Genomic DNA, 57240 nt, shown 5'->3' with positions numbered 1-57240 from the left:
TCATAGACGAAGACCGCGTTCACAGGCAAGCTTCCTGTTTGACTCCAAGCCGTTACGCAAGGCCGCCCCGCAATGACCGGCACCCATCTGCTCTCATCCTCCTCGCGGATACGGACGTTCAGGCGTCCCAGTACGGCTCCCTCCGGGGCCTGCGAGGAGAACACCAGCTCGATGCGATAGGAACCTTCCGGCAGGGGCATTTTGGGGCCGTACAGAAGGGCCGCCTCGGGGTCGTGCGTCGTCCGGAACACCACGGCATCGCCATCGCTGTAGCCGCCGTGGAACAAGCAGGCTGCCGGGATTTCCATCCGGTCGCCCGGGCTCCATGCCGTCGGCCAGGCGCCCTGCGCAAGCAGGGCCAAGTCGAGTTCGACACGACCCCCGACGTGCTCGACGCGCAATTGAATGGGCTGGAATACGTTGTGCCCCGCGATCGGGATGGCGATCCAAGTCCAGGTCTCCGATTCAAACGTGAGGGGGGTGGCTGGCGTGCTTGTTTCGCCCAGCCGGGTAATCGCCTGAACGGATCCGGCTCCGCGGCCGCGGACCAGCCAGTGCAGCGTCGGGTCCGGCGCAACGCGGGCCGGACGGGTCGCGGCCCAAGTTCCGGCGGCCTCGGCGCGCCAGAAGGCGCCTCCGCCCGCATCGAGATCGGGGACCACTGTGCCGCCCTCCGACTCCACAGCTTCCCATTCCCACCGCCGGGCCGGGAAAGAGGCCCCGCAGGAGGCGGTCTCCCGATCTCCGGGCCGCGGCGCGATTCGGAAGGCCCACACGTTCTCCGCCTGGCGCAGGAAGGTGAACCGGGGATCGTTCAGCAAGCGGTTGAGCGTGTTCCGTACGGGGAAGGGGCTCACTTTTTCGGGGAACGCGTTTTCGTGCACCAGGAGGTACCCGACTTTCATTTGGGCCAGGCGGGCCAGCTGGTCATCGGTCAGGAAGCCCTGGTTGGCGCTTTCGAGAGCGCGGAACACGTTCTCCACGTAGTCGCGGAGGACGGCGGGACTGTAGCCGTTGACCATCCGGATGCCGTACATCTGCGCGTAGTACTCGTAGATCGAGGTCCAGGACGAATCGCCCGGCCAGAGGGGGATGACCAGCGCGCGCGGCTCCGCGCCCGCCCCGGCCTCTTCGCGCACGGCCGCGTAGGCGGCCTGCCCGTCGTCCAGGAGGCAGATCGTGGGCCGGACCTGGAACCGCATTTCGGCGGCGAGCAGGATCAAGGCGAGGACCGCCGGCCCGTGCAGGCGGCCGGCGGTGAGACGCATCAGCCCGCCGAGGCCCAGCGCCGCGGTCAGCGCCGCCAGCGTGGGCAGCAGGCAGAATATCTTCGCCGTCTGCCGGACCATCGAGTAAGGCGGCAGCAGCGCTCGCACGATTTTCAGCACGATCCCGCCGAACGGACCGTGGACGCCCAGCGCCAGGATGACGATGTCTCCGAGGGCGGCGCAGCAGAGGAGGAAAAGGAAGAACAGGATGGGCCCGTCGCTTACGGATATTTCTTCAGGACCGGTCTCGCGGGAGCTCGACCCTCCAGGAGCTTGGAGGGCGGAGCTCCCGCGACGCCGTAAAGCAGCGACGAGGCTTATGCCCCCGGCCAGCAGCAGCGCCGGCAGCACCCATCCGATATAGACGTGGCTCTGCAACCCCTCGGCGGCCCACTGCCAGAGCCCGCGCCAGGTGGGGGAGAACAGCTTGACCTCCGTCAGGCTGCGGCCGGCGGAGACCCCGGAGGCCGCCAGTTGCCCGTGCCGCAGGGACCGGTACAGCACGACGAGCAACAAGAAGAACCCGATGGGCGCGAGTGCTTTCAGCAGGGGTTTCCAGCGGCCGCGCAGGGGTTCCGGCAGGCTGAACCACGACAGGAGGGCCCAGAGAGGAAGACTGATCGCGCAGAAGAAGAAAACCTGGAGATCGCTCCACACGCACAGCAGCAGCGCGGCGCCCGCCAGGACGCCGCCGGAAACGCGGTGCTCCCGGATCGCCATGTCCAGGCCCAGCGCCAGCACCGGCACCCACATCATCGCCAGGCCCGCCGGGCTGCCCCCGAGCAGGTTGACCCAGCGGAAGGGGATCACCAGGGCGACCAGGGCCGCGCCGTACATGGACAGCCGGCCGGGGGCAAAACGACCCGCGAGCGCGGCGGTCGCCAGCGCCGTGATCCAGAGCGAGAGAAAGGCCACCAGGTTCCATGCCGCGGCCCGCCCGAGAAAGGGAGCGAGCAGGGCATAGGGCAGCGAAAACGGCGCGAAGTAGGCGGCCGGCCGGTAGCGGGCCCCGTCGTCGCCGGTGTTGAACTCGTACACGTTGTGGAACCACGGGATGCGACCGGCGATCATGTCGCGGACCAGCTCGAAGTGGTAAAGGAGTTGAAGGTGGTCGCCCGGCATCATCGCCCGGGCATGGCCCTTCTCCACGTTCTGCGACGACATCGGGATCCCGTCGGTGAAGTGGCGGGGCAGGGGCCATGTGAAGGCCAGCCAGACCGCCAGGGTCAGCAGCAGCGTGCCGGCGAATAGCGGTGGGCGGGGCAGTTTCATGTCGTGCCGGTCGGCCAGGTATTCTGCAGCACGCGATCCAGGTCCTCCCCCCGGTCCATGGCCGCCACCAGGTCCGCCGGCCGCGCGGCCAGCCTGCCCAGGGGCGGGATGCGCTGCTCCAGCGCGGCGCGGATCTTCGCGCGGTCATTCCAGCCGCGGAGAATGTGCCCGGCCAGCTTTTCCTCGGTGAAGTCGTCGAAGCTCAACACGCGGTCGCCCAGGCCGAGGGTATCGAAGTAGTACTTCACCTTCGGCTGGTACGCGATGCCCACCGCGGGGGTCAGGCCCGCCGTCGCCAGGATCAGGGAGTGCAGCCGCATGCCGCAGAGCAGGTCCAGCCGCCCCAGGGCCCCCTTGGTCTCGGCGTGATCGTAGTCCCGGTTGGCGATCAGCGCGGTTTTCACGCCCGGCGGCAGGCGGTCCATCAGGTCGCGGGTGATCTCCACGTCATGATGCTGGGTGGTGACGAACACCAGTGGCGTCTTCAGTTCGTTCCACACGCGGGTCAGGGCCCCCGCGAAGACGTTCAGGAACGCCTCCGCGCCCATGGAGCGGCGGCCCGGGGCCGCCCACGTGTCGAGATAGCGGTTGATGTTGATGCCCAGCGCCGGCTCGCCGGGCGCCAGGCCGGCGCGGCGGAAGATGGCGTCCACGGCCGCGGCGTCGGCGGCGGGCGCGTTCAGCGCGGCATCCGCCGCGAGCCGGGCCCGCGGATGCTCGATGCCGTTCTCGCGGAGCAGCGCCAGGCCGGCCTCGTCGCGGACGGTCACGAAGTCCATGCAGCCCAGCACGCGACGCAACATGTGCCGTCCGGCGCGCGTATGGATCGGGCCGACGCCGACGTCGTAGCAGGCCATCCGCTTGCCGAACCGGCGGGCGAGGGGCAGCAGGAGGTAGAGCGTGGAAAGGAAGTTGAAGAGAGGGTTGAACAGCGACCGGTCAAAGAGGATCGCGTCGAAGATCAGCGTGAGGTCCGTGCGCAGGATGGACCGCAGCGTCGGCAGGCCCAGCATCTTGACCGACAGTTGCCACGGCATCATGCCGACCGGCCGCGCGTCGTTCGGATAGTGGTCCCGGATGTACGCGGCGCGGGGCGTGGGGATCTCGTAGCGGATGCGCCGCCCGAGCGCCCGGTCCACGCTGTCCATGATCGCGGCCACCAGTGCGGCGTCGCCGGCATTACGGCCGGAGGAAGAGCCAAGCAACGTGATCGACTGGATTCCGTGATGCATGGTTTTTCTTCCGGCCGAACACTGTACAACGGTGACGGGAGCGAGCCAACCCTTTATGGTACTGGTCTTCAATCCGGCCCCAAATCCGTGAGCCAGGATGGCGTTCATGCGGACATCCCCTGTGTACGCCTGCGAGCCGTGACAGCAGGGAGAGGCCGCGCGCGGATTTTGGCCGGGTCAGCTCTCCGCGGCGTTCGCCGCGCTTTCCAGGGCGGTGACATCCACGCGGCAGACGTGGCTGAAATCGCAGTACTCGCAGTCCAAAGGGTCCACCGAGAAGTCCGCCGCCCGCAGCCGCGACAGGTTTTCCACCACGCGCTCGATGAAGCGCGCCGTGACGGATCCGCTTTCGGCGTCCGCCAGGCGGACGCGTTTTTCCTCCTTGAATTGCTTCGCCATGTTGTCCCGGTCGCGCTCCTGGATGTGGTAGACCGCGTCGGTCATCGCGTTCAGTTCCGGCTCGTTGTACCGGCCGAACAGCGCCTGCTGCGCGGCGAAGCCGTACACGGGCAGCTGGCAGTCGAGGCTCTCCGCGATTTCCTCCGCGTATTTTTCGGGGGAGAGGCCGCCGCGCCCGGCGCCCTTGTAATCCGCGACCAGCAGTTTGGCCAGGCGCCCGGCCTCATCGAAGATCAGATCCACGCGGTCCACCCGCCCGTGAACCCGCACGCCGCCATCCTCCGGTCCGAGCCGGAGTTCGGGCTGGTCTTTCCCGCCGAATGCCAGCTCGAAGAGCGCCGGGTACCGGCGTTCTTCGGCCGCCCCGCTAAAATCGATGGACAGGTAGTTTTCCGCGATGCGCGCGATCTTGGGTTTCTCGGTTTCCCAGACCCCGGGGTCGCCCAGGAGGTAGCCTTCCTTCTCCGCGCGGGCGCAGACCGCGGCGGCTACCCGGTGCGCGTAGTCCAGGTACCGCTCCACCGGGCCGGCGTCCAGCGTGACAAGGGGAAGGGAGCGGGCCCCTGACGGCCCCGGCCGCCGGCGCAGACGCCAGCCGCCCGGCTTTTCCTCGACGGCCCACGCCCGGACCGTGCGCAGTTCGGCGAACTCGGCGCGGTCGGCATCCGACAGCACCTCCGGCTGGCCGTCGCCGCCGCACAGGCCCCGGTAGATTTGTTCGAGCACCTCGTGGATCACGCGGCCGCGGTCCATGGCGTCCGGTGCGTCCTCTTGGAGCCGCGCCGGCCCCAGCCGGCACACGGTGCCGAGGAAGAACCGGTAGCGGCAGCGCGCGAGCGATTCGAGCGCCGTCGGGCTCAAGGCGCCGCGGGCGGCGAGCCAAGCCTCGACCTGTTTCCGGGCGGCGGGCCGGTCGATCTTGCCGCAGTAGGGCCCGGCCGACGGGTGCTCCGTCCCGCGGCGGTTGAAGAAGGCTTCGCGCGCGTGCTCGACGCAAATCGCGTGGGCGATCGGGCTGGGCCCGCCCGCCGCCGCGGGCAGCGCCTGCAGCAGGGCGCGCTCGGTTTCCGCGGCCGACGCGGGGTCTTCGACCAGCCGGCCCAGCCGCCGGCGCGCTTCCGCCGGCGTGCGGCAGAGCGGCAGGGGCAGCGTGCTGCGCCAGGATTCGCCGGCTTCCGCCAGGCCCCCACCGGGATCGCCGGCCAGGGCCCACAGGCTCCGGAAAAAATCGCCGGGATTGAGCTGGCGCCCGTCGCCGTCCGTCGTCCGGCAGGACAGCACCAGACGTTCCCGCGCGGCGCCCAGGCAGGCCAAGAAGAGCACGCGCTCCTGCGCGGAGCGGATGGACAGCAGGGGAAGTCCCCACTGCGGCAGCTTCACGCCCTGGCGTTCCAGGGCCTTGCGCAGCGCGGAGCGCTCCTCGTCGCTGAAGACGGCGTCCTCGCGTGTGATGGCTGGGAACGAGCCCTCGTTCAGGCCGGCGATGAGGACCACGTCGAACGCCAGGCCGGCCATGTCCGCCGGGGCGACCACCCAGACACCGTATTCCGCGCTGGAGCCGGGGAGCCTCGTCGGCTCCGCCAGGAGCCGGGTGAAGAGGTCGAGAAAGCCGCTCCGCGCGAGGGGCGCGTCGGCGCCACGGTCCGCTTCGAGGCGGCGCAGGAGGTCGAGCGCCTTCTCGAGCGCGTGGCGGCCGTCGTCGAATTCCGGCGCGGCGGGGGACGCCGCCAGCCCGAGCTGCTCCGCCAGGTCGCGCGCGCGGCGGGCGTGCTCGTGAAGCGGCGACTCCCGGGCGGCCGGCTGCCAAAGCCCCAGGTTCGACAGGATCGAGGCCACGGGCGCGCGCAGGGATTCCGGCACGCGGCCGGGCGTGAGCCAATCCTCGCGTTGCAGGACCGGCCCGATGCCGGAGGTTTCGACGAGGTGTGCGGCTTCCTGCCGGGCCTCCAGGTTGCCGAGCCCCGGCCAGGCCAGGGCGGGGGATTGAAGCAGCGCGCAGAGCCGTTCCCGGGTCGGGTCCGACGGAAAGTGGAGCAGGGCCAGGAGCACGCGGACGGGGGCGGCGGCCGCTACCGGGCGCCCCTGGCGGCAGAAGAACGGGATGCGGAATTCCCGGAAGACCCGGGCCATCGTGTCCAGGTACTCGTCCGGTTGGCGCAGAACCAGCGCGATGCGCTCGGCCGGCACGCCGTTCTCATCCAGTTCGCGGCGGATGCGCCGCGCGAGATCCTCCACCTCGCCCTGCAGGCCCGCGGACCGGATGAAAGACAGCCGGTCGCGGCTGTCGGCCGCCAGTTGGGCGTCCTCCACGGCCATGGCATCGCCGAGTCCCTCGGTCCAGGCGCTCCAGGATTCCTGTTCGAGTCCGGCCAGGACCTCCGTCCGGATCTGCGCGGCCAGCCGGTCCTCCATCCGTTCCGCGTGGGCCGGCGGCAGGGTGGACGACAACAGAACGCGCTTTTTCCCGAGGGTCCCGGCGAGGGCGCCGACGAATTGCTCCGCGAAGGGGTCGAGCCATGTCAGCGCGCGGAAATGAAGAACCCGCTCCGGCACCGAGAGTACGGGCGGCCAGGCGGATCGGGGGCCCCGCAGGAGGCGGAGCACCGCGGCGTTGACGTCCCGCGTATCCGCCAGCCCGGAGTCCCGGAGGCGCCGCCGGTAGAGGGCATACAACTGGCCCAGTTGCCGGCCCTTGCTGTCCGCGGGCCTGTGCAGGAGCCACGCGTGGATCGCCTCCGCCGTGTCGCCGAACGGCGCCAGGGTATGGATCATGCTTTCCAGGGCCTCGGCCAGGGCCGCGGGCGCGGCCCGACCGAGGACGCCCTGCCCGGCATACTCCGCCGCGGCCTCGACGGCCGAGGCCAGGTGGAGCATCGCGCGCGCCACGCCGTCCGCCTCGGGCCGGTCGAGAAGCCCGGCGCGGCGGGCGGCCGCCCCGCACGCGGCCCGCAGCCGAGTGAAGGTCGTGACGTCTTCCGCGTCGACAAATCCCCTGTCCAGCGCGGCGCGCCGCATGTACTGCCGCCGCGCCGCCTCGGTCATGAACACGATCAGGGTCCCGCGCTCCATGCCGGAAGCATACCGGGCCCGCCGTCTCATGCGAACTCGAAAGTGGCTCCATGCCGTGGCTTGACGGGCTGGCGGTCAATCCGATAGCGTGCCGGGCCATGAAGCACATCATCCGGCAGTTTTTCCAGCGGGAGGCGCACCCGTTCATCCAGTTCATCAAGTACGCCATGTGCGGGGGCGCGGCGACCGCGGTGGATATCGTGCTGTTCAACCTCCTGGCCTGGAAGGTGTTTCCCGCGCTGGGCGTGGATGACCCGCTGGTCCGCATGCTGGGGCTGGATGTCGCGCCGGTGGACGACCTGACCCGGGAGAAGCGTTACTACCTGATCAAGACCATCACGTTTTTCTTCGGCAACCTGACGGCGTACGTGTTGAACGTGCTGTGGGTGTTCAAGCCCGGCAAGCACTCGCGCGCGAAGGAGATCACGCTCTTCTATGTGGTGTCGATCATCAGTTGGGTAATCGGTACCGTGCTGGGCGGCATGCTGATCCGGTTCTTCGCGTGGGAGACCTCGTTCGCCTACCTGGTCAACATGGTGGCCTCGGTGATGATCAACTACGTGTGCCGGAAATACATCATTTTCAAAGGATAACCCTTATCCCACAGGAGACAGCCCGTCATGAACTTCCCCCGAGCCAGCGGCATTCTGCTCCATCCCACGTCGTTGCCCGGGCCGTACGGGCTCGGGGAAATCGGGCCGCAAGCGCGGCTGTTCGTGGACAAGCTGCAGGCCGCGAAGCAGCAGCTGTGGCAGATCCTGCCGCTCGGGCCGACGGGCTACGCGGATTCGCCTTACCAGTCGCTCTCGACGTTCGCGGGCAACCCGCAGTGGATCAGCTTCGACCTGCTGGCCCGCGAGGGGCTCGTTTCGCGGTCGCGGCTGGCCCGCTTTCCCGAATTCCCGCGGGACCACGTGGACTTCGGGCCCGTGCTCCTCGCGCGCAACGAGGTGCTGCAGACCGCGTGCCGCTCGTTCGACAAGCGCGCCGGGAAAAGCAAGCGCGAGGCCTTCGAGCATTTCTGCCATAAGAACGCGGATTGGCTCGACGACTTCGCGCTGTTCTTCGCCCTCAAGAACGCGCACGAGCTCAAGCCGTGGACCACGTGGGAGCCGGAGCTGGCGCAGCGGGATCCGGCCGCGCTGAAGGCCGCCGCGCGCCGGTTCAAGACGTCCATCCGCAACGTGAAGATCGAGCAGTTCCTCTTCGCCGACCAGTGGGCGCGGCTGCGTAAGTACTGCCACAAGCGCGGGGTCCAGATCGTCGGCGACATCCCGATCTTCGTCGCCCATGACAGCGCGGACGTCTGGGCGCACCCGGAGCTGTTCCACCTCGACGAGCACGGCTTCCCGACGATCGTCGCCGGCGTGCCGCCGGATTATTTCAGCGCGACGGGCCAGCTCTGGGGCAACCCGCTCTACCGCTGGGACGCGCACCGAGAGACCGGCTACGCGTGGTGGGTCAAGCGGATGCGCCATATCTTCGACCAGGTGGACATCGTCCGGATCGACCACTTCCGCGGCTTCGAGGCCTACTGGGAAATCCCGGGACACGAAACGACCGCGATCAACGGGCGCTGGGTGCCCGGGCCGGGCGCGGATCTTTTCAACGCGCTCATCCGCGAACTCGGCCGGCTGCCGATCATCGCGGAGGACCTCGGCGTCATTACGCCTGCCGTGGAGCAGCTCCGCGACCATTTCCAGTTCCCGGGCATGCGGATCCTCCAGTTCGCGTTCGGCAACGACGCCAAGGCCGCGGACTACCGGCCCGAGAGCTACCCGCCGAACTGCGCCGTGTATTCCGGCACGCACGACAACGACACCACCGTGGGCTGGTTCCGTAGCGAGCCGGGGCAGAACAGCACGCGCTCGCGCGAGGATATCGAGAAGGAACGCCGGTCGATCCTGGATTACCTCAAGACCGACGGGAGCGAGATCCACTGGGACCTGATCCGGCTCGCCATGCATTCGAAGGCCAACACCGTGGTCTTTCCGCTGCAGGACGTCCTGGGGCTCGGGACCGAGGCCCGGATGAACGTGCCCGGCACGACGAGCGGCAACTGGACCTGGCGCTTCGCGTGGGAGCAGTTGACCCCGGCGATGGAGGAGCGGCTCCGGCAGTTGACCGAGGAGACCGGCCGGGTTCCGTGAACCTGGCGGCCACTTTCAGCCTGATCGGCAGACTGTAGTTCCGCCGCTCCGTCGGCGGAAGGAATCTCCGGCGGCGGAGCGCCGGAGCTACAGGAATGCGGAGCGAACGCCGCCCCCCGCAGAAACAGCGAGACGCCGAAGATGTTTGATCAATCTCCACGCGAACGGGAGTGGCTGTCCTGGCTGGCCGTCGCCGGCTGGACCCTGGCGATCTACCTGACCATCCCGCTCGCTCGCGCGATCCAGACCTGGGTGACGGAGCACGGGGGGCGGATCCTGTTCCTGTACGGCGTGCTGGCCGTGCTCTTGCTGGCCGCGGGGATGGCCCTTGGCGGGCTGCTACGGTCTCGCGCACCGGGCCGCGGCCGGGCCGCGGCGTGGGTGGTGGCCATCACGCTGCTCTACGCGTTTCTCTCCTGGCGCCTGCGCGCCAACCCGGAGGAGGCGGTCCATTTTATCGAGTACGGCGTGCTCGGCCTGCTGTCGTTCCGCGCGTTCGGCCACCGGATGCGCGACCCGATGATCTACCTGGCCGCCGGCTGGCTCGGCGCACTGCTCGGCACGATGGACGAGGTAATCCAGTGGCTGACGCCGCGGCGCGTGTTCGGCCTTCGCGACGTGTGGCTGAACATCCAGGCCGTCGGGCTCATCCAGGTGCTGCTGGCCGCCGGCCTGCGGCCGGCCTTCATCCGCGGGCCGGTTGCGCGGCGCTCCGTGCGCGTGGTCTGCCGGCTGGGTATGGCGCACCTGGCCCTGCTGGCGCTGTGCCTTTCCAATACGCCGCCGCGCGTGGATCGCTACACGCGCCGCTGGCCGGCGGTTGGCGCGCTGCGGCACACCTACAGCATGATGGCCGAGTACGGGTACCGGCACCTGGATCCGGAGGTGGGCTGTTTTTATTCCCGCTTCACGAAGGAAGACCTTCGCAGCCTGGACCGGGCCCGGGCCGGGGAGGTCGCGGAGCGGCTCGACGCGTTCCGGGACTTGGCCCGGTACCAGGAATTCCTGCGCACCTGGACCCCGGTGACCGATCCCTTCACGCACGAGGCGCGCGTACACCTGTACTGTCGCGACAAGAACCTGGAGCGGGCCTGGGAAATGCGGGGCGATACCGAGGCACTGCGCGGACACGCCACCATCGCCTGGCGGGAGAACCGCCTGCTGGAGTTATACTTCGGCAACACCCTGCGGCTTTCGCGATACAGCTTCACGGCGCGGGAGTCCTGGCTGGCCCGCGAGTACCACGATCCGGCCCGGCCGTTCAGCAGTCCGGTCAGCGCCACGCTCATCACCCGCTTGACGGAAGGCCAGGTTCGGGGCTTATTCATGGCGGGCATGCTGGGACTGCTGCTGATCGAGCACGTGGCGTGCCGCAGACTGAAAGAGCCGGCTTCATGAGCAAGACCGCGGTGACAAGAAGGGGATTTCTGGGCACGCTCGCGGCGGCGGGCGCGGCCTGGGGATTGGGCCTGCCGCGCCGGTCGGCCTGGTCGGCGCCGGTTGCCTCCCGGGAATCGTTCCGGTTCGTTTTCTTCACGGATGTCCATACCCGCGTCGAGTGGGAGACTCCCCGCGCCCTCGAGATGGCGGCGAAGGCCATGCGTACCCAGGCGCCCGACCTGGTGGTCGCGGGCGGCGACCTCATCACCGACGGCTTCGACGCCACGGCGGAGCAGGTGGCGCCGCGGTGGGACGCGTTCATGGAGATGTGGGATTCGCTGCCCGGCCCGAAGGAGTCCGCGATCGGCAACCACGACCTCGTCGCCGCCCGGCCGAAGGACGGCTCTCCGGCCAGCCCCGATCCGCGCGCGATTTTCCGCGAGAAAATGGGCGTGCCGCGGACCTGCCGTTCGTTCGACGCGGGCGGCTGCCACTTCGTGCTGCTGGACCCCATCCAGGTCACGGATACCGAGCGGAACTACCGGGGCTTCGTGGACGCCGCCCAGATGGAATGGCTGCGGGGCGACCTGGCGGGTGTGGACTCCGGCACGTCCGTGATCCTCGTGACGCATATGCCCCTGCTGACGGCGTTCTACCAGGCGACGGAGGGCGCGGCGGAGCCGGCGCCGGATCACCGGGTGGTGGTGAACAACCGCGAAGTGCTCAAGCTCTGCGAGGCGCACAACCTGCTGCTGGTGCTGCAGGGCCACCTGCACGTGGACGAGATGATCCGGTGGCGGCGCACCACGTTCATCACCGGGGGGGCGGTCAGCGGAGCCTGGTGGCGCGGCCCGCGGAAGGGGACCGACGCAGGATTCGGCGTCGTGACCCTGCGCCACGGGCGGGTGGAGTGGGAGTACGTCAATTACGGCTGGATCCCGCGCCGTCCCCCGGATGCCTGACCCGCGGCGGCCGCGCCCTATATTTCCATTTTCAAGCTCGCGGCTTTTCCTTATGGTTTGAAGCCGGCCATGAATAGAAGCGATTCCATAGCGTCCAAACAGATGGGCGAAGAGATCGCGGACGCGCGCCAGGTGCGGCGCTGGGTGCAGCAAGCGCGGGATGGGGAAGAGGAAGCTTTCGGTGAACTGATGAAGATGTACCACCAGCGGGTGTTCAGCCTGGCCTGCGGGATGGTGAACAATCCCGACGATGCCCGGGACCTGTCCCAGCAGTCCTGGGTCAAGGCTTGGAAAAACCTCTCCCGCTACCGCGAGTCCTCCTCCTTCTACACCTGGCTGTACCGGATCGTTTCCAACACCTGCCTCGATTTCCTCCGGCACCGGGCCCGGCTGGGCGAGCAGTCGTTGCCCGAGAACGTGGACCTGGTCACGCAGGCGGACCCGAACCCCGCGGCCAGCCGCCGGTCGCGTCCGGACAAGGAGGCCGAACGCGCGGAGACCCGCCGGTTGTTCGACGCCGCCCTGGCGGAACTGTCGCCGGAGCACCGGATGACCCTGACCCTGCGCGAACTGGAGGGGCTGTCGTACGGCGAGATCGCCAAGGTCATGGATTGCCGCACGGGGACGGTTATGTCGCGCTTGTTTTACGCGCGCCGGCACATGCAGCGAAAATTGAGGGGGCTGCTATGAACTGTCACAAGGCCCGGAAATGGATCAGCCTGGACATGGACGGCGAGTTGTCCGTCGGCCGGAAGGAAAAGTTGTACAACCACATCCGCCGTTGCGGGTCCTGCAACGAGGTGCGAGACCGGTGGTTGAGTCTCGGCGACCATCTGCGCGCGCGGGTGGGCGCGCCGGTCCAGACGGCGGAAGCCGCGTGGGCGGACGTGCGTCGGGCCATTCGACTCGAGAAGGAGGACGAGGCAAAAGGGCTCGTCCTGGGGCCGGGCCTGTCGTTGCGCTGGGCGGCGGCTGCGCTGTCGGTGCTGGTCGTGGCCGCGGCCGTGGTCGTCGGGCTCCGGTTCCGGGCGGGGGAAGGAGCGGCTCCCGCGTTGGCCCGCGCCCCGGCGTCCGCCGTGGAGTGGGTGGAAACCGGCTTGCCCGAGGCCTCCACAATGGTGTACGAAGATCAGGAGTCGGGCTTGGTCGTCATCTGGGTGCAGGAGCAGAACGGGGGCGCGCATGTGGGCTCGTAAACAGCTTGGAATCGGCTTGGGGCTGGCCGTCGCGCTCTGGCTGGCTTCCGGGGCCGGGACGCAGGCGCAGCACGTGGTCTCGCTCAAGGCGACCATGATCCATGCGTCCGACAAGCCGTCCGCGCAGGATTCGCGGCTCGACAACATCGAGTACCAGCTTCGACGCACCTTCCGCTTCGAGTACTACAAGCACATCGGCGAGGGCTCGGCCTCGGTGAACCTGCCGGGCGTAACCGTCCTTTCCCTTGGCAGCGGGTTCCAGTTGAACCTCTCCGCCGCGGACGCCGGCAAGGGCAAGGTGCGGGCGGCCGTCCAGTGGATGCGCGGAAACGACGTGGTGCTCAACACCACGGTGGTCATGACCCGCCGCATCCCGGTGGTGCTGGGCGGTATCTCCCACGAGGGGGGGACCCTGATTGTCACCCTGGTCGCGGAGTAAGGCTTCTACGGCACGCTGATCCTGTACCACCACGGGCCGGGGCCAAGCGCCCCGGTGTCCCCGCGGGTTAGCCAGTCGCCCTGGCCGGGCAGGTTGGTGGCGATGCGCTCGAAGGGAGTGGCCGGGTGGCCCGTGCGTTCCACCGCGTAGAAGATCCCCGAAGCCGCCATCCAGCGCAGCGCCATCCCCGGTTCGCCGTTCGGCGCGATGAGACCGTCCACCTTCAGGAAGGACTGGCCGTTGGTCGGGTGGGTGCCGGTTCGCCACTCTTCGCCGTTCGTGAACCCGTCCGCGTCGCTGTCCGCGCCGCCGATCGCCGGGTCGGTCGGGTCCAGGCCGTGGGCCAGGTAGAAGGAATCCGGCACGCCATCCCCGTTGGAATCGCAGTGCTCGGGATCCGGAGTCAGGAGGACCGATCCGCACGCGATCCGCAAGTAGGCGTCCTCCCCGGCGCTTTGGAGCCGGACGTCGGGTTGGCCCGTGCGGAGATCCAGTACGCCCACGCGGAGCGAGTAGGTCCCCGTGGCCACACCGCTGACCGTGACGGCCTGGGTATGGACCAGGAGAGCGCCCGGCAGGGCCTGGCGGAGGTCGCAGGACAGGATTCCGGTCCAGGCCGGCGCACCAACGGCGTCGCACAGGGCCGCCTGCACCGGGAAACGATGGTAACATGGCGCCGATCCAGAATTGGTGAACACAACGATGAGCATGAAGGGCCAGTCGCGCCACACACGATCCGGCCAGGCGATGCGGTCGAGGTGCAGGTTGTACCCCAGTGCGCGTTTCATGGCCTGCAGTTTGACCTGGTTGCCGCTCCATTCGTGGCCGCCGGCCGGGCCGAGACCGGTGAAATGGTAATCGCGGATCACCGTCATCACGTCGTTGAAATCATTCGACCAGGCGCGCTTCTGGCTGTTCTCCGGGCTTTCGCCCGTGACGGGATTGGATCGCCAGTTATGGACGGCGGCCGTATTGACCTGCGTGAAGCCGTAATACAGGCTCCAGTCGCCCGAGTCGTCGCAGTCCGGGAATCCGTAGATGCAGGGCGCGGTGAAGGAGGGGAAGTAGTCCTCGTGGAAACCGAAAGAGACACCGACCGAGTCCGGGTCGCGCGCATAGCGGATTTGTACGGGTGTATTGGTGAAAAGCTTGTAGGCGTCGCGGATGGCGATCTTGGCCGCGTTGCTGGGGGCATGGCTGTCGCACCCGGACTGGTGCCATTCGCCCCAGAGCCCGAGCAGGCCGGCCTGGATGGCGGTGATGCGCGGATCGCCGTCGTACCGCCCGCGGATGGCGGCCACGAATTGCGTCATCTGGGCGATCATAAGGGGATGGTTCCAGTCGGGGGTCCATCCCGGGCCGTCGCCGTCGCAGAACTCATAAGTCCAGGAGGGGATATTCAGCGGCGCCTCGATCAGGAATCGGGGGAAATCCCGCTCCGGTTCGCCGCCGGAATAAAACAGCGTGATGCCGCTGTTCACGCCGTCCGGGTAATCGGCGACGGGGCGCAGGATGAACGTGGCCAGGGGATGATCGTCGAGGATCGGCTTCAAGTGGTTGGTTTCGAACCGGCCCCACGCAAAAATCTGGTCGGCCGTCTCGACCTCGCGCCACGGCATGTACACGTGGTACACCGTGGCACCGTAGAAATTATCCGGGGCGCCGGCGGCGTAATCCGTACCCCAGAGGATGAATCCCTTGTGCGGGTTGTTGAGATCGGACTGGGTTGTGGCGGGCCGTATCTCGGCCGCGGAAGTCGGCAGCACAACCGCGGCCAGGATCAGCAGGCCATACCAGGAAAGACAGCCCGGGCGTACAGGCCGACGCCGGGCGGCGCTCGGCGGGCCTCGCCACGCATCAGAGTCCTGTTCTGGTAAGGCCGCCATCCTCTCTCTTCCATGCTATCGCAGGAGCAGGGAACTCCCCGGCCCAGCCCCTAGGCCATACTTTGCAAAGTATGGCCTAGGGGCTGGTCATGAGGATTGCAGCGCCAGTTTCAGCAGCGTCGCCTTGAGGCCGGAGCGCACTCGACAGACCTGATAGGCGTCCCCTTTTCTGGTCACGTATCCTCGCCGGAGAAGCTTGTCCATGTGTCTCCTGACGGCCCTTCGGGAAATGCCCGTCCTGGAGGCCAGCAGTCCGGTGGTCTTTGCCCCGCGTGCCAGCGCCCTCATAAGCAGGATTCGTCGAGGGTGTGTGAAGCCCGTCAGTGCGGAGAAGAGGGAATCAACCTTCTCCCCTGTTTTGGTGTAACTAATTGCCATTGCGGTAAGTATCGTGCGCGCAGGAGGCACCAATGGATCCGGCGCGGCCTGATAGAAGACGCAGAGGCCCGAGCGCACGGGCTTGAGCAGACCCCGAGCATTGAGGCTCCGCAGATACTGGCTGGTCAACGCCAACGGCATCTGCAAGGCGGTGGCCACCTCGGATACCTGGCGATAGGGGTGCTGGATCAGGTATCGCAGCAGGATCAACCGTCGACGGTTCGCGAGGGCGCGGCAAGTTCGCCAGAGCGTCGGCGCCAGGGGTGCTTGAGTGGAGGAACTCATGGCCATACTTTGCAAAGTATGGCCTAGGGTGTCAAGTCGCGCGGAGACCGCTGCTGGAGACCGCTGCGCGGAGTATGCCAGGGAGCCTCCCGGGCTTGCTGTGGGCCACGCGATATCGGCCGGACGCAGGCCCTGGGCCGAGTTCTACGCTATCCGGTGGCGCCGCGAACGGGTATAGCTGTCCTCGATCATGTACTTTCACGCCCACGCGGCGATAGGCTGGATCCTCGCGGAGGCGGGCCGCGGCGACTCGCGCTTCCGGCGGGCGGTATTCCTGGCGGCCATCGCACCGGACCTGGACGCGCTGACCTACCTCCTCGGCATGACGATGTCCCTGGCGGAGCATCATGTCTGGACGCATAACCTGGTATTCTCCCTGGCCGTGTCCCTTCTTTCCGTCCTTTACTGCCGGGCCATGAGGGCCCGGGTCTTCCTGTTCACCCAACTGGCGTTCTACTCGCATTATTTCGGCGACTACTTCTTCACCACCTGGGCGTTGAGCTATCTGTATCCCTTTTCGGACCGCGCTTTTTTGAGCGGCCACGCCTTTCACTTGTGGTATCCCGTGAATGACTGGATCGGCGCGGGACTCCTGCTGCTGGTGCTGGTTCTGTGCCGGGCCTGCCGCCGCACGCCCATCGAGATGATCTCTCCCCGGGCGGACAGGAAACTGGTTGGTTGGCTGACCCGCCGGGCGGGTCGGCGGGATACGACGGCCCTGATCCTCGCCTAAACTTGAAGGGACAGCGAGCAGAGTGATAGGACTGATTCATCATGAGCGCGAGTGAGCGGCGGGGCAGGACGTTACGTAAAAAGCTGAGAATCTTCTCCTCCTTCTGGTTGCCTGTAGCGCATGAAGAAGCCTTCGCCGCGGCTTCCGGTCGGGGCTGAACAGGCTGTGCTCGATGAGTTGAAAGTTCGATTGATAAGGCCGGAAGAGCAGCCGCGATACGACCAACTCATCGAGCAGGAACACTACCTGCATAATGCCGCCCTGGTGGGCGAGCAACTCCGGCATGTGGCCGTGGATGGCCAAGGCCGCTGGCTGGCGCTACTGAGTTGGAGCGCGGCGGCCTACCGATTACGCGCCCGAGAGGCGTGGATCGGATGGACGCCTTGGCAACAGGATCAACGCCGCCTTTTGCTGGCGCAGAACAGCCGGTTTCTCATCCGGTCGGCCGGCCGCCTGCCCAACCTGGCTACGCGCGCGATGAAGTTGAGCCTGCAACGGCTCAGTCAGGATTGGCAGGAGGCCTACGGGCATCCCATCGTCGTGGTGGAGACCTTTGTGGATCCGGCCTTGTTCTCCGGCACGGTGTATCGCGCCGCGGGCTGGGAGGAACTGGGATCGACCCGAGGCTACCGGCGCTGCGCCCGTGACTATTATGAAGCCCATGACCGGCCCAAGCGGCTCTTTGTCCGAGCCCTGCGCGCCGACTCCCGCCGTGGACTCTGCGCCTGCGAGCTTCCAGCGCGCTGGCGGGCGGGATCCTTGCGCCCTCCCGGCGGCCGGGGTGTCCCCTTGGACGTGCTGCGCTCGCTCCACGAGAGCTTGCGCGCCGTGCGGGATCGCCGACGATGGCATTCGCACCAACAGGCCGGCCTCTTGAGTCTGATCGCCGCGGCCGCCCTCTGCGGGGTGAGCCGGGGCCAACGGGATCTGGCCGCCTTCGCCCAAGACTGCACCCAGGCTCAACGGCGCGCGATGCGCTGCCTTCGCGATCCGAAGACCCGCCGGTATCAAGCGCCATCGGAAAGTTCGTTCTTTCGGGTCTCACAGCGCGTCGAACCCCGAGAGATCGAAGAGGTTCTCCTGCGCTGGCAAGAGCAAGTCTTGGGGCCTCTGGCCTCGGACGAACCCGTGGTGGTGGACGGAAAAGAACTCTGCTCTTCCGGGGGTTTCGAGTCGGTCAGTGCCTATGCCCTCCAAAGCCGCCGCTGGCTGGGCAGCGAGCCGGTCCGGCGCGGCTCCAACGAGATCCCGGCCGCTCGCGCCTTGGCGCGGCGCCTCCCCTTGGAAGGCCGTCCCCTCCTCGCCGATGCCTTGTATACCCAGCAGGCCCTGGCGCGCACCGTCGTGCAAGAGCGCGGCGGGGAGTACGTGATGACGATCAAGGCCAACCAATCCAGCTTGCTCAAGACGGCCCAACAGCAGATGACCAAGCCGTCTTTTCCCCTCGGCTTGATCGCACGGCCGCCACCGATGAGATCAACTGCGGCCGTCCTGAACGCCGCCTGCTTCGGGCCCGCCAGACCACTGCCGAAACGATGGCTTTTCCCTTCGCCGCCCAGGTCGCCGAACTCTGCCGATGGCGTCTACAGGGCCAGAAAAAACCGGAACAGGTCGATCTGCTGAGGCGTTCTCCAACGTTTTACGACGACTCGTGAATCAGTCCTAGGCTTCCGATCGATCCCCGCGTTCGGGCTTGATTTCCGCGCCGGGGTGCATAAACTCCCACGGGAACAGCAGGAGAACGCCATGGCGATTGAACTGGCATTTGCGTTGATCAATCCGTACACGATTTCGAAGTCCCGCACGGGGGGCGTGATCGGGCGCCTCCTGACCCGGACCGGGCTGGAACTGGTGGCGGCTCGCATGTTCGGGCCCAGCCAGGAACTAGCGGGCAAGTACGCGGAACTCCTCCACCACGATCCCGCCATCGAGGAGGAGGAGCGTCGCTTGCTCTCCGATTACGTTGCCCGCTGCTATGCGCCGGATCCGAAGACCGGCAAGCCGCGCCGCGTGATGATGCTGCTCTTCGAGGGCGAGGACGCCATCGTCAAGATTGCGAAGGCGACGGGCAAGCTGCGGCACAGCACGGAGGCGTCCGACACCGTGCGCGGGACCTACGGGGATTTCATCCGCGACGAGCAGGGCGAGGTCCAGCACGCCGAGCCCGCCGTGATGGTGGGGTGGACGCACGAGTCCGCGGGCGCCGCCCTGCGGCTGTGGGCCGAGTACGGCGAGCGCGACGGCGGCCTGGTAGAGGGGGCCGTGGATGTCTACACGGGCGCGGACCACTACCAGCGCACGCTGGTGCTCATCAAGCCGGATAACTTCCGGTTCCCCAGCGCGCGGCCGGGGAATATCATCGATATCTTCTCCGGCTCCGGCCTGCGGATCATCGGGGCCAAGGTCCACCGCATGACCGTCGCGGAGGCGGAGGAATTTTATGGGCCGGTCCGGAACGTGTTGCGGTCCAAGCTGAAGGAGATGGTAGGCCGGCGGGCCGCCGAGGCCCTGGGCCAGGAACTGGGGTTCGAACTGCCGCCGGAGACGGTCGCGCAACTCGGGGAAACGTTCGGCCCGATATACGGCGACGACCAGTTCTACAAGATCATCCAGTTCATGACCGGGCAGTGGGGCCCGTCCTGCACGCCGGAGGAGAAGCAGAAGAAGGGCAAGGAACGCTGCCTGGCCCTCGTGTACGCCGGCCTCAACGCGGTGGAAAAGATCCGCGGCATCCTCGGGCCCACCGATCCCAGCAAGGCTCAACCCGGCTCCGTCCGCAAGGAGTTCGGGCAGGACATCATGGTCAACGCGGCCCACGCCTCCGACTCCCCGGAGAACGCGGCGCGCGAGATGAAGATCATCCGCGTCGAGGACAGCATGATCCGGGAGTGGGTGGACCGCTATTATCCCCTGAAAGGAGCCTGACATGAACTTGAACCGGATCCCGCCCGCCCCGCCGGATGCCATCCTCGGCCTTACGGAGGCCTTCAAGAAAGATCCGCGCCCTGACAAAATCAATCTCGGGGTCGGCGTGTTCATGGAGGACGAGGGCCGGACACCGGTTCTCGCTTCCGTCAAGCGGGCGGAAGAGCGGATTCTCCGGGAGGAGACCAGCAAGTCCTATCTCCCGATTTCCGGCTCCCCGGTGTACGGCGAGCGCGTGGCGGACCTGGTCTTCGGGGCGGGGCACGCGGTGATCCAGGCAGGCCGTGTGCGCATGGCCCAGACGCCCGGCGGGACGGGGGCCCTGCGCGTGGGGGCCGAGTTCCTGCGCAAGTTCCTGCCCTCGGCCCGGGCCTGGTTGAGCGCGCCCACCTGGCCGAACCACAAGGGCGTGTTCGCGGCGGCGGGCTTCGCGGCGGCGGAATACCCGTACTACGATCCCGCCGCGCGCGGGCTCGCCTTCGACCGCCTGTGCGGGGCGCTGGACGCCGTGCCGGAGAACGAGGTCGTGGTGCTGCACGTCTGCTGTCACAACCCGACCGGCGTGGATCTCTCGGCGGACCAGTGGCGCGCGGTGGCGGAGATCGCGGCGCGGCGGCGCTGGATCCCGTTCTTCGATTTCGCCTACCAGGGCTTCGGCGCCGGCCTCGACGCGGACCGCGCGGGGCTGCTTCCTTTCGTGGAGACCGGACTGCCGGTCCTGGTCGCGTCCTCGTTCTCCAAGAATTTCGGGCTCTACAACGAGCGCACGGGCGCGCTGGCGCTCGTGGCGCCGGATTCCGGCGCGGCGGCCGCCTGGCTGTCCCACGTCCAGGTCCTCGTCCGCGTCCTCTACTCCAATCCGCCCGCGCACGGCGCGGCGATCGTTTCGAGGATCCTCGGCGATCCCGCCGAGCGGGCCGCCTGGGAGAAGGAAGTGGACGCCATGCGTGGACGGATCGTTTCCATCCGCGACGCGCTGGTGCAAGGGCTGCGCGCCCGCGGCGCCCCGGTGGATTTCTCCTTCATCCATGCGCAGCGCGGCATGTTCTCCTTCAGCGGGCTCACCGACGCGCAAGTGGCGTTCCTGCGGGAGAAGAAGGCCATCTACATGGTCGGCGGCGGGCGGATCAACGTGGCGGGCATCACGACCCGGAATCTGGATTACCTCTGCGATTCCATGGTCGAGGCCCTGCACGTCGCGACCTGACGGCTCCGCGAGGGAGGGAGAAGGGATGAGACGCGGCGGGAAAAAATACCGGATTCTTTCCCTCGACGGCGGCGGCATCCGCGGGCTCCTGGCCGCCATCCTGTTGGAGCGGCTGGAGCAGGCCGTGCCCGGGTGGCTGGAGCGCGTGGAGCTCCTGGCCGGAACGTCCACAGGCGGGATCCTGGCGCTGGGTCTGGCTCATGGTCTTTCGCCTTCCGACCTGCGCGAGCTGTACGAGAAAAAGGGGCGCGAGATATTCGACGACTCGTGGCTGGACGACTTGCGGGACCTGGGGCGCCTCGTTGGGGCCGAGTACGGCAATCGGAACCTGGCCCGGGAACTGACACGCTTGTTTGGTGACACGCGCCTGGAGGATCTGGAGAAGCGCGTGCTGATCCCCGCCTTCGACCTCGACAACGAAAAACCCGATCCCGGGCAGCGGAGCTGGGCGCCCAAGTTCTTCCACAATTTTTCCGGCCCGGATTCCGACGGCGCGCAGCCGGTTTGGAAGGTGGCCTTGTACACGAGCGCCGCGCCGGCCTATTTCCCGAGCGTGGACGGCTACATCGACGGCGGGGTCGCGGCGAACAATCCGGCCATGGCCGCGCTGGCGCAGACCCGCGACCGGCGGGCCTTTGCCCGGCCGCCGCCGCTGGACAGCGTGGTGCTGCTGTCGATGGGCACCGGCCGTTCGCTCATGCGCATCGAGGGGAAGAACCTGAACTGGGGTTACGCGCAATGGGCCCGTCCGATCCTCGATATCCTGGGCGAAGGACTGACCGGCGTGGCGGACTACCAGTGCCGGCAGATGCTCGCGGAGCGCTATCACCGGCTGGCCCCGGTGTTCCCGGCGGGGGAGCGCTTCCCGCTGGACGGCGTGAAGCGCATCCCGGACCTGGTCGCTTTCGCGGGCGGCGTGGACCTGTCGTCCGCGATCGCCTGGCTTCGCCGCGCGTGGGAATGAAACATGCTCACACTTTGCAAAGTATGATCCTGTTGTCCGCGGGGAGAAAACGCTTGCGCGAGGGTGGGGGAGCACGTAGATTGTGCGGGTCTTTACGGCAGATGGGGCGGTAGCTCAGTTGGGAGAGCGCCAGAATCGCACTCTGGAGGCCGAGGGTTCAACTCCCTTCCGCTCCACCAGCCTTCGCCGTAGTCCCGACCTCTTCGAATCGGGACGTAGGCGAAGGCTGCCCGCCGGCTTGTCCGCCGGAGGCTTGGTGAAGGCGGAAGGCCTGGCGAAGGCGGGCAATCCCACAAAGAACCCCTTCGATTTCCTCCCGCACCCCTTGGACATGTTGCCCGATCTGGTCTTTTCCCGCGACGATGGTCTGGTACCATCTTGGCGCCGATGAGGGCGCGGGAGCGGGGATATGGATTACACCAAGGAGATACGGGTTGCCGTCACGGCGAAAGGCTTGAAGAAGGCCGGGGAATTGTTCAAAAAGCACTTCCAATGAACGTCCCGTCCATTCTTCGCGCCCTGAAGCGCCAGGCCAATCCCGCCAACGTCGCGGGCATGGCCCGGTTCGGCATCAGCACCCGCGGCACGCTGGGCGTGTCCATTCCCGCGCTGCGCCGCCTGGCAAAGGAGATCGGGCGGGACCACCGGCTGGCCCTCGAGTTGTGGAGATCGGGGGTCCACGAGGCCCGGATTCTGGCCGGCCTGGTCGCGGACCCCGCGGCGCTGACGGATCGCGACATGGAACGCTGGGCCCGCGACTTCGACTCCTGGGACGTGTGCGACCAGGTGTGCTCGAACCTGTTCGACAAAACCCCCTGGGCCTGGAAGAAGGCCGCGGCCTGGCCCGCGCGCCGCGAGGAATTCGTCAAGCGCGCCGGCTTCGTTCTCATGGCCGCGCTGTCGGTCCATGATAAGGCCGCGCCGGACTCCGCGTTCTTGAAATTCCTTCCCCTGATCCGGCGCGAGGCGCCCGACGAACGGAACTTCGTGAAGAAGGCCGTCAACTGGGCGCTTCGGCAAATCGGCAAGCGCAATGAACGCCTGCGCCGCGCCGCGGTCAAAACAGCAACCGTCATACAGCAAATGAACTCCCGCGCGGCCCGCTGGGTCGCCGCCGACGCGCTGCGCGAACTCCGAAACCGTCCCCTCCCGAACACCGAACACTGAACACCGAGACCTCCCATGGGCCAAAAGCTCTGCCCCAAGATCATCCTCGAAGGCACCCGCCTGACGCTGAAGACGGACATCGCCTTCGCGCTCAACGAGCACGCGCGGATCGTCGGCCCGCGCAAGTACCGCTACCATTCGCCGCTGGTCTCGGGCGAATGGTGCGCGTTCACAAACTACCCCTGGGGCCGCGGCCTGATCAATTTCGCGCCGGAGGAGGAGGCCCGGGCCATGGAAACGTACGGGACCTGGGCGCGGCTGTTCGAACTGCTCCGCTACTACTCGTGGATCGTCGACCGGTTCCACCTCTCCACGCGGGCCTGCCAGCTCCAGGAACGCGGGAAGGACTACGATTTCCGCTGGCTGGAGGAGCGGCTCCTGCCGCTCGGGTTCCGCCTGGTCCTCTGCACGCGGTCGCCGGAATCCTTCGAGGCCGCCCGCTCGGAGCGGCTCAAGGTATCCGGCAAGCCGTCGCAGTACGACGACCTGTCCGTCTTCGTGCGCGAGCAGGAATTGCTGCGTCGCCTGGCCTCGGAATCCATCCTGCCGCGCCTGGAACTGGACGTGTCGGACAGCCGCGTGCCGGCCGCCTGCGACCGGGTCGCCGACTGGCTGGAAGCCACCGGCGGCCTGTACATGTCCTCATGAGCGCGCGCCGGGGAAAAGCCGTCCTGGCCCTGCTGCTGCTAGTGCCCCCCGCCAGCCTGGGCGTCGCGTCGGGCATGGTCTATTTCCCGGGCCGGCCGCTGGGCACGGTCCTGTTCGCCGCGTGCAAGGTCTGGCTGTTCGGCTTACCGCTGATCTGGCGGCTTTTCGTTGAGCGGCAAGCGGTCAGCCTGTCGCCCGCGCGAAACGGCGGGTTCGGGATGGGTGTACTGACGGGCCTGCTGATTTCGGCGGTGATCCTCGCGGCCTATGCCCTCGTGGGCGGCCGGCGGCTCGACCGGGCTTTGCTGGCGGACAAGATGGCGGCGGTGGGCCTGGCCTCGCCCGGCCTCTACCTCGCGGGCGCGGCCTACTGGATCCTCGTGAACTCGGTCCTCGAGGAATACGTCTGGCGCTGGTTCTGTGTCCGGCAGTGCGAGCAACTGCTCGCGCGCGTCCCGGCGGTGGCCTTGTCCGCGCTGTTCTTCACGCTGCACCACGTCGTCGCCCTGCGCGTCTACATGGCGCCGGGCCCGGTCCTGGTGTGCGCGGCGGGGATCTTCATCGGCGGGGCGATCTGGTCGTGGATGTACACGCGCTACCGCTCCATCTGGCCGGGCTACGTCAGCCACGCCATCGTGGACGTGTCCGTCTTCGGCCTCGGGGCCTGGATGCTGTTCGGGCCGGCCCCGTAAAGTTTTCCAATCATTGGAAAAGTGTGCGATGATTTTTTCCAATGATTGGAAAAATCCAGGCCTTTTTTTCCAATGATTGGAAAAATCCCCGTGCCTTTTTTCCAATCATTGGAAAACGCGCGGCCCGGCTGGCCGCGGGCCTGCTGGCGCCCGGGTTGATGTTCCTGCTGGCCTTCACGCCGGGGATCGGTCTCACCGAGGACCTGGGCCGGCACCTGCTGCTCGGGCGTCTCATCGTGGAACGGGGGAGCGTGCCGGACACGAACCTGCTGACGTACACGTGGCCCGGCCATCCGTTCATCAATCACCACTGGTTGTCGGAGGCGGTGTTTTATCTCCTGCACCAGGCGTTCGGCCTGAACGGGCTGATCGTGCTGAAGGCCGCGCTCATGGCCGGGGTGCTGGCGCTGGCGATGCGCACGGTGCGGCCGGGCCGCTGCTCGGCGCGCTACCTGTGGACCGCGGTGCCGGCGGCGGTGGTGCTCGGATACCGGGCGCATATCCGGCCGGAGCTGTTCACGTTCCTCGGCGTGGCGTTCTACGGCTGGGTGTTCGAGCGGCTCCGGGCGGCGGCGCCTGCCCCGGGGCCTGGCCACACTTTGCCAAGTGTGGCCACGGGGGGGCGCGGGGGCCGGCGCGCGTTCTGGCCGGTCGCGGGACTCGTGCTCTACGCCTGGTTCTGGGCCAACGCGCACATCTATTTCATCTTCGGGCTGGGCATGGCGGGCGCCTATTTTCTCGAACGGTGGCGGGCGCGGCGCGCCTGGCCCTGGCCCGAGGCGCTGGGGCTGGCCGCCCTGGTCGGGGTCAGCCTGCTGAACCCCAGCGGCGGGCGCGGCCTCCTGTATCCGTTCGCCATTTTCCGGGAGTACGCCCTGTCCGTCGTGGAGAATGCCTCGCCCCTGGAACTCTGGCGGGCGGCGCTCAATCCCATGCTGCTGGCCCTGCCGCTCCTGACGGGGCTGGCCGTGGCGGCGGTGTTCGGCGTGACGACAGGCCGGCCGCGCGACGCGCGGGAGCCCCGGCGACTGGCCCACGTTATCATCCTGCTGGCCGCCCTGGCGGCCGCGTGGCGGATGGCGCGCAGCGCGCCGCTGCTGGCCCTCGCGGTGCTGCCCGTCGCGGGCGAATGGAGCCGGCGGCCGGCGTCCTCCCGTCGCGGGATGCGCTGGATCGGCCTGGGCTCCGCCGGCCTGGCGGCGCTGGGGCTGGCGGCCGCCGTCGTGGAAGGCTCCTATGCCCGCCCGTTCCCGGCGCCCGGGTGCCCGACGCCGTTCGGGCTCGATGATGAAACCCGTTTCCTGGCCCTCCGCCGCCTCCGCGAGGACGGCCTGCCGGGGCGCGTGTTCTCGGACTACAACATCGGCAGCCTGGTGGAATACAATCTCTGGCCGGAGCCCGGCTACCTGGACAACCGGCCCGAGGCTTTTCCGTCCTCGTTCTGGCGGGAGGAATACTATCCGGCGCTCGGCCTGGGCGAGGACTGGGAGCGGATCCGCCGCGAGCGCGGGATCGAGACCGTCGCGGTGTCCCTGTCCGGCGTCGGGAGCGAGTACGTGTTGAGCATGATGAACAGGCCGGAATGGAAACTGGTGCACCTGGATTTCCTGCTGGCCGTGTGGGTCCGGGCGTCGGCGGAGAACGAGCCGTTCATCCGGCGCCATCTTTTCACGCGGGAGCGGCTGGAGGCGTACACCGCGGGCATCCGTCAGCGCCTGGAGAACCTGCCCCGGCGATCGTGCTGGCGGCGGGCGGTGTCCGCGGAGCAGGCCGCCCACGAGCTGTACAGCCTCGCGTGCGTGGGCGAGTTCGGGCGGCTGTGGCCGATGGCGTGGGACCTGCACCGCCGGTATCCGGACTATCGGCTGCTGGACGACCTGTTGCTCCTCGCGGCGCCGCCGGAGCGCGCGGAAGAGGTCCGCCGGCTCCTGGCCCGTCGCGCGCGCTGGCCGCTGGCCGCCGCGCAGGTTCTGACGTGGGGCGCGGTGCTGGAGAGCGAGGGCCGGTTCGCGGAGGCCCGCGCGGTGTACCGGCGCGGCCGCTGGTTCTTCCCCCTGGCGCCCGACCTGGCCAGCCGGCTCCGCCTGGTCCCCGCCCGCTGATTTCCCGGTTTTTTTACGAGCAACGCGGGTCAGAAATTCGCCGGGTCGCTGACGGCGGTTCGGGGCTCCTCGAAGTCGGGAAGGTAGCACAGGGCGCGGTGGTGCTCGGGGTCCGCGACGACGCGGGCGAAGGCGCCCCGGGCCGTCGCCGGGACATCGATGACCTTCACGACCTCCTCGAACCGGGCGGCCTGCGGCAGGAGGTCCTTCAGCGCGTTCGGGCTGTTCTCGAAAAACGGCTCGTTGAAGGCCGAGTCCGGGTCGTCCGGATAGACGGGCAGGTAGATGATCTGCTGCTCGACCAGGTCCTGGAAGAAGTGCGTGCCGTAGGAGACCTCCGGGACGTGGCCGGCCTCCTCGCGGGCGAGTTCGACCAGCACGGCGGCGTTGTCGATGTCCGCGTACCCGACGTTCACGCCCAGGTCGATGTTGCTGCTGCCCCACCGGCCCGGCCCGATCATCAGGATGCGGCCCTCGGCCACGGCCGGCAGCTCGTTGACCTGGCCCACCACGCGGCCGATCGTCTTCTTGGCCGACGGGTCGTGCATCGCGGCGTAACGGCGCGGGTCGATGTAGAGGATGTAGCGGATCCGTTCCGCGTCTCCGCCGCTGATGAAGCGGGTCGAGCGGAAAAGCACCTGCTCGGTCCGCAGCGAGTCCGGCCAGGCCACGGGGCCCTGCGCGCCCGGCAGCCAGAGCGGCCGGCATTGCAGCAGGTTGATCCGCACCTGCCCCTTGGCATCCACGTGCGCGGTGAACTCGGTGTCCACGGGGTGCCCGTAGGCCTGCTCCAGCGCGGCCAGGGCCCGGCCGACGAGGCGGACGAAATCCGTGCGGGCGATCAGGTTGTTGAAGGTGAAGACCATCTGCGACGGCTCGCCGGGCACGTCGCGGCTGAACGGATCGTACAGGTGCCCGTCCCGGAGGGTGGAGACGAGCAGGTGGAGGTTCGGATACTGCTTGTCCGCGGTCACGTCCGTCACGGAGCGGGTGACCAGCTCGTTGGCCTGCAGGTCGAGCAGGTCCATCTCGTGCTGCGAGTACTTGGCGATCTTGAACCCGGTTTCGGGGCGCAGCTGCGGATGGCTGACGGCGATCATGCGGGGGTAATCACCGCCCACGCGGTTGACGGCGTGGGTGCCCAGGCCGAACACGAGCCGGATCACGCCCTGGCGGGGGTCGATCCGGTCGCTCCAGGCGTAGAGGTTGCGCGAGAACGCGACGCCCGCGAGGGTGGGGAAGAACGCGGTGCCGCAGGGCATGCCGGACACGCGCATGACCAGGATGGCCATCTGCTCCTCGCTCTCCCCGAGCCCGCGCCGGCGCCGGTAGGAGAGCGCGTCGGGGTTGAGCGCGCTGGCGTAGACCAGCTTCACGGCGCGCAGGAAGGCCTCCAGCCGCTGTTCCGGGCTGCCCTGGTTGGCGCAGAACTCGCTGCGGTACTTGCCCGCGAAGGCGTTGCCGTAGCTGTCCTCCAGCAGGCTGCTGGACCGCACGATGATGGGCGCCTGGCCGAAATACTCCAGCATGGTCCGGAACTGCTCGTAGATGTCCGCCGGGAAGCGGCCGGCGAGGAACCGGTTCTCGACCTCGGCGAATTCCTCGTGGGTGATGTGCGAGCTGCGCGAGAGCTTCAGGCGCAGCCGGAACAGGTCGTTATTGACCAGGAAGGTGAAGAACACGTCGGAGCCGATGTAGAACGAATCGTGGCTTTCGAGGGCGCGGACGAATTCGGGGTCCGGCTCGTTCGCGAGCACGCGCCGGGCCACGAGCATGCCGGCCGCCTTGCCGCCGATGCGGCCCGAGCCGATCAGCCGGCCGCGGATCGCCACCAGGTCGTCCAGCGTGAGGTACCGGTCCGCCAGCCGGCTGAAGTCCGGGTGGTCGCCGATGACCATGCGGATCAGCTCCTGCTTCAGCGCGGCGACCTCGGGGCTGGACTCCGACATCGGCGCCCCGCTCTCGCGGTAGTGCACGAGGCGCCGGAACACGCTCTCCCAGGGCGCGATGGATTCCGCGGCGGCGTGCAGGGGGGACCGGCGGGCCGTCGAGACCACCGCGGCCGCATCGCCGCTCTGGAAAACCGGCGTCCAGACGTCGCCCTCCAGGGCGTGCGGCAGGAACATCTGCGGCGTGTAGCGGTCCCAGACCTTGAGCGGGTGCAGGTAGGTCCGGTCCTGGACGTGGTACACGTCGAGGAGCAACTGGGTCGTGTCGCGAATGCGCGCCACGGTGCTGTGCGCCTGCTGGCCGCGGATCAGGGCGAAATAGGTGATCGTGTCCAGCTCGTAGAGGAACGGGCAGGTGACCTGGAAGAAGTTGGCCAGCGACTCGTCCGTGGCCCATTCGGCGACCAGCGCGGAGAGGTTGTCGAACACGTAAAAAACCCCGTGGCCGCGATCCTCGATGATCCGGTGCACCTCGCCGCTGAAAAAGTCGAAGCCGGCCGCCGGGTCCACCGGCACGATCTCGAAACCGTCCTCCGGCCCGAGCAGCGGGGGGTGCGGCGCGAAGCGCAGGTACACGCAGCGCCGGCCGTCCTGTACCGCGCGCCGGGCGAACGGGCGGACGAAGCAGAGGTAGTCCTCCAGCCGGTCCACCTGGAACACCACGTTGTCGCCCAGGCGCAGGCCCTGCACGACCTCGTCGAGGGCCGGGATCCCGCTGGGCGCGTTGGGTTTGGCGGTCATGAACTAGCCGTACTATGCCTTGAGGAGCAAAGGACATCAAGCGGCGGCCGATATCGGGTAGGGGCGCCGCTCGTCGGCGCCCGCGGGCGTCGGCAAGCGACGCCCCTGCGGCCCATCGCGCATTATGTTTTCTGGGTGGCTGATGGACTCGAGTGCAGGGGTTGGCCGGGTAACAAAAGACCCCCGCGGCCTTGTGCCGCGGGTGAAGAAGTTCGGTGGCTATGGCGCGTAAGCTGATGCACTCCTTCCCCTGCCGCACAAGGCGGCAGGGGCCGTGGCGAACTTGAGTCAATCAGCTGCCTGATTTGTGTTTTGACCTTTACAAGGCGGAATCATCGCGTATGGTGTAGCGCACTTTGCGGAATCAACCGGAAGGGAGAACTCCATGATTGTCACAACCAAAGAGCTGTTCAAGCACGCCTACGGCAAGTACGCCGTCGGGGCATACAACATCAACAACCTCGAGCAGACCATGGGCCTGTTCCAGGGCAACCTGGACAGCAAGGCGCCTTTCATCGTCCAGCTGTCCAAGGGCGCGCGGTCGTACACGCACAAGAACATGGTCGAGGCGCTCATCCGGGCGGCCGACGAGATATTCCCGGAAGCCGTCTTCGCCGTCCACCTGGACCACGGCGACGAGGCCACCTGCTACGACTGCATCAACAGCGGCTTCTATAGCTCCGTCATGATCGACGCCAGCGCCGAGCCGTTCGACAAGAACATCGAGATCACCCGCCGCGTCGTGGAGGCCGCGCACGCCAAGGGGATCGTGGTCGAGGCCGAACTGGGCAAGCTGGGCGGGGTCGAGGAGCACGTCTCCGTGGCGGAGGCCGACGCCAAGCTCACCGATCCGGCGCAGGCGAAGGAGTTCGTCGAGCGCAGCGGCTGCGACAGCCTCGCGTGCGCCATCGGTACCAGCCACGGCGCCTACAAGTTCGCGGGCAGCCAGGGCCTTCATTTCGAGGTGCTGGTCGAAATCCAGAAGCGCCTGCCGGGCTTCCCGCTGGTCATGCACGGCTCCAGCTCGGTGCCGCAGGACGAGGTCGCCCGCATCAACGCGGCCGGCGGCCAGCTCGGCGGGGCCAAGGGCGTGGACGAGAACCAGTTCGCCAAGGCGGCGACGCTGGGCGTGACCAAGGTCAACATCGACACCGACGGTCGCCTGGTCTGGTGCCGCGTGCACCGCGAAGCGTTCCGCGACGACCCGAAGAACTTCGATCTGCGGCCGCCCGGGAAGGTCTTCATGAAGGAATACGCGAAGTTCATCGCGCACAAGAACGTCAAGCTCGGCAGCGCCGGGCAGCTGGATGCCGTGCGCGCGCTGGTGAAGAAGTAAGACGGCCATCTGTAACGGATTGAAAGGGGCGGCGCATGCCGCCCCTTTTTCCTGTCCAGGCTGGAAAAAAGCTTTTACAGCGTGCGAGCCCAGTATATAGTGTCCACAGCGTATGAGATCGATCATAGCTTCCTCTGCGCAATCCCCATGAACAGGTTTGCGTAACAGGCTGGCAGTTATAAGAATGCGAATTCAGATTGTCAAAGATGGCTGGTGGCACATGGCGGGCGCGTTGGTGATACCCGGCGCGGCGGCTGTGTTGTGCCTGGCGAAGGGGTGGACCGGCGCGGCGGTCGGTTTTGGCGTTCTGGCCGTCGTGGGTGCCGCCTTCATGCTGTTCTTTTTCCGTGACCCCGAGCGGGCGATTCCGGATGATCCCCGGGTCCTCGTGGCCGGCGCCGACGGCCTGATCCGGGCGATCGAAGTCATCCCGGAGGACAAGTTCCTGAAGGCCGAGGCGGTGCGAATCAGCATTTTCTTGAGCCCGTTCAACGTTCACATCAACCGTACGCCCATGGGCGGACAGGTCACCGGGCTGGCCTACACGCCGGGCCGGCACCTCCTGACGATCAGCAACAAGGCCTCGGAGTTCAACGAGCACAGCTCGATCCTGGTCGAAGGGGCGGGGACGCGCTGCCTGGTCCGGCAGATTGTCGGGCCCATCGTGCGCCGCGTGATTTACTGGCTGAAACCGAACCAGGAATTGCGGAAGGGCGACCGGATCGGGCTTATGAAATTCGGCTCGAGGCTCGACATGTATTTCCCGGCGGCCGACGTGGAGGTCCGGGTGAAGAAGGGCGACAAGGTGCGGGCGGGCGAGACCGTGGTGGCGGTCCTTAGAAAGGATGTGCCCTCGTGAACTGGCGTCCCGTGGTGCCCATCACATGCACGTTCTGCGCGATGCTGGCGGGCTTCTTCAGCCTGATGATGACCGCCGCGGGCAATTACTACCAGGCGGCCCAGTTGATCATGTTGTCCATGTTACTGGACGGCCTCGACGGAACCCTGGCGCGGATGCTCAACGCGACGACGAAATTCGGGGGCGAGTTGGACACCTACGTGGACATGACCAGCTTCGGCCTGGCCCCGGCGTTCCTCTCGCACCAGCTGGTCCTGAAGGACGCCGGGATATGGGGACTCGTGGTCACCTGTGCGATCGTGCTCTCCGGCGTGTCGCGGTTGTCCCGGTTCCGCGTCGTGGACCCGTTCCGCGGCCAGCGCGGCTACCTCGGCTTGCCCATCACGACCTGCGCGGGCTGGATCGCCCTGTTCGTGGTGATCACCGAATCCGGGTTCATCAGCGACGACGTGCTGTCGTTGAGCCGCGGCCCCACGGCGACGTTTATCTGGGGCTGCGTGCTGGCCATGGTCTTTCTCCAGGTTTCCCACGTCCACTACGGCAAGCCCACCAAGGGGCTGCGGGGCATGGTGCCCGGTGTGCTGCTGATCACCGCCTTGTTCTTCAACTCGCGCTGGGCCGTCGCCGCCGCGTTCACGCTGAATATCTTCGGCTTTTACTTCGCCTTCTTGAGCCCGTTCTTCAACCGCCGCCACGCCATGCTGGTGGCCTATGAGGAAGAGAAGGAAGAAGAGCCCGCGCCCCTGCCGCGGTAAGAAGCGGCTCGCGGGGACGCTCGCCCTCCAATAGCGCGGGTTGGTTAGCTCATGGAGGGCGAGCCTCCGGCGAGCCGGAAGCGGACGGTCCGATCCGGACTCACCCCTTCGCCGGGTGGAAATCCTGCAGCGCGTGCGCGTCCCAGTCGCGGCCCCGCATGTGCCGGATGGCGGCGACCGTCGCCCGCGCGCCGGCCTCGGTCGTGACGATCGGCACGCTGCGCAGGATCGCCTCGGACCGGATGGTCACCTCGTCCACGCGGTCCTTGATCCCGGTGGGGGTGTTGATCAGCAGGACGACCTCGTTGGCCCGAATCAGGTCGAGGATGTTGGGCGACGCCTTTTCGCGAAGTTTCTGCAGCACCCGGCTTTCCACGCCGGCGGCCTTGAGCGCCGCGGCCGTGCCGGCCGTGGCGGCCAGGGCGAAGCCCAGGTCCTGCAATTCCCACCCGATCTCCGTCATCCAGGCTTTGTCCGCATCCGCGGCGCAGAGGACCACCGTCCCGCCGCTGGGTATCGCCTGTCCGGCGGCGACCTGGCTTTTCCAGTAGGCGACCGGGAAGCTGAAGTCCATGCCCATGACCTCGCCGGTGGACTTCATTTCCGGGCCGAGGATGGGATCGACGCCCGCGAACCGGTTGAACGGCAGGACGGCCTCCTTCACGGCGAACCAGCGCGTCGTCGGGGGGCGGTCGCCCAGGCCCATGTCCTTGAGCTTGTGGCCCACGGCGATCCGGGCCGCGATCTTGGCCAGCGGCACGCCCGTGGCCTTGCTGACGTACGGGACGGTGCGCGACGCGCGCGGGTTGACTTCCAGGATGTAGATCTCGCCGTTCTTCACGGCGATCTGCGCGTTCATCAGGCCGCGCACCTCCAGCTTCAGCGCGATGCGCCGGCAGGCGTCCTCGATCCGGCGCTGGATGGAGGGGTGCAGCGTGTGAGGCGGCGTGCAGCAGGCGCTGTCGCCGGAGTGGATGCCGGCCAGCTCGATGTGTTCCATGACGCCGCCGATGTACACCGTCTCGCCGTCGCACAGGACGTCCACGTCCACCTCGATGGCGCGGTCGAGGTAGCGGTCCACGAGCACCGGGAAGCCGGGGCTGGCCTTGAAGGCGGCCTGGATGAACGGGCCGGCGTCGGCCTTGTTGTGCGCGACCATCATCGCCCGCCCGCCCAGAACGAACGAGGGCCGGATCATCACGGGGAACCCGATCCGCTCGGCCACCGCGAGGGCCTCGGCCTCCGTCATGCCCGTGCCGCTCTCCGGCTGCTTCAGGCCCAGCTCATCGAGCAGAACCCGGCACTGCTCGCGGTCCTCGGCCTTGTGAATGCTCGCCGTCGAGGTGCCGAGGATCGGCACGCCGGCCTTCGTCAGCCAGTGGGCCAGGTTCAGCGGCGTCTGGCCGCCCATCTGGACGATCAGGCCCAGCGGCCGCTCGTTCTCGTAGATGTTCATCACGTCTTCGAACGTCAGCGGCTCGAAGTAAAGCTTGTCCGCCGTGTCGTAATCGGTCGAGACGGTTTCCGGGTTGCTGTTGACCATGATCGTCTCGTAGCCCAGCTCGCGCAGGGCCATGACCGTGTGCACGCAGCAGTAGTCGAACTCGATGCCCTGGCCGATGCGGTTCGGGCCGCCGCCGAGGACCATGACCTTCTTGCGGTCCGTCCGCCGCGTCTGGTCGCAGTGGCCGCCGTAACTGGAGTAGAAGTACGGGGTGTATGCCTCGAACTCCGCCGCGCAGGTGTCCACCAGGCGGTAGACCGGCTTGATGCCCGCGTCCGTCCGGGCCTTGCGCGCCTCGAGCTGCGTCGGCCGGTCGCCGCGCAGGGCGGCGATCTGCAGGTCGGAGAACCCGTTCTCCTTGGCCTCGCGGTGCAGGTCGAGGGGCAGGGGGCGGCCCGCCGGGACGTCCTTGATCCGGCGCTCGATCTCGACGATCTGCTGCATCTGGTCGATGAACCACGGATCGATGTGCGTCTTCGCGGAGATCTCCCCGATCGGCATGCCCTGTTCGAGGGCGTACTTGATATAGAAATGCCGTTCGTTGTGCGGCGTGGCGAGGCCGTCCTCCAGCCGCTCGGGCTGGATGCGCTCGAATTCCCGGCGTCCCAGCCCGTCCACGCCGATCTCCAGGCCGCGGAAGGCCTTCTGGAGCGCCTCCTTGAAATTCCGGCCGATGGCCATGGTCTCGCCGACGGATTTCATGCTCACACCGAGCCGCGGGTCCGCGCCGGCGAACTTCTCGAAGGCGAAGCGCGGCACCTTGACCACGCAGTAGTCGAGCGTCGGCTCGAAGCTTGCGGGCGTCTCGCGCGTGATGTCGTTGGGCAACTCGTCCAGCGTGTACCCGACGGCGAGTTTGGCGGCGATCTTGGCGATCGGGAACCCCGTGGCCTTGCTCGCCAGCGCCGAGCTGCGCGACACGCGCGGGTTCATCTCGATCACGGTCGTGCGGCCGGTCTTCGGATTGACCGCGAATTGGACGTTCGAGCCGCCGGTCTCGACGCCGATGGCGCGCATGACCTTGATCGTCGCGTCGCGCATCTCCTGGTACTCGGCGTCCGTCAGCGTCTGGGCGGGGGCGACGGTGATGCTGTCGCCCGTGTGGATGCCCATCGGGTCGAGGTTCTCGATGGAGCAGATGATGACCACGTTGTCCTGGCGGTCGCGCATCACCTCCAGCTCGTATTCCTTCCAGCCCCAGACCGATTCCTCGATCAGCACCGTGTGCTTCAGGCTGGCCTTCAGGCCCCCCGCGGCGATGCGGCGCAGTTCGTCCATGTTTTGCGCGGTGCCGCCGCCGGTCCCGCCGAGTGTGAAGCTGGGGCGTATGATGACGGGGAACCCGATCTCGCGAGCCGCGGCCTCGGCCTCCTCCAGCGTGGTGACCATGCGGCTCTTCAGGCATTCCAGGCCGGCCTCGGCCATCGCGGCCTTGAAGAGCTGCCGGTCCTCGGCGCGCTTGATCACCTCGACGTTCGCGCCGATCATCTCGACGCCGTACTTCTCCAGGATGCCGCGCTCGGCGACCTCGATGGAGACGTTCAGGCCCGTCTGCCCGCCCAGCGTGGGCAGCAGGGCATCCGGCCGCTCCTTCGCGATGATCTTCTCGATGACCTCGGGCGTGATGGGCTCGACGTACGTCCGGTCCGCCGTCGCGGGATCGGTCATGATCGTCGCCGGGTTGCTGTTGATCAGGACGATTTCGTAGCCCTCCTCGCGCAGCGCCTTGCAGGCCTGGGTACCGGAGTAGTCGAACTCGCAGGCCTGGCCGATGACGATCGGCCCCGAGCCGATGAGCATGATTTTTTTAATGTCCGTTCGTTTTGGCATTTCAATTATCCACCACAGAGGGCACAGAGGGACGCAGAGGAAAGCCAGGAGTCTTCCAATGTTTGGAAAAAGTCACCGTCATTTTTCCAATGATTGGAAACTTGTTCTCCCCCGTTTCCCAGTGATTGGATAAATTCCCTCCGTGAACCCCTGTGTCCTCCGTGGTTCATATTCTTATTCCCATTCGATCGTCGCCGGCGGTTTCGAACTTATATCATATACTACTCTGTTCACGCCGCGAACTTCGTTGATGATCCGGGACGCGACGCGGTCGAGCGTGTCGTGCGGGAGCCGGAACCAGTCCGCGGTCATGCCGTCCTGGCTCTGCACGGCACGCACGGCGACGACGTTCTCGTAGGTCCGCTCGTCGCCCATTACGCCGACGGTCTGGATGGGCAGCAGGACGCAGAACGATTGCCAGATTTCCTTGTAATTCGGCAGCTTGCGGAGTTCCTCCTGCAGCCGGATCTCGGCCTGCTGGAGCAGGGCGACGCGGTCCGCCGAGACCGCGCCCAGGATGCGCACGGCGAGGCCGGGACCCGGGAACGGCTGGCGCTCGACGATGGAATCCGGCAGGCCCAATTCCCGGCCGAGCTGCCGGACCTCGTCCTTGAACAGGTCGCGCAGCGGCTCGATCAGCTCGAACTTCAGGTCCGCCGGCAGGCCGCCGACGTTGTGGTGGCTCTTGATCGTGGCGGACGGCCCGCCGAAGGCGGACACGCTCTCGATCACGTCGGGATAGAGCGTGCCCTGGGCGAGGAAACGCACGGGGCCGAGCCGGCGCGCCTCCTCGGAGAACACGTCGATGAACGTCGCGCCGATGATTTTCCGCTTCTGCTCGGGATCGGTCACGCCGGCCAGCCGCTCCAGGAACAGGTCACCCGCGCGCGCGACGTGGAGGTCCATTCCGAACGCGCCGCCGAAGGTGGCCTCCACCTGCTCCGCCTCGCCCGCGCGCAACAGGCCGTTGTCCACGAAGACGCAGTGTAGCCGCGGGCCGATGGCCTTGTGTAGCAGGGCGGCGGCGACGGACGAATCCACGCCGCCGCTCAACCCGCACAGCACCTGCCCGTTCCCGATCCGGGCCTGGAGGCGGGCGACGCTATCCCGGACGAAATCCGCCATCTTCCAGTCGCCGCGGCACCCGCAGATGTCGAACAGGAACCGGCGCAGGATCTCCGCCCCGCGCGGGGTATGCGCGACCTCGGGATGGAACTGCAGGGCGTACAGCTCGCGGGCCGGGTCAGCCATGGCGGCGATGGGGCACGTGTCGGTGGCCGCCAGCGTGACGAAGCCCGGCGGAAGCTGTTCCACCTGGTCGCCGTGGCTCATCCAGACGTCCAGGGTCGGCGGCAGGCCGCGGAAGAGGATATCCGGCTGGCGCACGGCGATGACCGCGCTCCCGTATTCCCGGGCCCGGCCGGGCCGGACCTGCCCGCCGAGGTCGCGGCCCATCAGCTGCATGCCGTAGCAGATCCCGAGCACGGGGATGCCCAGGCTGAAAATCGCCGGGTCGGCGGCCGGCGCGCCGGGCGCGAGGACGCTGGCGGGGCCTCCCGAGAGAATGATTCCCCGGGGCTTTCGCGCCGACAGATCGGCGGCCCGCGTGTCGAAACGCAGGATTTCGCAGAATACCTGCTGCTCGCGGATGCGCCGAGCAATCAACTGGGTATACTGCGACCCGAAGTCCAATATGGCGATTCGGTCGTGCATGACGGCCCCGGGGCGGCGAAAAGTCGCGCGTTCATAACACAGGAAACCGCCGGCCCGCAAGAGCCGTTTTGCGGAAGGCTACAGCATGTTCACCGGCTGGCCGCTCTCGAAGGCCGTCTTGACCTCCACCGCCTTGGCGCGCGTCGAGAAGTCGGGGTAGCGCGGTTCAGCGCTGATGCCCTTCGCGGCCAGCAGCCGGGCCACAAGCACGCGGGCTTCCTGGGCCTCCCGCGCGGAGTCGCCGAGGATGCGCGTACATTCCTGGGGCGCGTGGAACCCGACGCCGTTGTGCGAGGATACAAAATCCCATCGGAATTGTGCGTGCCGCACGAGCTTCCGCGCGGCCACGAGTTCCTCGTCCGTCGCGCCTGCCTGCATGGCCGCGGCGATGTCCATGTGTGCCTTGACGAGCACATCCTCCGCGGCGACCTTGGCGTGGGCCACCTTGGTCTGGAGGCCCTCGATGCGGCTCCGGATCTCCTCCTCACTCCAGCGGTGGCACACGGCGCAGCTGTTCGCGATGTTCAGCAGCGGGCTCTGGACGTGGTGGTCGGTGAACTTCACGCCGCCCTCGGTCCGGTAGGGCATGTGGCAGTCTGCGCAGGCGATATTCCGGTAGGCGTGAATGCCCGCCGCGTACAGTTCGTAGTCCGGGTGCTGGGATTTGATGATCGGGGTTTTGGAGATGGCGTGCGTCCAATCCGTGAAATCATAGCTGTCGTAGTACTCGATGATCTGCTCCACGCCGAGCCCCCGTGCCCACGGCAGCGTGACGTAGGAGCCGTCCTTGAAATAGTATTCCACGTGGCACTGGGCGCAGACCAGCGAGCGCATCTCCTGGTGCGTCGCCTGGTCGATATCCTTGCCCATCGCGGCGAAGGCCTCGCGCAGGGCCGGGCGCGTGATCCGCAGGTTCATCGTCGCCGGGTCGTGGCAGTCCTGGCAGCCGATCGGGTGGGTGATGCGGCCGACGAAGTCGGCGAAGGGCGTCTTGTAGAATTCCGCGACGCCCATCTCGGCCATGTACTTGGGCACCTCGGTGCTCTTGCAGGTCCAGCAACTGGAAAAGGTCTTGGGTGTGAGGCGTTTCGTCTGGGTCACGTCCGTCACGGAATGGTAATGGCCGCGCGCCTGGCGGTATTCCTTGCTGAACGGGTAGCCGGCGAACAGGAGGACCTGGCGCGGGTCGTCCTCCAGATAATCCCGGGGAAAGCTCCCGCCGAACATCGTGCGTGTCGTGTCGTCGCGCGTGAGGAGGTAACGCTCGTACTCTCGCGGGTAGTTGGCGCCCCAGACGGCGTTGTCCGGCTCCCACTCGGCGATCGGGAGGACCGCGATCGCCGGGCGCTGGGTCTCCCATCGCCGTTCCATGATGGAAAAGGCCAGCAGGCCGAGCAGCACGACGACACCCGTCGTCAGCAGAAAGAGCGCCGGCCCTACCCACAGCGGCAGGCGGGTTTTTGCCGTCTCGTTGTTCATGGCTGTTCTCCCGTTTGCTTCTTGAACCATTCCAGGCCCGCGGACGGCAGGGCGGGCCGCCGGGCGTCCGGCGAGGCGGACAGGCTGATGACCGAGCCGTGCACGTTATCGTGGCAGTCCCAGCACCGGCGCTCCGTCACGCCGGCGAGCCGAACCATCTGCAGCTGGTCGTGGTGGCAGCGCAGGCAGTTCTCCTGGATCACCGGGATCGCGCCGCGCGAAAGTTCCAGGACCTGCGGCTCGAGGCGGAAGGTGAACACGTACGAGTGGCGCGCCCCGTCCATCCCCTTGAACGCGAGCTTGGCGACCGGGTTCTGGTGGGGCAGGTGGCAGTCCACGCAGGCCGCCACGTGCCCGTGGCTGCCGTTCCGCCAGGTGGCGTAGGCGCTGTTCATCACGTGGCAATTGATGCACACCTCCGGCTCGTCGCTCAAGTAGGAAGCCGCGCGCGAGATATGGGTGACCAGCACGGCCATGCCCAGCAGCACCCCGCCCATCGTGAAGACGGCCAGCCGCCAGGCAGGATGCATTCCCTCCAGCAGGAGCCACTGTTTCCGGGCGCGCATGGGGCCTCTCGCTGGCTTTCAGTATAGGCCCGGGATCGAGGGGGCGTAAAGCAGTTTGATATCCGCGCCAGTTGCTTTACTCTCTTCGCATGAACGAACTGCGCCGGCTGTGGGGCTGGTTCGTCCTGGCCCTCTTGTTCGGCTGGGCGGGCTTGAGCGTATTTGGCGCCTTCCTCGGTGCCGACGTGGCGAAGTCCTTGTTCAACTCGCCGCCGATGGTGGTTTTTTGGCTGGTCCTGGCCGCGGCCCAGGCCGGCGGCTTCCTGGTGTTTGCGTCCCTCCGCCGCTCGCCGGGCCTGATCGGCCTGCACTTGGGCGTGCTGCTGGTCATCCTCGGCTTCATGGCCAACTCGGAAGCGGGGCATCGCCTCGCCGCGCGCCTCGGGGGGCGGGAGAAGATCCCCTGGTCCTATCTCCGGCTGGAAGAAGGGCAGGTGTCCGCCTCCGTGTACGACCGCTCGTTCCGGCGATCCCTCGGGTCGCTCCCTTTCAGCGTCCGGCTGGACAAGTTCGAGGTCGAATACTACGCGCTGCCCGACGAGCCGCCCCCGCTGCTCTACGGCGTTCTCGCGCCCGAGCCCGGCACACCGCACTTCTCCTGGGCCACGCAACCGCTGCGCTGGAAACAGGATGCCCCGGCGCCGCTGGCCGATACGCCCATCGAACTGCGGGTGCTGGAGTCCGCGCCGGCTTCGGCGACCGTGGAGTTGCGGGCCGGGGGGCTGGTGCATCGGCATGAACTGGCCTGCCCGCCGGGAGAGCCTTTTGTTCGTCTGGCGCTGTCGCCGATCTTCCCGGGCCTGACCAATCTTCATCGCTCCGCCAGCCTGCTGCTGGCCCACCCGACACCGCCGGTGCGGCTGTACCGGAGCCGCGTGACCGTCTGGGAGAGCGGCCGCGAGACGCCGGCGGAAATCCTGGTCAACCACCCCCTGCGCGTCGGGGGCTATCACCTCTACCAGCAATCGTGGGGCGAGCATCCCGCGCGGTTCACGGTCCTGCTGGCGGTCAGCGATTCGGGGCTCGGGCTGGTGTATGCCGGCTTCCTGCTCCTGGGCGGCGGCGCGATGCTGAACGGCTGGCGGCGGCGCGGGGAGGGGGCGGCGGGATGACGCTGAAAACCAGCCTGCTGGGATGGTTGATCTACGCGGCGATGGCGCTGTACGCGGCGGCGTTCGCGGCGGGCGGGCGGCGGTCCGGCCGCCCGCTCTTTGCCGCGGGCTTCGCGGCCGCCGCCGCGGCGACGGCCTGGCGCTGGATTTCGACGGGGCACGTTCCGCTCCAGAACCTGTTCGAGGTTTTCCTCGCGATGGGCGCGCTGATCTATCCCATGGCCCTTTCCTGGCGGCGCCTGCCCGCGGCGGCGGAGCGGGCGGACCCCCTGCTGGGCGCGATCCTGCTGTTCCCGGCCGCTTTTGTCTTTCCCGAGACGCCGCGGCCGCTGCCGCCCGCGCTCCAGAGCCCCCTGTTCGCGCCCCACGTGCTGGTGTACCTCGCGGCCTACGTCCTGATGGCCAAGGCGGCGATCGTCGCCGCCGCGCAGTTCGGACGAGGTCCGGAGGAAGACCGGGCGCGCCGGGACGGCGCGGCGTACACCCTGGCCTCGTGGGGCTACCCGTTCCTGACCCTGGGTCTGCTGCTGGGCGCCTGGTGGGGCAAGCTGGCCTGGGGCGATTACTGGCACTGGGACCCGAAGGAGATGTGGGCGTTGGCGACCTGGCTGCTGTACACCGGCTACTTCCACGCGCGGCATCTCCTGGGCCGCGGTTCGGAGCGCCTGTATGCCGTCTTGCTCCTGGCGGGCTTTGCCGCCATTATCCTGACGCTGTCGTGGGTCAACCTGTCGAGGCTGTTCGGCGGGCTGCACAGTTACGCGTTGTGAGAAGGAGGGAATGCGATGAAGAAAGTCTGTGCGTGGATGGCCGGTGTGCTGATCATGACCGTCCTCGCGTCGGCGGAGACGGACCCGATGGACGACGTCCAGCAATGGCGCTGGATCGTCAGCCCCATGGCCGGCGTGGACCGCAACGAACTCAAGATGCGCACGCCGATGGGCCCCGTGACCGTGACCGACACCGGCCCCGAGTACGGCCTGTTCGTGATGGCCCTGCACCCGAATATCGTCATCAACAACTTCTTTTTTTACTCGGACGTCAACGACTGCGACGTCTGGGGCAACCTGTTCTTCGCCAACTACTACGCCGACGCGAAGGCCCCGGTGACCTGGAACGCGGGCGTCGGGTACCTGTGGCACGAGATCAAGCCGGAGGGCGCCGAGATCACGGTCAACGTCCCCATGATCAAGGCCGGGCCGGTCTTCCGCGTGAAGGCGTGGCACCTTTTCCTCAATCCCTACCTCGGGTACGGCTGGGAGCGGGTGGACACACCGGGCGGCGACCAGGACAACGATTCGTTCCTGTACGGCCTGACCGTGGCCTGGCGCTGGCGGATGATCGAGGCGGGTGTCAACTACTACTACCAGGACAGCCAGGACCTGGACCCCGACGAGGATTTCAACATCCTGCGCGCCCGGCTGATCGCGATGGTCACCCGGACCTGGGGCGTGAGCGCGCGCGTGGACTACATGGAGCATTCCACGTCGGACGACTTCTCGGGCCTCGTCGGGCCCGTGTGGATGTTCTGACCGCCTCGGCCGCATGAAAAAAATAAGGCTCGACCAGCGGCTCGTGGACCTGGGCCTCTCGGAAAGCCGGGAGAAGGCCCAGCGCCTGATCCTGGCCGGCGAGGTAACCGTGGACGGCCAGGTCCGCGACAAATGCGCCTTCGAGGTGGGCGAGGACGCGACGGTCGCCGTGAAGACGCCCGAACGGTTCGTCAGCCGCGGCGGCGAGAAGCTGGAGGCCGCCTTCGGGCACTTCCGGCTGGAGGTCGCGGGGCTCGTCTGCCTGGACATCGGGGCCTCGACGGGCGGTTTCACGGACTGCCTGCTGCAGCACGGCGCGGCGAAGGTGTACGCGGTGGATGTCGGGCACGGCCAACTGCACTGGCGGCTGCGCCAGGACCCGCGGGTGGTCGCGATGGAGGGCGTGAACGCCCGGTTCCTCTATCCGGCCGACCTGCCCGAGACCCCGTCTTTCGCCACGGCGGATGTCTCGTTCATTTCCCTGACGCTCATTCTGCCCGCGATCGTCCGGGTGCTGGCGCCCGGAGGCCGGATCGTCACGCTGATCAAGCCGCAGTTCGAGGCCGGGCGCGAGCAGGTCGAGCGGGGCGGCGTGGTGCGCGACCCCGCGGTCCATGCCCGGGTGATCGAGCATATTCGGGCTTTTGGAACCGGGGAAGCGGGACTAGTATGGAACGGGTGCATCCCGTCCCCGCTGACGGGGCCGGCGGGAAACGTGGAGTTCCTCGCCGCGTGGGAGAAGGGAAGCGCATGAAAACGATCGGAGTGCTGGCCAATTGCCACAAGCCCGGGGCGGCCGCGGCCCTCAAGCGTCTGGCCGGGGCGGCCGGACGGCTGGGCGTCAGGCTCGTCGCCTGCGACGAGACCGCCCGCCTTCTGCCCCGGTGCCGGCGGGTGGCTTCCGACAAGCTGGCCGGTGAGATCGAAGCCCTGGTCGCGCTGGGCGGCGACGGCACGCTGCTGCGGGGCGCGCGCCTGCTCGCCGGCAGCGACGTCCCCATCCTCGGCATCAATCTCGGCCGGCTCGGGTTTCTCACCAGCGTGGCGGCGGACGACCTGAAGCCGGCCTTGGAAAGCCTCGTGCGCGGCCGGTATTGCGTGACCGAACGCGCCGTGGCCGAGTGCTGGCAGATACGCGGAAAGCGCATCGTCGGCCGGCATCGCGCGCTGAACGACGTCGTCGTCGGGTGGGGGGCCTCCTCGCGGCTGATGACGCTGAACCTGCGGATTGACGACGAACAGGTGGCCACCTACCACTGCGACGGACTGATCGTGGCGACGCCGACCGGCAGCACGGCGCACGCCCTGTCCGCCGGCGGCCCCATCTTGCATCCGGGATGCCCGTGCTTCGTGGTCTGCGCCATCTGCCCGCACACCTTGAGCAACCGTCCGCTGGTCCTGCCGGACAACAAGAAGATCGCCATCGAGGTGACCCGCGCCTCGGACCATTTGATCCTGTCCGTGGACGGGCAGGAAGAGCCGTCGGTAGCCGCCGGCGACCGGGTGGAAATCTGCCGGAGCGCGCGCGGCGTTCGGTTGGTCCAGTTGAAAGACTACAGCTACTTCTCGGTACTTCGCCAGAAGCTCAACTGGCGCGGCTCGAGCGTCTGATACCACGTACGGGTGAGAGGCGATGCGAACGGCGTCGCAGAGCTCCGCCCTCCAGTTGCAGGAACCCTGGAGGAGCGAGCTCCTGCGAGCCCGAAATCTACCCGCCTTCACCCGGATTGGATAAAAAGCATCACGGGTTCGGCCGCGCCCGGCAGGCGGCCTCGTAGACGGTGCGGGCCGAAACGTCCTGCTCCCGGGCGAGGCGCAGGCAATCCTCCATCTCCGGCGCGAAGGTGATGTCCTCGCCGCGCCAGCGCCCGATCTTGATCCGCACCGTTCCGTACTCCGTTTGCGCCTCGGCGAACCGGCGCTCCAGCATGGTGCGGGCGGCCAGGTATTCGCGCACGCCGAACGTCGTGCAGCCGCGGAAGACCAGGTCCAGCAGCCGCTCGCGGTCGGCGGGCAGGGCGAGGACGGTGAGCAGGACGCCCGGCCGCTGCTTTTTCATCTGCGCGGGAACCGTGAAAACGTCCAGGGCGCCCGCCTCGAGCAGGCGGGTGGACAGGGCGCCAAGCAGTTCCGGAGTTGTGTCGTCCACGTTGCATTCGAGCACGAGGCAGGTCTCGCCTACGGTCTCCGCCGCGGGGGCCTCGAGGAGCGTGGCCCGGATCAGGTTCGGCCGCCGGTCGAGTTTCCGGTGCCCGAATCCGTAGCCTGTCCGCAGGATCCGGCTGCCGGGCGGAGGGCGTTCGAGCGAGCGCCACGCCGTCAGCAGGGCCGCGCCGGTCGGCGTGACCAGCTCGTGCGGTTCGTCCACGTACTCCGCGGGAAAGCCCTTGAGCAGTTCGACGGTCGCGGGGGCGGGCGAGGGGAAGGTTCCATGCGTGCAGCGGATCGTACCGTGGCCGAGGGGCAGGGGGCTGAAGGAGACGGCCTCGATTTTCAGCCAGTGCAGGGCCAGGCAGTTCCCGACGATGTCCACGATCGCGTCCACGGCGCCGACCTCGTGGAAGTGAACCTCCTCGACGCCCGTCCCGTGCACGCGCGCCTCGGCCTCGGCCAGCCGCAGGAACGCCTTCAGGCTCATCGCCTTCGCGGGTTCGGGCAGGTCGGCCTCCCCGATGATCGAGCGGATTTCAGCCCAATGCCGGCCGTGGTGTCCGTGGTGGTCGTGTTCCGGGATACGGACCGCCAGCCGCGTGCCCGCGATGTGATGTTCCTTGTCTTTCGCGGCCTCGATGGCGAAGGGACCGATGGGCAGCTGCGCGAGCTTGTGCTGGAGCGCCGCGGCCTCGATCCCGAGGTCGACGAGGGCCCCGAGCAGCATGTCGCCGGAGGCCCCGCCCAGGCTGTCGAAGTGCAGCAGGTTCATGCCGGCTCCCCGATCCGGTTGATGAGCGCGGCCGCGGCCCCGGCGCCGAACCCGTTGTCGATGTTCACCACGGTGATGCCGGGCGCGCACGAGTTAAGCATGGTCAGGAGCGGCGCCAGCCCCTGGAGGTGCGCGCCGTACCCGACGCTGGTCGGGACGGCGACGATGGGCCGGTCGATCAGGCCGCCGACGACGGAGGGCAGGGCGCCCTCCATACCGGCGACGACCACGACCGCGCGGGCGCGGCGCAGCGTGTCGAGATGCTTGAACAGCCGGTGCAGGCCGGCGACCCCGACGTCCCGGATGATCTCCACCCGCGCCCCCATCCATTCCGCCGTCAGGGCCGCTTCCTCCGCGACCGGCAGGTCCGAGGTGCCCGCGCAGACGACGGCCACGTGGCCGACCGGTTCCGGGCGGGGCGTCACCTCGAGGGTCAGGCAGCGCGCGGTCTCGTGGTAGACGGCGTCCGCGTGGACGTGGGCCACCTCCCGGAACTGATCGGGAGAAACCCGGGTGCCCAGCACGTTTTGGCCGCGTTCCTTGAGGGCCTGGATGATACCGGCGATTTGCGCCGGGGTCTTCCCGGCGCAGAAGATCACCTCGGGCATGCCGCACCGGCGGGGCCGGTCAAGGTCCACCTGCGCGAACCCGAGGTCGCGGATGCCGTCGTGAGGCTGGACATCGGAATGCATGGCGCGTCCGGGATCCCCATTACGGCGGCGGCGGGGCGGGCAGCTGGGGATAGAGGGAGGTCAGCAGTTGCTGGAACGGCGGGTAATTCCGGAGCGGATTGAACGCCTGGTCCGCCAGGTAGCTCTGGCAGGTCATCGGCGAGCAGTGTTCCGCCCCCTGCCGGATCCACTCGAGGGCGGCGTCGGGGTTCTTCTCCAGAATAAAGCTGATGGCGATGTTGAAGTAGGGCGCCGGGTTTTTCGGGGTCTGCTCGATGATGATCTGAAAATTCCGGCGAGCGTCATCGAAGCGTCCGACGCGCATCAGGGCGACGCCGAGGTTGTTGCGGGGGCCGGCGTCGTTCGGCACGTTGACGATCGCGCGCTCGAGATAGTCCGCCGCGGGCCCGTAGTCCTTCTTGAGGATGTACAGCAGGCCCAGGTTCAGGTGGGCCGGCCAGTAATCCGGGTTCATGATCTCGGCCTTGTGCAACAGCTCCTCCGCCCGGCCCATCCAGCCCTTTTGCATGTAGGCCGTCGCCAGCGAATTGATGGCCTCGACGTTCAGGGGATCCCGCGCAATGGCCTGGTCCAGGACCGTGATGGCCTGCTCGAACTGCCCGCGCTGCGTATGAATCAGTCCCAGCAGCCGCAGGGCGGAGGGCCACTCCGGCCAGATCTCCAGCGCGCGCCGGGTGTGCTCCTCGCCGCGGATCAGGTCCTTCGCCCGCAGGTATTCGTGGGCCTTGCGCAATTCCTCCATCGCCTGGGCCGACTGCTCCGGCGTCAGGGAGGGGGCCGACGGCGGGGTGGGGGGCTCGAGCGCGGTGGCCAGCGCGGATTCCGGGATGGCCGGCTGGGCGGGCGCCCCGCCCAGTTGGCTGGCGGCCGGCAGCGGCAGCGGGCTCCCGCCCGCGGGCGGAGCGGCGCCCTCGGCCTCCTCGCTCCGCAGCTTCTTCTCCTGCTCGTGGATCAGCCAGATCGCGGCGCCCAACAGCACGAGCATCAGGAGGGCCAGCAGGATCGTGGTCAGCCGGGCCTGCCGCCGGAGGCCGTCGAGCCCGATGTCCACGGGCCGGCCGGACGGGGGCGAGGCCGGGTCGTTTTCGCGGGTCTGGTATATGTCTCGATTTTCTTCCATGGCGAACCTGTTTCGGTGGCTCGCGCCACACGGTCACTGTACCCGTTTACGCCTCCGCTTACAAGCGGGCCGGCGCCGCGAGAAAGTTTTTCAGGATCTGCATGCCGTTTTGCGTCAGGATGGATTCCGGGTGGAACTGCACCCCAAAGACGGGAAGCCGCCGGTGCTGCAGGCCCATGATCTCGCCCTCGTCGGTTTCGGCCGTGATCTCGAGGTCGGCCGGCAGGCTTTCGCGCTCGACCAGCAGCGAGTGGTAGCGGATGGCCTCGAACGGTTGGGGCATCCCGGCCAGCACGCCCTGCCCGCGGTGCCGGATCAGCGAGGTCTTGCCGTGCATCAGCCGCCCCGCCCGAACGACGCGCCCCCCGTACACGTGGCCGATGCACTGGTGCCCCAGGCAAACGCCGAGCAGCGGCACCCGGCCTCCCATCCGCTCGATCACCGCGCACGAGATGCCGGCCTCCTTCGGCGTGCAGGGGCCTGGGCTGATGACGATCCGCTCCGCGCCCAGCGCGGCGACTTCATCCACGGTCATGGCGTCATTGCGCACGACGCGCACGTCCGCGCCCAGCTCGCCGAGGTACTGGACCAGGTTGTACGTGAACGAGTCGTAATTATCGATGACCAGGATCATGGCGCGCGGTTCTCCCTCGCCGCGGCGAAGTGCCCGGCCAGCGCGAGGGCCTTGAACATCCCCCGCGCCTTGTTCTGCGTCTCCTCGTACTCACGGCCCGGATCGGAATCCGCGACGATCCCCGCGCCCGCCTGCACGTAGGCCTTGCCGAGGTCGAGGATGATCGTGCGGATCGTGATGCAACTGTCGAGGTTGCCGCTGAAGCTGAAGTAGCCCACCGCGCCGGCGTAGGGCCCGCGCCGGGCCCGCTCCAGCTCGGCGACGATCTCCATCGCGCGGATTTTCGGCGCGCCGCTGACGGTGCCCGCGGGGAACGTCGCGCGCATGAGCTGGTAGGCGTCCATCCCCGGCGCCAACTCGCCCGCCACGTCGGAGACAATATGCATGACATGGCTGTATCGCTCGATGACCATCAGCTCCGGGACGCGGACCGACCCGTACCGGCAGACGCGCCCAAGGTCGTTGCGCGCGAGGTCCACCAGCATGATGTGCTCCGCCCGCTCCTTCGGGTCCGCCAGCAGCTCGGCCGCGAGCCGTGCGTCCTCCGCCGGGTCCACCGCGCGCGGCCGCGTGCCGGCGATCGGCCGCAGCTCCGCGCGGCCGTCCTCGCCCCGGACGTGGACCTCCGGCGACGAGCCGACCATCGCGCTGTCGCCCAGGTCGAGGCAGAACATGTAGGGCGACGGGTTGATGGACCGCAGCGCCCGGTACACGTCCAGCGAGTCGCCCGTGAAATCCGTCTCGAAACGCTGGGACAGCACCACCTGGATGATGTCGCCGGCCCGGATGTACTCCTGGGCGCGCCGCACGGCCTCCTCGAACTCGGCGCGCGGGGTGTTCGAGCGGGGCTCGATCTCCGGCGCCGGCGCGTGGCGGTCGATCAGCGTGCTCGCGCGCGGCGTCCGCAACGCCTCCGTCAGGTTCTCGATCACGGTGATCGCCCCTTCGTAGGCCGCCTCCGCGTCGTCCCCGATCCAGGCGTTGGCGATCAGGCGGATCGTATGGCGCACGCGGTCGAAGATGATCAGCGCCTCCGTGATCATGAACACCATGTCCGGCGCGCGGAGGGACGGGTCGGTCCGCGCGGGGACGCGCGGCTCGAACACGGAGACGCAGTCGTAGCCGAGGAACCCGACCGCGCCGCCGATGAAGCGGGGCAGGGCGGGGTCCGGGACCGGGCGGAACTGCGCCATGGTGCGGCGGAGCGCGTCGAGCGGATCGGCGTCCGCCTCCAGCGTCTCCTCGGCGCCGCCCGGCCGCTGGAGGGTGACGCGCCGCCCGTACGCGCGCAGGATCGCGCGGGGCGCGCCGCCGATGAACGAGTAGCGGCCGACGTTCTCGCCGCCCTCGACGCTCTCCAGCAGGAACGTGTGCGTCGCGTGACCCTTCCGGCGCAGGTGCTCGCGTACCTTTTCGTACGCCGAAACCGGGGAGTCCTGGTCCGCCAGCAGCTCGCGCCAGACCGGCACCAGGTTGCCCTGCCTCGCCTTCTCGAGGAAGGCCTTTTTATCGGGGAAACAGCTCAAAATCGAATCCTTGACCGCGGGTTTCGCGGATCGCCGCGGATGGGTTGATTTCATCCGCGCTAATCCGCGTGATCCGCGGTTCTTCTTAAGGGTCCAGGTTCTCCAGCTTGCCCGTCTCCAGGTTGAGCCGCCGATAATAGCAGTTCCGCGGCTGCCCGCTCCTGTTTTTCGTGTGGCAGATCCCGCCGCGGCGCGGGCGGACGCGGTAGAGCAGCGAGTTCTGCTCGCAGTTCACCCGCACCTCGACCAGGTCGAACGTCTCGCCCGAGGTCTTGCCCTTCTCCCACAGCTCCTTCCGCGAGGTGCTCCACAGCACCAGCGACCGGTCGGCGACGGCCTTGCGGAAGGCCGGCTCGTTCGTGTAGGCGACGAGGATCACCTCGCCTGTGTCCGCGTGCTGGACGGCCACCGGGATGATCCCGGCGTTGGCCGACGTCGCCTGCGTCAGCTTGTTGAAATCCAGCCGTAGCTCCAGCCCATCTTCTTTTTCGTTCACAGCCGCACCTCCACGCCCTTCCGTTTCAAGTGCTCCTTCACCTGCGGGATCGTGAACGTGCCGAAATGGAAGACCGAGGCCGCGAGCACCGCGTCCGCCTTGCCGAGCACGATCCCGTCGTAGAAATGATCCAGCGCGCCGACGCCCCCCGAGGCGATCACCGGCACCGGGACCGCCTCGGACACGGCCCGCGTCAATTCCAAATCGTACCCGTCCTGCGTGCCGTCGCGGTCCATGCTGGTCAGCAGGATCTCTCCCGCGCCGCGCCCGACGCCCTCGCGCGCCCACTCGACCGCCTCGCGCTCGGTGGGCTTGCGGCCGCCGTGCGTGAACACCGTCCAGCCTTGCCCCGGCGAAGTTCCTGGCGAAGCCGGGCCTGGCCCGCCGGTCCGCTTGCGGGCATCGATGGCCAGGACGATGCACTGGCTGCCGAACTGCCTCGCGGTCTCGTCGATGATCCCGGGGTTCAGCAGTGCCGCGGTGTTCAGCGAGACCTTGTCCGCCCCCGCCTGGAGCATCCGCCGGATGTCCGCCGCGGTGCGCACGCCGCCGCCGACGGTCAGGGGCATGAACACCTGCTGCGCGACGGCGCGGACGACCTCGACGATCGTGTCGCGCGCCTCGTGCGAGGCGGTGATGTCGAGAAAGGTCAACTCGTCCGCGCCCTGCGCCTCGTAGGCGCGGGCGACCTGAACCGGGTCGCCCGCGTCGCGGAGTTCCACGAAGCGCACGCCCTTGACCACGCGCCCGGCGTTGATGTCCAGGCACGGTATGATCCGTTTGGCCGGCATGGTGTCGTTTCCCATCGCAAGTCCGGAAAACGTGGACCGGGAAAGGCTCCGCGTCAACTGGAATTATTGGAGGCCGGGACCGGCGCAAAGGGCTTTCCCTTCTGCCCGGAAAGGGCGAAGATGGGGCTCATCGAGGGGAGAATGAAAACATGAGAAGACGAGAGAGGCGGCTCGCGGGATGGTTATGTATTCTGGCCGGCGTTGTGGCGTGCGCCCAGACCCCGGAGGTCGCCGGCGGGGAGGCGGAGGTGGCCGCGCTGTTCGACCAGTGGGACGCGGCCCTGCGGACGGGCGACCCGGACACGGTGGTGGCGCTCTACGCGGAGGATGCGGTGTTGTTGCCCACGCTGTCCGGTCGCGTGCGCGTCGGGCCCGAGGGTATTCGGGACTACTTCGTGCATTTCCTGGAGAAGCAGCCGGCCGGCGTCATCACGGAGAGCCATCTGCGCCGGTTTGGGGACCTCGCGATCCGCTCGGGCCTCTACACGTTCACACTGACGGACCCGGACGGGATTGTCCGCGAGGTGGACGCGCGGTTCACCTTCGTCTACCGCCTGCAGGACGGCCGGTGGCGGATCGTCGAGCACCACTCGTCGCTGCGGCCCGAGTCCTGAACGTCGTCGCCGGGCGGCGCATCCGGAGTCCGTGCAGGCCGGGCCCGTAATAGTCGGGCAGGGCGCCGGCCGCGATGAAGCCCAGGCCCTCGTACAGGCGCCGCGCCGCGCGGTTGTCCGCACGGACTTCCAGGCTGACCGTTCGGGCGCCGCGCCGGCGCAGGTCCTCCAGAACCGCCTTCGCCAGGCGGAGCCCGAAGCCTCGCCCCCGGTAATCCGGATGCACGGCGAGGGCATAGAGGCGGCCCGCGCAACGCCCGCGGGCGCGCCGCACCAGTCCCGCCGCCCACCCCGCCGGGGCGCCGCCGCGCCGGATCACGAACACGCCGGCGCGCGGATTGAGCAGCAGGCCGCGGATCTGTCGGCGGTGGAAGCGCTCGCCCGGGTGCTCGAAACACAGGGCCTCGAGCGCCGTCAGCGCACGCAGATCCGTCAGCCGGCCCGGGCGGCAGGGCCTCTTCATGCGCAGAGGGCCCGGGGCGGAGGGCAGAGTTCCAGGACGACGGGCCCCGGTTCGCAGCGCGTCGGCACGCGCCGCGCCAGGCTGTACTTGTGCAGCCGGGCGATGGGCCGGTAGCTTTCCTTGGTGAACTGCAGCGACGGCATGCCGCAGTCGTCCCCCGCGTTGCATTCGGCGTATCCGGCCCAGCCCTGGCGGCAGAACTCGGAGAAGATGACCTGCGGCGCGCCGGGAAAGTCCGGGTGCGTCTTTTCGATCAGGATGGAGGCCTGGTTCGCCGTCAGCGCCTCCCCGAGCGTGAAGCCGACCAGCTCGGCGCCGACGAAAAGGGCCAGGCCCTTCAGGTTCAGCGCGTCCATGTGGTCCAGCGAGAATTCGCAGGCCGCGACTTCGCGGCGGCGCAGCACCCGGGTTCCCGCCGCCTCCTCGAACTGCGGTTCGTTCCCATACTTCAGTTCCGCGTGCTGCTGCCAGCGCAGGAGCAGGGCCAGGCAGGCCGGACGATGCGCGGGGGTCAAAAGTTCCGTCCGGTGATCCGGGTAGTCGCGCAGGAACTTGTTGCGGGCGCTGCGCTTGGATTTGAGCCCGCCCCCGGCCAGGTCGATCATCCGAGCCATGTCGTAGATGTAGTCGCCGCCCATGGGCGCGGCCTCCAGATCGAAGCCGGGCGCGGCGCGCAACCGCGCCAGCATTTCCTCGGACACGTACTCGACGCGGGAGCGGTGCCGCTGGCTGTGGCGCTCGTTGTACTCGTCCATCCGGGCGAAGCACTCCCGCAGGCAGCGCCCCAGGTCGTCGGGCCCGGCGCCGGGCTCCGGCATCGGCGGGACCAGCATGGTCAGGTCGCCCGTGCCGTTGGCGAAGACGCAGAGATGCCGGTGGAGCAGGCCCCAGTAGAGCTTCAGGCTCGCGCTCCACAGGAAGGTGCCCGCGAAGGAGTAGTCCGAGATCGGACGGGCCTGGCGGGAGAACAGATCGTGAAACAAAGGACGGTCGGCCAGACGCAGGGGGGCAAGGCCGAGACATTGCCCATCGTTTTCTTGCATGGATGGAAGTACTTCCAACCTCCGGTCGGGATCTGCCGGACCCGCCGGCGCCCGCCGGTCCCCGGGCTGCGGAAACCTCCGCTCCCGGGGAAAGGCGACGGGAATCCCAACGGGCGCGAGACGCTATCACCCGCCCGGCGGAATTCAAGCGGATTCTTTTCCCGGACCGGCCCGGTCAGGACTCCGCGTCCGGGGCCGGGGCCTCTTCCGGGAGATCCTCCTCGTCCGCGGGCATCTCCTCGTCCGGTACGGCCATGCGGTCCTCCAGCCGGCCCGCCCGGAGCAGGTATTCCTGCCACTCGCTGAAGAGGGTGCGGTTGCGCTGCCGGCGGATGGAGTCGGCGATCTGCTCGCGCATGGGTTCGAGCTCCGTGGTCTCCCCGGCGCTGCGCTTTGCGAGGCGGATGACGAGCACGGCGTCTTCGGCGACGATGGGCTCGCTGACCTCTCCCTCGTTGAGCAGGAGGACCGTTCTCAACAGCTCCTCGCTGTAGGCGGCCTGCTCGTCCAGGCCCTCGGTCAGGCTGAAGGGCCCGACGCGCACCGGATCGAGCTTGAAGGACTCCGCGGCGTTGGCGAACGACGGGCCCTTGGCCTCCTGCGCGGCCAGCGCCACCTCCCGCACGGACTGCGCCTTCTTCGTGATGGCCTCGGCGATCGCCTGCTGGCGTGCGACCTTCAGCACGTCTTCCGACACTTCCTCGAACTCCGGAACGCGGGCGTCGAACCGCTCCGTCAGGGCCAGCACGTACACCGCGTTGCTGCCCACGACCGCGTCGCTGAAATACTCATCCGGCGTGTCTCGCAGAGTGAACGCGGCCCGGTTGAATTCGAGCCCGGCGTCCACGCCCTCCACGGGCTCGTTCGCCGCGAACGGGCCGGCCGTCCGGATCGCCAGGCCGGCCTTGGCCATCACGTCCTCGAAGGTCAGGGCCTGACCCTCCCGGTCCGGCGCGAGCCGGATCACCAGTTCCGTCGCCGCTTCCACCGCCTTGTCCCGCGCGCGGTCCATCGTCATGCGCTCGACGATGCTGGTCTTCACCTCGTCGAAGGTCAACTGCACGATTTCGTTCGACCAGGCGGCCTCCTCGTCCTCCGCCGGGGGCTCCGCCCCTTCCTCGTCGGCGGCGATCCGGACGCGGTTGGTGCGGACGAACGAATCCATGAAATCGTCGTAGTATACCAGCGCGTCCTCCTCGGCGACCGTGACCGCGGCGGTGTAGTTGGTCAGCGGCAGCGCGACATAGCGCAGGCTTACCTTCTCCGGGATGGTGAACAGGGCGGGGTCCTTCAGGAACAGCGCGCGGGCCTCTGTTTCCCCGACCCGGACTTCGTCCTCGACGTCCTTCTCGCCGATCGCAACGTACTCCGCCTCGAAGGTGTCGCTCAAGGTCGTGATCGCGCGGTTGATCTCGTACGGGGTGACCAGGACGGCCTGCTGGACCATGTACTGCAGTTTCTGGAGCGCGATCTCCTGCCGGACGTGCTCCTCGAACTGGACCTCGGCAAAGCCGAGGCGGTTCAGAACGTTCTGAACGAAGGCCTGGTAGTGCTGCGGGCTGAACTGGCCCTGGTATTGGAAGCCCTGGTGCCCGCGGATCGTGGCGATAACTTCATCGTTGTTGGCCGTCAGGCCGAGCGCCTCGGCCTGGCGGAGCGCCGCCAGCCGGCGCCACGCGGCCTGCTTGATCTGCCGGTCCAGTTCCGCGGTGACGTTCAGGGGCCGGCCGACGTTCAGCACGATGGACATGTACGTGCTGAAATAGGCGCGCCGGAACTCCTCCATGGGCACGTACTCGCCGTCCAGCTTCCCGGCCGAGTTGGCGCCTTCCTGGTCCTTACTGCCCGAGGTCGTGGTGCCCCAGATCACGAAGGTGAAGACGATGATCACGAGGAACGCCGCCCACAGCAGGCGGTTCCGGATCAGACTGTGAAACTTGGTAATCAGCATGGCCATGATCGCACGCGCCCTTTCTCTCTGCCCCGAATCCTGGTACGAAACGCCGAAACATAAACACCCACCCCCGCCCGGTCAACAGCGAATCGGCCCGGCGCCGCGGCGGCCCAGGACTGATTCATGAGAACGGTGAATCCTCGATCCGTGAAGGGAATGCGATTTTTCTCAATGGGACTCACCTCGCGAAACGTGGGGGTCCGGAATCCGCGGAGCCAACGGCCCCGCGACCGGGGGCGGTCGCGGGCTACGCCGAGTACCGCATTCGCGGCGTCCGTGTAGCGCGGCCTCGCCCTCGAGGCCCGCGCATGCCCTGGTGTGCGCGCGCCTTGTTCTTCCATGGTTGAAACGGGTTACGATCGTTTATGAATCAGTCCTGGCGGCGGCCGGATTGAGTTGGCAGGCGCGGCCCGATGGTGTAAGGGAGCCGGCATGAACAAGCTGTCCATGGCCCTGGCCCTGATCGCCCTCGCCGCGCTGCTGGCGGCCGGCCTGGCGCTGCGGAAGGCCGCGGCCTGCCGGGAGGAAATCCGTGTCCTGCGGACGGCGGCGCCGGCCGCCGTTCTCGCGCCGGACGCCGCGCGCCCCGCGGAGCCCGTCCGGGCCCCAACGCCCCGGCCGGAATTCGCGCGGGAGCCGGCCGCGCTCAGGCCCGCCGGCGTCGAGATTCAGCCGGTCGATGTTCCCCCGGCCGCCCCCGTAGAGAAGACAGAACCGCCCCCGCTCCCGGAGCACGTCCTGCGCGACCTGGAGAAGTACGACCGGGCAATGGACCGGGAATTCGACCGGCTGGACGGCCGGGCCGCCGCGCCCGCGGACGCGGCGGAACAGGACCTCGTGGCGCGGCTGAAGGAGCAGTTGCTCAAGCTGGACGAGATCCGGACCCGCGCCGAAGAGGCCGGCGAGGCGGAGGAAAAGGACCGGCTCCGCGCCGAAATGCAGGAGGTCATGGGTTCCATCATTTCCCTGGGCGCGGAGCACCGGCGGAACCGGCTCGAGGCCCTGGCGCGGCGGGTCGGCTACAACGGCGAGCAGGAGATCGCGGCGTTCCTCGACGAGGTGGACCGGATCTACCGCGAGACGGAGTTGGACTGGGCGTCACTCTTCAACCGCGGGCCCTGATGCGCGCACCGCTGGCGGCGTCATGCCCGGCGGCGCGCCGTTCATCTCCGGGAGCGGCACCGAACGGACGAGGTCGGTATTCACGGCCACGGGCATGTTCGTTTTCCATTCCGCCAGGGCCGCGCTGACGGATTCGGCGTACCGGGTCATGGCGATGTCCTGGCGCATACGGTCCCGGATTTCCGCGGGGACGTCCTCCAGCGTATCCGGGGCGCCGGGCCGTCCCTTGACGTGCCGGTCGAAAAAAGCCTGCAGGTCCTCGTCGCCGACCCGGATCGAGTCCGCAGTCACGCCGCGGGCTTCGAGATACTCTTGCATGACCATGCCCACTTCGACCATGGCCAGCTGGTATTCCATGTACGCCCGCATGCCGTCGACGCGCTCCCGGATTCGCGCGCGCAACGCGGGCTGATCCTGCAGCCCCTCCTGCCGGGCGAGGGCGTAAAGGGTCATGCGCTCGAGAAAGGGCTGGAAGACCGCCTCGCGAACGTCCGGCTCGCCGGTATGGCGGAAGAAGGACGACCGGAACTCGTGGAGGAACCACTCGTACGGCACGTCGAAGTCGCCGACGCGGGCGACGACGTCGGAGGCGAGGGCAGGCGGCTCGGAGGCCGGAACCGCGGGCGACGGGGATTCCTCCGCGAAAACGGTCCCGGCGAGGAGCAGGAGCAGGATCGGCGCGGTGCGTAAGATGTGCATGTGATCACGGTAGCGTGGAAATTACGTGGCGGCAACAGGGAAGCAGGCGCTATGATGTTGACACCGGCTGGGCGCGGCCCTATTTGCTCATCCTTGATGGCCTGTAAAATCAAAGTGGACCTCGGGGCGCGCTCCTATGAAATACGGATCGGGGAGGGCGTGCTGGCGCAGACCGGCGCGCTCTGCCGCGAGCTCGAATTGGGGCCCTCTGCCCTGATCGTTTCCGACACGCACGTGGATCCGCTCTACGGCCCTGCCTTGGAAGACGGCCTTCGGGCGGCCGGTTTCCAGGTCGGGCGCGTCGCGGTCCCGGCCGGGGAATCGTCCAAGGCCGAGGCCATGCTGTTCCGCCTGTACGACGAGGCCCTGGACCGCGGCCTGGACCGCCGCGCGTTCATTGTCGCGCTGGGCGGCGGGGTGGTGGGCGACCTTGCGGGCTACCTTGCGGCCAGCTTCTTGCGCGGCCTCCGGTACGTCCAGGTCCCGACCAGCCTGCTCGCGATGGTGGACAGCTCGGTCGGCGGCAAGACGGGCATCAACCTGCCGCGCGGCAAGAACCTGGTCGGCGCGTTTCATCAGCCTGTGCTGGTCGTCGCGGATCTCGCGACGCTGCGCTCGTTGCCGCCGCGCGAGTACACCGCCGGCCTGGCCGAGGTGCTGAAGTACGGCGTCATCCGCGACGCCGCGTTCTTCGACGAGTTGGAGAAGAACGTGCCGGGCCTGCGGGCCGGCGAACCGGCGCTGATGGAAACCGTGATCGCGCATTGCTGCCGGATCAAGGCCGAGGTGGTGCGGCTGGACGAGCGCGAGCGCAGCCTGCGCGCGATCCTGAATTTCGGGCACACGCTGGGCCACGCGATCGAGCAGGTCACGGGCTACGGGACGTACCTGCACGGCGAGGCGGTCAGCCTGGGCATGGCCTACGCGGCGCAGTTGTCGTGCCGCGTGACGGGATTTCCGCCGGCGGAGGCCGATCGGGTGATCTCGCTCTTGCGAGCCCTGGGCCTGCCCGTGGAGCGGCCGGACCTCGACTGGCCCGCCGTGCGCCGGGCCATGACCCTGGACAAGAAGACGCAGGACCGGGTGCTGAAGTTCGTGCTGGCCGGGCGGATCGGCGCCGTACGCCCGGGCGTCGAGGCGCCGGACGAGGTGTTGCGGGAGGTTTGGGATCAACTGTAGCCGGCTTCGGTGAAGCCGGCGGCCGGGACCGCCGGTCCCGGCTACAGAACGGGAAAGGTGATGTATGTCCGCCGTCAGCGAATGGATCGTGCGTGAATATTTCGAAGCGCAGGGCTTCCTGGTGCGCCAGCCGTCCAAGTACCAGGTCTCGGCCCGGCCGAAACAGGCCGAGGAGGAGATCGACCTGCTGGTGGTCAACCCGAAGGCTGCGGGGCATGTCATCGCGGAGGATGTTCTGTGGGGCGTCCCCGAGA

Annotated in this window: 49 protein-coding genes and 1 tRNA gene (1 of these 50 only partly in view); 29 read left to right on the top strand and 21 right to left on the bottom strand. The window is 67.9% G+C overall.

The window, feature by feature from the left end; translation table 11 throughout:
• The 3 genes from KA248_08080 to KA248_08070 all read right to left on the bottom strand — a co-directional run.
• Positions 1-2540, bottom strand: the 5' portion of a protein-coding gene (locus KA248_08080; protein MBP7829860.1) for a hypothetical protein. Its footprint begins 61 nt before the window's first position; the window shows 2540 of its 2601 coding nt (coding positions 1-2540); the start codon lies at positions 2538-2540; its stop codon lies beyond the left edge, outside the window.
• Positions 2537-3772, bottom strand: a complete 1236-nt coding sequence (locus tag KA248_08075; GenBank protein ID MBP7829859.1) for a polysaccharide pyruvyl transferase family protein — start codon at positions 3770-3772, stop codon at positions 2537-2539. Before KA248_08075 ends, KA248_08080 begins: the two co-directional genes overlap by 4 nt.
• Before the next feature lie 177 nt (positions 3773-3949).
• Positions 3950-7270, bottom strand: coding sequence for a PD-(D/E)XK nuclease family protein (locus tag KA248_08070; protein ID MBP7829858.1), 3321 nt, complete (start codon positions 7268-7270; stop codon positions 3950-3952).
• Between the two features lie 20 nt (positions 7271-7290).
• On the opposite strand from KA248_08070, the gene KA248_08065 reads away from it, so the two are divergent.
• From KA248_08065 to KA248_08035, 7 genes are all read left to right on the top strand, one after another.
• Positions 7291-7833 (top strand): GtrA family protein, encoded by a 543-nt coding sequence (locus tag KA248_08065; GenBank protein ID MBP7829857.1) that lies wholly within the window; start codon positions 7291-7293, stop codon positions 7831-7833.
• Between the two features lie 27 nt (positions 7834-7860).
• Positions 7861-9390 (top strand): 4-alpha-glucanotransferase, encoded by a 1530-nt coding sequence (malQ, locus tag KA248_08060; GenBank protein MBP7829856.1) that lies wholly within the window; start codon positions 7861-7863, stop codon positions 9388-9390.
• Positions 9391-9531: 141 nt separating this feature from the next.
• A complete protein-coding gene (locus KA248_08055) occupies positions 9532-10788 on the top strand; it encodes a VanZ family protein (GenBank protein ID MBP7829855.1) in 1257 nt (418 codons plus the stop codon).
• Positions 10785-11732 carry a metallophosphoesterase gene (locus KA248_08050; GenBank protein MBP7829854.1) on the top strand — a complete coding sequence of 316 codons (948 nt, stop codon included), beginning with the start codon at positions 10785-10787 and terminating at the stop codon, positions 11730-11732. The genes KA248_08055 and KA248_08050 overlap by 4 nt, the downstream gene beginning before the upstream one ends.
• A 69-nt stretch (positions 11733-11801) precedes the next feature.
• Positions 11802-12422 carry a sigma-70 family RNA polymerase sigma factor gene (locus tag KA248_08045; protein ID MBP7829853.1) on the top strand — a complete coding sequence of 207 codons (621 nt, stop codon included), beginning with the start codon at positions 11802-11804 and terminating at the stop codon, positions 12420-12422.
• Positions 12419-12928 (top strand): zf-HC2 domain-containing protein, encoded by a 510-nt coding sequence (locus KA248_08040; protein MBP7829852.1) that lies wholly within the window; start codon positions 12419-12421, stop codon positions 12926-12928. Before KA248_08045 ends, KA248_08040 begins: the two co-directional genes overlap by 4 nt.
• A complete protein-coding gene (locus KA248_08035) occupies positions 12915-13367 on the top strand; it encodes a hypothetical protein (protein ID MBP7829851.1) in 453 nt (150 codons plus the stop codon). Before KA248_08040 ends, KA248_08035 begins: the two co-directional genes overlap by 14 nt.
• Before the next feature lie 5 nt (positions 13368-13372).
• Here the strand turns inward: KA248_08035 and KA248_08030 are convergent, their stop codons facing one another.
• Both KA248_08030 and KA248_08025 read right to left on the bottom strand, forming a co-directional pair.
• Positions 13373-15133 (bottom strand): DUF4832 domain-containing protein, encoded by a 1761-nt coding sequence (locus KA248_08030; GenBank protein MBP7829850.1) that lies wholly within the window; start codon positions 15131-15133, stop codon positions 13373-13375.
• Positions 15134-15340: 207 nt separating this feature from the next.
• On the bottom strand, positions 15341-15916 hold the full coding sequence (locus KA248_08025) for a winged helix-turn-helix transcriptional regulator (protein ID MBP7829849.1): 576 nt from the start codon (positions 15914-15916) through the stop codon (positions 15341-15343).
• Between the two features lie 190 nt (positions 15917-16106).
• Between KA248_08025 and KA248_08020 the strand changes: the two genes are divergently transcribed.
• From KA248_08020 to KA248_07975, 10 genes are all read left to right on the top strand, one after another.
• Positions 16107-16649 carry a metal-dependent hydrolase gene (locus KA248_08020; GenBank protein ID MBP7829848.1) on the top strand — a complete coding sequence of 181 codons (543 nt, stop codon included), beginning with the start codon at positions 16107-16109 and terminating at the stop codon, positions 16647-16649.
• 120 nt (positions 16650-16769) lie between these two features.
• Positions 16770-18272: an ISAs1 family transposase gene (locus KA248_08015; GenBank protein MBP7829847.1), complete on the top strand. Its 1503-nt coding sequence runs from the start codon at positions 16770-16772 to the stop codon at positions 18270-18272.
• A gap of 123 nt (positions 18273-18395) precedes the next feature.
• On the top strand, positions 18396-19574 hold the full coding sequence (locus KA248_08010) for a nucleoside-diphosphate kinase (GenBank protein ID MBP7829846.1): 1179 nt from the start codon (positions 18396-18398) through the stop codon (positions 19572-19574).
• A 1-nt stretch (position 19575) separates the two neighbouring features.
• Positions 19576-20781, top strand: a complete 1206-nt coding sequence (locus KA248_08005; protein ID MBP7829845.1) for an aspartate/tyrosine/aromatic aminotransferase — start codon at positions 19576-19578, stop codon at positions 20779-20781.
• Positions 20782-20806: 25 nt separating this feature from the next.
• Entirely contained in the window at positions 20807-21745 is a 939-nt protein-coding gene (locus tag KA248_08000; protein MBP7829844.1) for a patatin-like phospholipase family protein, read from the top strand.
• 103 nt (positions 21746-21848) lie between these two features.
• A tRNA-Ala gene (locus tag KA248_07995) sits at positions 21849-21924 on the top strand.
• Positions 21925-22237: 313 nt separating this feature from the next.
• Positions 22238-22912 (top strand): DNA alkylation repair protein, encoded by a 675-nt coding sequence (locus KA248_07990; protein ID MBP7829843.1) that lies wholly within the window; start codon positions 22238-22240, stop codon positions 22910-22912.
• A gap of 15 nt (positions 22913-22927) precedes the next feature.
• On the top strand, positions 22928-23560 hold the full coding sequence (locus KA248_07985) for a hypothetical protein (protein ID MBP7829842.1): 633 nt from the start codon (positions 22928-22930) through the stop codon (positions 23558-23560).
• Entirely contained in the window at positions 23557-24252 is a 696-nt protein-coding gene (locus tag KA248_07980; protein ID MBP7829841.1) for a CPBP family intramembrane metalloprotease, read from the top strand. The genes KA248_07985 and KA248_07980 overlap by 4 nt, the downstream gene beginning before the upstream one ends.
• A 41-nt stretch (positions 24253-24293) precedes the next feature.
• Positions 24294-26354, top strand: a complete 2061-nt coding sequence (locus KA248_07975) for a hypothetical protein (GenBank protein ID MBP7829840.1) — start codon at positions 24294-24296, stop codon at positions 26352-26354.
• A 29-nt stretch (positions 26355-26383) separates the two neighbouring features.
• Here the strand turns inward: KA248_07975 and KA248_07970 are convergent, their stop codons facing one another.
• Positions 26384-29044 carry a phosphoenolpyruvate synthase gene (locus tag KA248_07970; GenBank protein MBP7829839.1) on the bottom strand — a complete coding sequence of 887 codons (2661 nt, stop codon included), beginning with the start codon at positions 29042-29044 and terminating at the stop codon, positions 26384-26386.
• A gap of 385 nt (positions 29045-29429) precedes the next feature.
• On the opposite strand from KA248_07970, the gene KA248_07965 reads away from it, so the two are divergent.
• From KA248_07965 to KA248_07955, 3 genes are all read left to right on the top strand, one after another.
• Positions 29430-30380 carry a ketose-bisphosphate aldolase gene (locus KA248_07965; protein MBP7829838.1) on the top strand — a complete coding sequence of 317 codons (951 nt, stop codon included), beginning with the start codon at positions 29430-29432 and terminating at the stop codon, positions 30378-30380.
• 220 nt (positions 30381-30600) lie between these two features.
• Positions 30601-31239 carry a phosphatidylserine decarboxylase family protein gene (locus KA248_07960; GenBank protein ID MBP7829837.1) on the top strand — a complete coding sequence of 213 codons (639 nt, stop codon included), beginning with the start codon at positions 30601-30603 and terminating at the stop codon, positions 31237-31239.
• Positions 31236-31994 (top strand): CDP-alcohol phosphatidyltransferase family protein, encoded by a 759-nt coding sequence (locus tag KA248_07955; protein ID MBP7829836.1) that lies wholly within the window; start codon positions 31236-31238, stop codon positions 31992-31994. Before KA248_07960 ends, KA248_07955 begins: the two co-directional genes overlap by 4 nt.
• 100 nt (positions 31995-32094) lie before the next feature.
• Here the strand turns inward: KA248_07955 and carB are convergent, their stop codons facing one another.
• From carB to nrfH, 4 genes are all read right to left on the bottom strand, one after another.
• Entirely contained in the window at positions 32095-35328 is a 3234-nt protein-coding gene (gene carB, locus KA248_07950; protein ID MBP7829835.1) for a carbamoyl-phosphate synthase large subunit, read from the bottom strand.
• 174 nt (positions 35329-35502) lie between these two features.
• Complete coding sequence (guaA, locus tag KA248_07945; GenBank protein ID MBP7829834.1) at positions 35503-37041, bottom strand: glutamine-hydrolyzing GMP synthase; 1539 nt, start codon at positions 37039-37041, stop codon at positions 35503-35505.
• 78 nt (positions 37042-37119) lie between these two features.
• Positions 37120-38520 (bottom strand): ammonia-forming cytochrome c nitrite reductase subunit c552, encoded by a 1401-nt coding sequence (locus KA248_07940; protein ID MBP7829833.1) that lies wholly within the window; start codon positions 38518-38520, stop codon positions 37120-37122.
• Entirely contained in the window at positions 38517-39086 is a 570-nt protein-coding gene (nrfH, locus tag KA248_07935; protein ID MBP7829832.1) for a cytochrome c nitrite reductase small subunit, read from the bottom strand. The genes KA248_07940 and nrfH overlap by 4 nt, the downstream gene beginning before the upstream one ends.
• An 89-nt stretch (positions 39087-39175) precedes the next feature.
• On the opposite strand from nrfH, the gene KA248_07930 reads away from it, so the two are divergent.
• Genes KA248_07930 through KA248_07910 form a run of 5 tightly spaced genes read left to right on the top strand, consistent with a single transcriptional unit; the run spans position 39176 to position 43341 of the window.
• Positions 39176-40198 (top strand): cytochrome c biogenesis protein ResB, encoded by a 1023-nt coding sequence (locus KA248_07930; protein ID MBP7829831.1) that lies wholly within the window; start codon positions 39176-39178, stop codon positions 40196-40198.
• The gene (gene ccsA / locus KA248_07925; GenBank protein ID MBP7829830.1) at positions 40195-40968 is read left to right on the top strand and encodes a cytochrome c biogenesis protein CcsA; all 774 of its coding nucleotides are present in this window, start codon (positions 40195-40197) and stop codon (positions 40966-40968) included. The genes KA248_07930 and ccsA overlap by 4 nt, the downstream gene beginning before the upstream one ends.
• Before the next feature lie 15 nt (positions 40969-40983).
• Positions 40984-41730: a hypothetical protein gene (locus KA248_07920; GenBank protein MBP7829829.1), complete on the top strand. Its 747-nt coding sequence runs from the start codon at positions 40984-40986 to the stop codon at positions 41728-41730.
• 13 nt (positions 41731-41743) lie between these two features.
• Positions 41744-42484, top strand: coding sequence for a TlyA family RNA methyltransferase (locus tag KA248_07915; GenBank protein ID MBP7829828.1), 741 nt, complete (start codon positions 41744-41746; stop codon positions 42482-42484).
• Positions 42481-43341 (top strand): NAD(+)/NADH kinase, encoded by an 861-nt coding sequence (locus KA248_07910; protein MBP7829827.1) that lies wholly within the window; start codon positions 42481-42483, stop codon positions 43339-43341. Before KA248_07915 ends, KA248_07910 begins: the two co-directional genes overlap by 4 nt.
• 130 nt (positions 43342-43471) lie before the next feature.
• Here KA248_07910 and larC read toward each other — a convergent pair whose 3' ends face one another.
• The 7 genes from larC to hisF are packed head-to-tail and all read right to left on the bottom strand — an operon-like array spanning position 43472 to position 49912.
• Complete coding sequence (larC, locus tag KA248_07905) at positions 43472-44653, bottom strand: nickel pincer cofactor biosynthesis protein LarC (GenBank protein MBP7829826.1); 1182 nt, start codon at positions 44651-44653, stop codon at positions 43472-43474.
• Positions 44650-45345, bottom strand: a complete 696-nt coding sequence (gene larB / locus KA248_07900; protein MBP7829825.1) for a nickel pincer cofactor biosynthesis protein LarB — start codon at positions 45343-45345, stop codon at positions 44650-44652. The genes larC and larB overlap by 4 nt, the downstream gene beginning before the upstream one ends.
• Positions 45346-45364: 19 nt before the next feature.
• A complete protein-coding gene (locus KA248_07895; protein ID MBP7829824.1) occupies positions 45365-46465 on the bottom strand; it encodes a tetratricopeptide repeat protein in 1101 nt (366 codons plus the stop codon).
• 58 nt (positions 46466-46523) lie between these two features.
• Positions 46524-47099: an aminodeoxychorismate/anthranilate synthase component II gene (locus tag KA248_07890; protein MBP7829823.1), complete on the bottom strand. Its 576-nt coding sequence runs from the start codon at positions 47097-47099 to the stop codon at positions 46524-46526.
• Complete coding sequence (gene trpE, locus KA248_07885; protein ID MBP7829822.1) at positions 47096-48679, bottom strand: anthranilate synthase component I; 1584 nt, start codon at positions 48677-48679, stop codon at positions 47096-47098. Before trpE ends, KA248_07890 begins: the two co-directional genes overlap by 4 nt.
• 31 nt (positions 48680-48710) lie before the next feature.
• Positions 48711-49121 carry a phosphoribosyl-AMP cyclohydrolase gene (locus tag KA248_07880; GenBank protein ID MBP7829821.1) on the bottom strand — a complete coding sequence of 137 codons (411 nt, stop codon included), beginning with the start codon at positions 49119-49121 and terminating at the stop codon, positions 48711-48713.
• Positions 49118-49912 (bottom strand): imidazole glycerol phosphate synthase subunit HisF, encoded by a 795-nt coding sequence (gene hisF, locus KA248_07875; protein ID MBP7829820.1) that lies wholly within the window; start codon positions 49910-49912, stop codon positions 49118-49120. The genes KA248_07880 and hisF overlap by 4 nt, the downstream gene beginning before the upstream one ends.
• A gap of 149 nt (positions 49913-50061) precedes the next feature.
• On the opposite strand from hisF, the gene KA248_07870 reads away from it, so the two are divergent.
• On the top strand, positions 50062-50526 hold the full coding sequence (locus KA248_07870; GenBank protein ID MBP7829819.1) for an SgcJ/EcaC family oxidoreductase: 465 nt from the start codon (positions 50062-50064) through the stop codon (positions 50524-50526).
• Here KA248_07870 and KA248_07865 read toward each other — a convergent pair.
• The 3 genes from KA248_07865 to KA248_07855 all read right to left on the bottom strand — a co-directional run bounded on the left by KA248_07865 (position 50450) and on the right by KA248_07855 (position 53989).
• Entirely contained in the window at positions 50450-50989 is a 540-nt protein-coding gene (locus KA248_07865) for a GNAT family N-acetyltransferase (protein ID MBP7829818.1), read from the bottom strand. The genes KA248_07870 and KA248_07865 overlap by 77 nt on opposite strands.
• Positions 50986-52032, bottom strand: coding sequence for a DUF2156 domain-containing protein (locus tag KA248_07860; protein MBP7829817.1), 1047 nt, complete (start codon positions 52030-52032; stop codon positions 50986-50988). Before KA248_07860 ends, KA248_07865 begins: the two co-directional genes overlap by 4 nt.
• Positions 52033-52207: 175 nt before the next feature.
• On the bottom strand, positions 52208-53989 hold the full coding sequence (locus KA248_07855) for a SurA N-terminal domain-containing protein (protein ID MBP7829816.1): 1782 nt from the start codon (positions 53987-53989) through the stop codon (positions 52208-52210).
• A gap of 429 nt (positions 53990-54418) precedes the next feature.
• On the opposite strand from KA248_07855, the gene KA248_07850 reads away from it, so the two are divergent.
• Positions 54419-55108: a hypothetical protein gene (locus tag KA248_07850; protein MBP7829815.1), complete on the top strand. Its 690-nt coding sequence runs from the start codon at positions 54419-54421 to the stop codon at positions 55106-55108.
• Here the strand turns inward: KA248_07850 and KA248_07845 are convergent.
• Positions 55085-55807, bottom strand: a complete 723-nt coding sequence (locus tag KA248_07845; GenBank protein ID MBP7829814.1) for a hypothetical protein — start codon at positions 55805-55807, stop codon at positions 55085-55087. The genes KA248_07850 and KA248_07845 overlap by 24 nt on opposite strands.
• A 96-nt stretch (positions 55808-55903) precedes the next feature.
• Here KA248_07845 and aroB point away from each other — a divergent pair, with 96 nt between their 5' ends.
• Together aroB and KA248_07835 are read left to right on the top strand one after the other, a co-directional pair.
• Positions 55904-56986: a 3-dehydroquinate synthase gene (aroB, locus tag KA248_07840; GenBank protein MBP7829813.1), complete on the top strand. Its 1083-nt coding sequence runs from the start codon at positions 55904-55906 to the stop codon at positions 56984-56986.
• Between the two features lie 64 nt (positions 56987-57050).
• Positions 57051-57240: hypothetical protein (locus tag KA248_07835; GenBank protein ID MBP7829812.1), on the top strand; the 190-nt coding region annotated here is incomplete at its 3' end.

This window comes from Kiritimatiellia bacterium (genome assembly GCA_018001225.1).
In the GTDB taxonomy this organism is placed as follows: Bacteria; Verrucomicrobiota; Kiritimatiellia; order CAIQIC01; family JAGNIJ01; genus JAGNIJ01.
Note: the sequence above shows the minus strand (reverse complement) of the source record. Positions and strands in the feature narration are given on the sequence as shown.

Excerpts from the sequence above, each read along its gene's own strand:
- KA248_08075 (MBP7829859.1), bottom strand. The coding sequence starts at position 3,772 with ATGCATCACGGAATCCAGTCGATCACGTTGCTTGGCTCTTCCTCCGGC.
- KA248_08070 (MBP7829858.1), bottom strand. The coding sequence starts at position 7,270 with ATGAGACGGCGGGCCCGGTATGCTTCCGGCATGGAGCGCGGGACCCTG.
- KA248_08065 (MBP7829857.1), top strand. The coding sequence starts at position 7,291 with ATGCCGTGGCTTGACGGGCTGGCGGTCAATCCGATAGCGTGCCGGGCC.
- malQ (MBP7829856.1), top strand. The coding sequence starts at position 7,861 with ATGAACTTCCCCCGAGCCAGCGGCATTCTGCTCCATCCCACGTCGTTG.
- KA248_08055 (MBP7829855.1), top strand. The coding sequence starts at position 9,532 with ATGTTTGATCAATCTCCACGCGAACGGGAGTGGCTGTCCTGGCTGGCC.
- KA248_08050 (MBP7829854.1), top strand. The coding sequence starts at position 10,785 with ATGAGCAAGACCGCGGTGACAAGAAGGGGATTTCTGGGCACGCTCGCG.
- KA248_08045 (MBP7829853.1), top strand. The coding sequence starts at position 11,802 with ATGAATAGAAGCGATTCCATAGCGTCCAAACAGATGGGCGAAGAGATC.
- KA248_08040 (MBP7829852.1), top strand. The coding sequence starts at position 12,419 with ATGAACTGTCACAAGGCCCGGAAATGGATCAGCCTGGACATGGACGGC.
- KA248_08035 (MBP7829851.1), top strand. The coding sequence starts at position 12,915 with ATGTGGGCTCGTAAACAGCTTGGAATCGGCTTGGGGCTGGCCGTCGCG.
- KA248_08025 (MBP7829849.1), bottom strand. The coding sequence starts at position 15,916 with ATGAGTTCCTCCACTCAAGCACCCCTGGCGCCGACGCTCTGGCGAACT.
- KA248_08020 (MBP7829848.1), top strand. The coding sequence starts at position 16,107 with ATGTACTTTCACGCCCACGCGGCGATAGGCTGGATCCTCGCGGAGGCG.
- KA248_08015 (MBP7829847.1), top strand. The coding sequence starts at position 16,770 with ATGAAGAAGCCTTCGCCGCGGCTTCCGGTCGGGGCTGAACAGGCTGTG.
- KA248_08010 (MBP7829846.1), top strand. The coding sequence starts at position 18,396 with ATGGCGATTGAACTGGCATTTGCGTTGATCAATCCGTACACGATTTCG.
- KA248_08005 (MBP7829845.1), top strand. The coding sequence starts at position 19,576 with ATGAACTTGAACCGGATCCCGCCCGCCCCGCCGGATGCCATCCTCGGC.
- KA248_08000 (MBP7829844.1), top strand. The coding sequence starts at position 20,807 with ATGAGACGCGGCGGGAAAAAATACCGGATTCTTTCCCTCGACGGCGGC.
- KA248_07990 (MBP7829843.1), top strand. The coding sequence starts at position 22,238 with ATGAACGTCCCGTCCATTCTTCGCGCCCTGAAGCGCCAGGCCAATCCC.
- KA248_07985 (MBP7829842.1), top strand. The coding sequence starts at position 22,928 with ATGGGCCAAAAGCTCTGCCCCAAGATCATCCTCGAAGGCACCCGCCTG.
- KA248_07980 (MBP7829841.1), top strand. The coding sequence starts at position 23,557 with ATGAGCGCGCGCCGGGGAAAAGCCGTCCTGGCCCTGCTGCTGCTAGTG.
- KA248_07975 (MBP7829840.1), top strand. The coding sequence starts at position 24,294 with ATGATTGGAAAAATCCAGGCCTTTTTTTCCAATGATTGGAAAAATCCC.
- KA248_07970 (MBP7829839.1), bottom strand. The coding sequence starts at position 29,044 with ATGACCGCCAAACCCAACGCGCCCAGCGGGATCCCGGCCCTCGACGAG.
- KA248_07965 (MBP7829838.1), top strand. The coding sequence starts at position 29,430 with ATGATTGTCACAACCAAAGAGCTGTTCAAGCACGCCTACGGCAAGTAC.
- KA248_07960 (MBP7829837.1), top strand. The coding sequence starts at position 30,601 with ATGGCGGGCGCGTTGGTGATACCCGGCGCGGCGGCTGTGTTGTGCCTG.
- carB (MBP7829835.1), bottom strand. The coding sequence starts at position 35,328 with ATGCCAAAACGAACGGACATTAAAAAAATCATGCTCATCGGCTCGGGG.
- guaA (MBP7829834.1), bottom strand. The coding sequence starts at position 37,041 with ATGCACGACCGAATCGCCATATTGGACTTCGGGTCGCAGTATACCCAG.
- KA248_07940 (MBP7829833.1), bottom strand. The coding sequence starts at position 38,520 with ATGAACAACGAGACGGCAAAAACCCGCCTGCCGCTGTGGGTAGGGCCG.
- nrfH (MBP7829832.1), bottom strand. The coding sequence starts at position 39,086 with ATGCGCGCCCGGAAACAGTGGCTCCTGCTGGAGGGAATGCATCCTGCC.
- KA248_07930 (MBP7829831.1), top strand. The coding sequence starts at position 39,176 with ATGAACGAACTGCGCCGGCTGTGGGGCTGGTTCGTCCTGGCCCTCTTG.
- ccsA (MBP7829830.1), top strand. The coding sequence starts at position 40,195 with ATGACGCTGAAAACCAGCCTGCTGGGATGGTTGATCTACGCGGCGATG.
- KA248_07920 (MBP7829829.1), top strand. The coding sequence starts at position 40,984 with ATGAAGAAAGTCTGTGCGTGGATGGCCGGTGTGCTGATCATGACCGTC.
- KA248_07915 (MBP7829828.1), top strand. The coding sequence starts at position 41,744 with ATGAAAAAAATAAGGCTCGACCAGCGGCTCGTGGACCTGGGCCTCTCG.
- KA248_07910 (MBP7829827.1), top strand. The coding sequence starts at position 42,481 with ATGAAAACGATCGGAGTGCTGGCCAATTGCCACAAGCCCGGGGCGGCC.
- larC (MBP7829826.1), bottom strand. The coding sequence starts at position 44,653 with ATGAACCTGCTGCACTTCGACAGCCTGGGCGGGGCCTCCGGCGACATG.
- larB (MBP7829825.1), bottom strand. The coding sequence starts at position 45,345 with ATGCATTCCGATGTCCAGCCTCACGACGGCATCCGCGACCTCGGGTTC.
- KA248_07895 (MBP7829824.1), bottom strand. The coding sequence starts at position 46,465 with ATGGAAGAAAATCGAGACATATACCAGACCCGCGAAAACGACCCGGCC.
- KA248_07890 (MBP7829823.1), bottom strand. The coding sequence starts at position 47,099 with ATGATCCTGGTCATCGATAATTACGACTCGTTCACGTACAACCTGGTC.
- trpE (MBP7829822.1), bottom strand. The coding sequence starts at position 48,679 with ATGAAATCAACCCATCCGCGGCGATCCGCGAAACCCGCGGTCAAGGAT.
- hisF (MBP7829820.1), bottom strand. The coding sequence starts at position 49,912 with ATGCCGGCCAAACGGATCATACCGTGCCTGGACATCAACGCCGGGCGC.
- KA248_07870 (MBP7829819.1), top strand. The coding sequence starts at position 50,062 with ATGAGAAGACGAGAGAGGCGGCTCGCGGGATGGTTATGTATTCTGGCC.
- KA248_07865 (MBP7829818.1), bottom strand. The coding sequence starts at position 50,989 with ATGAAGAGGCCCTGCCGCCCGGGCCGGCTGACGGATCTGCGTGCGCTG.
- KA248_07860 (MBP7829817.1), bottom strand. The coding sequence starts at position 52,032 with ATGCAAGAAAACGATGGGCAATGTCTCGGCCTTGCCCCCCTGCGTCTG.
- KA248_07855 (MBP7829816.1), bottom strand. The coding sequence starts at position 53,989 with ATGGCCATGCTGATTACCAAGTTTCACAGTCTGATCCGGAACCGCCTG.
- KA248_07850 (MBP7829815.1), top strand. The coding sequence starts at position 54,419 with ATGAACAAGCTGTCCATGGCCCTGGCCCTGATCGCCCTCGCCGCGCTG.
- KA248_07845 (MBP7829814.1), bottom strand. The coding sequence starts at position 55,807 with ATGCACATCTTACGCACCGCGCCGATCCTGCTCCTGCTCCTCGCCGGG.
- aroB (MBP7829813.1), top strand. The coding sequence starts at position 55,904 with ATGGCCTGTAAAATCAAAGTGGACCTCGGGGCGCGCTCCTATGAAATA.